Origin of the sequence: Adlercreutzia sp. ZJ138 (assembly GCF_011038935.1) — a bacterium.
In the GTDB taxonomy this organism is placed as follows: domain Bacteria; phylum Actinomycetota; class Coriobacteriia; order Coriobacteriales; family Eggerthellaceae; genus ZJ141.
Genome location: NZ_JAAKEA010000018.1, coordinates 1 through 56,537, shown reverse-complemented (window position 1 = coordinate 56,537; position 56,537 = coordinate 1). Strand labels below are relative to the sequence as shown.

52 protein-coding genes and 1 pseudogene are annotated in these 56,537 nt (G+C 56.0%); 38 read left to right on the top strand and 15 right to left on the bottom strand.

Features of this window, described 5'->3' with window-relative positions:
* The first annotated feature begins 127 nt into the window (after positions 1–127).
* Positions 128–604: a tRNA (cytidine(34)-2'-O)-methyltransferase gene (locus G7Y43_RS08195; protein WP_165045901.1), complete on the top strand. Its 477-nt coding sequence runs from the start codon at positions 128–130 to the stop codon at positions 602–604.
* A gap of 148 nt (positions 605–752) precedes the next feature.
* Positions 753–1,838 carry a 3-phosphoserine/phosphohydroxythreonine transaminase gene (serC, locus tag G7Y43_RS08190; protein ID WP_165045898.1) on the top strand — a complete coding sequence of 362 codons (1,086 nt, stop codon included), beginning with the start codon at positions 753–755 and terminating at the stop codon, positions 1,836–1,838.
* A 220-nt stretch (positions 1,839–2,058) separates the two neighbouring features.
* On the opposite strand, the gene G7Y43_RS08185 is transcribed toward serC, so the two are convergent.
* The 4 genes from G7Y43_RS08185 to G7Y43_RS08170 form a co-directional block, all read right to left on the bottom strand.
* Complete coding sequence (locus tag G7Y43_RS08185; RefSeq protein WP_165045896.1) at positions 2,059–2,958, bottom strand: pseudouridine synthase; 900 nt, start codon at positions 2,956–2,958, stop codon at positions 2,059–2,061.
* The gene (gene scpB, locus G7Y43_RS08180) at positions 2,951–3,871 is read right to left on the bottom strand and encodes an SMC-Scp complex subunit ScpB (protein ID WP_241158212.1); all 921 of its coding nucleotides are present in this window, start codon (positions 3,869–3,871) and stop codon (positions 2,951–2,953) included. The genes G7Y43_RS08185 and scpB overlap by 8 nt, the downstream gene beginning before the upstream one ends.
* Positions 3,872–4,022: 151 nt before the next feature.
* Positions 4,023–4,814: a ScpA family protein gene (locus G7Y43_RS08175; RefSeq protein WP_165045892.1), complete on the bottom strand. Its 792-nt coding sequence runs from the start codon at positions 4,812–4,814 to the stop codon at positions 4,023–4,025.
* A 15-nt stretch (positions 4,815–4,829) separates the two neighbouring features.
* The gene (locus tag G7Y43_RS08170) at positions 4,830–5,513 is read right to left on the bottom strand and encodes a site-2 protease family protein (protein WP_165045890.1); all 684 of its coding nucleotides are present in this window, start codon (positions 5,511–5,513) and stop codon (positions 4,830–4,832) included.
* A 459-nt stretch (positions 5,514–5,972) separates the two neighbouring features.
* Between G7Y43_RS08170 and G7Y43_RS08165 the strand changes: the two genes are divergently transcribed.
* The 9 genes from G7Y43_RS08165 (at position 5,973) to G7Y43_RS08125 (ending at position 16,339) form a co-directional block, all read left to right on the top strand.
* Positions 5,973–7,334: a YjiH family protein gene (locus tag G7Y43_RS08165; protein ID WP_165045888.1), complete on the top strand. Its 1,362-nt coding sequence runs from the start codon at positions 5,973–5,975 to the stop codon at positions 7,332–7,334.
* 836 nt (positions 7,335–8,170) lie between these two features.
* Positions 8,171–9,535, top strand: a complete 1,365-nt coding sequence (locus G7Y43_RS08160) for a prephenate dehydrogenase/arogenate dehydrogenase family protein (protein ID WP_241158211.1) — start codon at positions 8,171–8,173, stop codon at positions 9,533–9,535.
* On the top strand, positions 9,525–10,928 hold the full coding sequence (aroA, locus tag G7Y43_RS08155) for a 3-phosphoshikimate 1-carboxyvinyltransferase (protein WP_165045886.1): 1,404 nt from the start codon (positions 9,525–9,527) through the stop codon (positions 10,926–10,928). Before G7Y43_RS08160 ends, aroA begins: the two co-directional genes overlap by 11 nt.
* Positions 10,925–11,605 carry a (d)CMP kinase gene (gene cmk, locus G7Y43_RS08150; protein ID WP_165045884.1) on the top strand — a complete coding sequence of 227 codons (681 nt, stop codon included), beginning with the start codon at positions 10,925–10,927 and terminating at the stop codon, positions 11,603–11,605. The genes aroA and cmk overlap by 4 nt, the downstream gene beginning before the upstream one ends.
* 105 nt (positions 11,606–11,710) lie before the next feature.
* On the top strand, positions 11,711–12,556 hold the full coding sequence (locus tag G7Y43_RS08145) for a 1-acyl-sn-glycerol-3-phosphate acyltransferase (RefSeq protein ID WP_165045882.1): 846 nt from the start codon (positions 11,711–11,713) through the stop codon (positions 12,554–12,556).
* Positions 12,557–12,562: 6 nt separating this feature from the next.
* The gene (gene ispH, locus G7Y43_RS08140; protein ID WP_165045880.1) at positions 12,563–13,501 is read left to right on the top strand and encodes a 4-hydroxy-3-methylbut-2-enyl diphosphate reductase; all 939 of its coding nucleotides are present in this window, start codon (positions 12,563–12,565) and stop codon (positions 13,499–13,501) included.
* Between the two features lie 188 nt (positions 13,502–13,689).
* Positions 13,690–15,387: an LTA synthase family protein gene (locus tag G7Y43_RS08135; RefSeq protein ID WP_165045878.1), complete on the top strand. Its 1,698-nt coding sequence runs from the start codon at positions 13,690–13,692 to the stop codon at positions 15,385–15,387.
* A gap of 134 nt (positions 15,388–15,521) precedes the next feature.
* Positions 15,522–15,983, top strand: a complete 462-nt coding sequence (locus tag G7Y43_RS08130) for a nucleotidyltransferase family protein (protein WP_165045876.1) — start codon at positions 15,522–15,524, stop codon at positions 15,981–15,983.
* Positions 15,984–15,991: 8 nt separating this feature from the next.
* On the top strand, positions 15,992–16,339 hold the full coding sequence (locus G7Y43_RS08125) for a DUF86 domain-containing protein (RefSeq protein ID WP_165045874.1): 348 nt from the start codon (positions 15,992–15,994) through the stop codon (positions 16,337–16,339).
* 436 nt (positions 16,340–16,775) lie between these two features.
* On the opposite strand, the gene G7Y43_RS08120 is transcribed toward G7Y43_RS08125, so the two are convergent.
* The 5 genes from G7Y43_RS08120 to G7Y43_RS08100 all read right to left on the bottom strand — a co-directional run bounded on the left by G7Y43_RS08120 (position 16,776) and on the right by G7Y43_RS08100 (position 22,591).
* Entirely contained in the window at positions 16,776–17,570 is a 795-nt protein-coding gene (locus G7Y43_RS08120) for a cytochrome c3 family protein (RefSeq protein WP_165045872.1), read from the bottom strand.
* Positions 17,571–17,625: 55 nt separating this feature from the next.
* Positions 17,626–18,588, bottom strand: a complete 963-nt coding sequence (gene nrfD, locus G7Y43_RS08115; protein WP_241158210.1) for an NrfD/PsrC family molybdoenzyme membrane anchor subunit — start codon at positions 18,586–18,588, stop codon at positions 17,626–17,628.
* 18 nt (positions 18,589–18,606) lie between these two features.
* Complete coding sequence (locus tag G7Y43_RS08110) at positions 18,607–19,251, bottom strand: 4Fe-4S dicluster domain-containing protein (protein ID WP_165045870.1); 645 nt, start codon at positions 19,249–19,251, stop codon at positions 18,607–18,609.
* A gap of 41 nt (positions 19,252–19,292) precedes the next feature.
* Positions 19,293–21,071: an FAD-dependent oxidoreductase gene (locus tag G7Y43_RS08105; RefSeq protein ID WP_165045868.1), complete on the bottom strand. Its 1,779-nt coding sequence runs from the start codon at positions 21,069–21,071 to the stop codon at positions 19,293–19,295.
* A 155-nt stretch (positions 21,072–21,226) separates the two neighbouring features.
* A complete protein-coding gene (locus tag G7Y43_RS08100; RefSeq protein ID WP_165045866.1) occupies positions 21,227–22,591 on the bottom strand; it encodes a response regulator transcription factor in 1,365 nt (454 codons plus the stop codon).
* A 456-nt stretch (positions 22,592–23,047) separates the two neighbouring features.
* On the opposite strand from G7Y43_RS08100, the gene G7Y43_RS08095 reads away from it, so the two are divergent.
* The 9 genes from G7Y43_RS08095 to G7Y43_RS08055 all read left to right on the top strand — a co-directional run bounded on the left by G7Y43_RS08095 (position 23,048) and on the right by G7Y43_RS08055 (position 32,425).
* A complete protein-coding gene (locus tag G7Y43_RS08095; protein ID WP_370514672.1) occupies positions 23,048–24,355 on the top strand; it encodes a DUF512 domain-containing protein in 1,308 nt (435 codons plus the stop codon).
* Positions 24,356–24,454: 99 nt separating this feature from the next.
* The gene (der, locus tag G7Y43_RS08090) at positions 24,455–25,774 is read left to right on the top strand and encodes a ribosome biogenesis GTPase Der (protein WP_165045864.1); all 1,320 of its coding nucleotides are present in this window, start codon (positions 24,455–24,457) and stop codon (positions 25,772–25,774) included.
* Positions 25,775–25,777: 3 nt separating this feature from the next.
* Complete coding sequence (plsY, locus tag G7Y43_RS08085; RefSeq protein ID WP_165045862.1) at positions 25,778–26,488, top strand: glycerol-3-phosphate 1-O-acyltransferase PlsY; 711 nt, start codon at positions 25,778–25,780, stop codon at positions 26,486–26,488.
* Between the two features lie 67 nt (positions 26,489–26,555).
* Positions 26,556–27,557 carry an NAD(P)H-dependent glycerol-3-phosphate dehydrogenase gene (locus G7Y43_RS08080; protein WP_165045860.1) on the top strand — a complete coding sequence of 334 codons (1,002 nt, stop codon included), beginning with the start codon at positions 26,556–26,558 and terminating at the stop codon, positions 27,555–27,557.
* Positions 27,558–27,651: 94 nt separating this feature from the next.
* Complete coding sequence (gene rpe / locus G7Y43_RS08075; protein ID WP_165045858.1) at positions 27,652–28,368, top strand: ribulose-phosphate 3-epimerase; 717 nt, start codon at positions 27,652–27,654, stop codon at positions 28,366–28,368.
* A 136-nt stretch (positions 28,369–28,504) separates the two neighbouring features.
* Positions 28,505–29,719 carry a cysteine desulfurase family protein gene (locus tag G7Y43_RS08070; RefSeq protein ID WP_370514669.1) on the top strand — a complete coding sequence of 405 codons (1,215 nt, stop codon included), beginning with the start codon at positions 28,505–28,507 and terminating at the stop codon, positions 29,717–29,719.
* A gap of 66 nt (positions 29,720–29,785) precedes the next feature.
* Positions 29,786–30,598: a histidinol-phosphatase HisJ family protein gene (locus tag G7Y43_RS08065; RefSeq protein ID WP_165045856.1), complete on the top strand. Its 813-nt coding sequence runs from the start codon at positions 29,786–29,788 to the stop codon at positions 30,596–30,598.
* Between the two features lie 56 nt (positions 30,599–30,654).
* Positions 30,655–31,641, top strand: a complete 987-nt coding sequence (locus G7Y43_RS08060; RefSeq protein ID WP_241158208.1) for a Nif3-like dinuclear metal center hexameric protein — start codon at positions 30,655–30,657, stop codon at positions 31,639–31,641.
* A 67-nt stretch (positions 31,642–31,708) separates the two neighbouring features.
* Positions 31,709–32,425 (top strand): zinc ribbon domain-containing protein, encoded by a 717-nt coding sequence (locus G7Y43_RS08055; protein WP_165045854.1) that lies wholly within the window; start codon positions 31,709–31,711, stop codon positions 32,423–32,425.
* A 198-nt stretch (positions 32,426–32,623) separates the two neighbouring features.
* Here the strand turns inward: G7Y43_RS08055 and rpmB are convergent, their stop codons facing one another.
* Entirely contained in the window at positions 32,624–32,815 is a 192-nt protein-coding gene (gene rpmB / locus G7Y43_RS08050; RefSeq protein ID WP_165045852.1) for a 50S ribosomal protein L28, read from the bottom strand.
* 228 nt (positions 32,816–33,043) lie between these two features.
* Here rpmB and G7Y43_RS08045 point away from each other — a divergent pair, with 228 nt between their 5' ends.
* The 5 genes from G7Y43_RS08045 to coaD all read left to right on the top strand — a co-directional run bounded on the left by G7Y43_RS08045 (position 33,044) and on the right by coaD (position 38,433).
* On the top strand, positions 33,044–33,391 hold the full coding sequence (locus tag G7Y43_RS08045; protein ID WP_165045850.1) for an Asp23/Gls24 family envelope stress response protein: 348 nt from the start codon (positions 33,044–33,046) through the stop codon (positions 33,389–33,391).
* Between the two features lie 84 nt (positions 33,392–33,475).
* Entirely contained in the window at positions 33,476–35,113 is a 1,638-nt protein-coding gene (locus G7Y43_RS08040) for a DAK2 domain-containing protein (RefSeq protein WP_165045848.1), read from the top strand.
* A 27-nt stretch (positions 35,114–35,140) separates the two neighbouring features.
* Positions 35,141–37,357, top strand: a complete 2,217-nt coding sequence (locus tag G7Y43_RS08035) for an ATP-dependent DNA helicase RecG (protein WP_241158207.1) — start codon at positions 35,141–35,143, stop codon at positions 37,355–37,357.
* 3 nt (positions 37,358–37,360) lie between these two features.
* On the top strand, positions 37,361–37,951 hold the full coding sequence (locus tag G7Y43_RS08030; RefSeq protein WP_165045846.1) for an RsmD family RNA methyltransferase: 591 nt from the start codon (positions 37,361–37,363) through the stop codon (positions 37,949–37,951).
* On the top strand, positions 37,948–38,433 hold the full coding sequence (gene coaD, locus G7Y43_RS08025) for a pantetheine-phosphate adenylyltransferase (protein ID WP_165045844.1): 486 nt from the start codon (positions 37,948–37,950) through the stop codon (positions 38,431–38,433). The genes G7Y43_RS08030 and coaD overlap by 4 nt, the downstream gene beginning before the upstream one ends.
* Before the next feature lie 249 nt (positions 38,434–38,682).
* Here the strand turns inward: coaD and G7Y43_RS08020 are convergent, their stop codons facing one another.
* Positions 38,683–39,549 (bottom strand): nucleotidyl transferase AbiEii/AbiGii toxin family protein, encoded by an 867-nt coding sequence (locus G7Y43_RS08020; RefSeq protein WP_165045842.1) that lies wholly within the window; start codon positions 39,547–39,549, stop codon positions 38,683–38,685.
* On the bottom strand, positions 39,533–40,135 hold the full coding sequence (locus tag G7Y43_RS08015; protein ID WP_165045840.1) for a hypothetical protein: 603 nt from the start codon (positions 40,133–40,135) through the stop codon (positions 39,533–39,535). The genes G7Y43_RS08020 and G7Y43_RS08015 overlap by 17 nt, the downstream gene beginning before the upstream one ends.
* Positions 40,136–40,382: 247 nt before the next feature.
* Between G7Y43_RS08015 and G7Y43_RS08010 the strand changes: the two genes are divergently transcribed.
* A complete protein-coding gene (locus G7Y43_RS08010; protein ID WP_165045838.1) occupies positions 40,383–40,853 on the top strand; it encodes an ATP synthase F0 subunit B in 471 nt (156 codons plus the stop codon).
* The gene (locus G7Y43_RS08005) at positions 40,853–41,392 is read left to right on the top strand and encodes a DUF177 domain-containing protein (protein ID WP_165045836.1); all 540 of its coding nucleotides are present in this window, start codon (positions 40,853–40,855) and stop codon (positions 41,390–41,392) included. The genes G7Y43_RS08010 and G7Y43_RS08005 overlap by 1 nt, the downstream gene beginning before the upstream one ends.
* Positions 41,393–41,519: 127 nt before the next feature.
* Here the strand turns inward: G7Y43_RS08005 and G7Y43_RS08000 are convergent, their stop codons facing one another.
* Complete coding sequence (locus G7Y43_RS08000; protein WP_165045834.1) at positions 41,520–42,455, bottom strand: LysR family transcriptional regulator; 936 nt, start codon at positions 42,453–42,455, stop codon at positions 41,520–41,522.
* A gap of 257 nt (positions 42,456–42,712) precedes the next feature.
* Between G7Y43_RS08000 and G7Y43_RS07995 the strand changes: the two genes are divergently transcribed.
* The 4 genes from G7Y43_RS07995 (at position 42,713) to G7Y43_RS07980 (ending at position 48,589) form a co-directional block, all read left to right on the top strand.
* Positions 42,713–45,592: a molybdopterin-dependent oxidoreductase gene (locus G7Y43_RS07995; RefSeq protein ID WP_165045832.1), complete on the top strand. Its 2,880-nt coding sequence runs from the start codon at positions 42,713–42,715 to the stop codon at positions 45,590–45,592.
* Positions 45,593–45,595: 3 nt separating this feature from the next.
* Positions 45,596–46,171 carry a 4Fe-4S dicluster domain-containing protein gene (locus G7Y43_RS07990; protein WP_165045830.1) on the top strand — a complete coding sequence of 192 codons (576 nt, stop codon included), beginning with the start codon at positions 45,596–45,598 and terminating at the stop codon, positions 46,169–46,171.
* A 49-nt stretch (positions 46,172–46,220) separates the two neighbouring features.
* On the top strand, positions 46,221–47,114 hold the full coding sequence (locus tag G7Y43_RS07985; protein WP_165045828.1) for a molecular chaperone: 894 nt from the start codon (positions 46,221–46,223) through the stop codon (positions 47,112–47,114).
* A 221-nt stretch (positions 47,115–47,335) separates the two neighbouring features.
* Positions 47,336–48,589, top strand: coding sequence for a Fic family protein (locus tag G7Y43_RS07980; RefSeq protein WP_165045826.1), 1,254 nt, complete (start codon positions 47,336–47,338; stop codon positions 48,587–48,589).
* A 118-nt stretch (positions 48,590–48,707) separates the two neighbouring features.
* Here the strand turns inward: G7Y43_RS07980 and G7Y43_RS07975 are convergent, their stop codons facing one another.
* Both G7Y43_RS07975 and G7Y43_RS07970 read right to left on the bottom strand, forming a co-directional pair.
* Positions 48,708–49,013, bottom strand: a complete 306-nt coding sequence (locus G7Y43_RS07975) for a HigA family addiction module antitoxin (protein WP_165045825.1) — start codon at positions 49,011–49,013, stop codon at positions 48,708–48,710.
* A gap of 9 nt (positions 49,014–49,022) precedes the next feature.
* Positions 49,023–49,301, bottom strand: a complete 279-nt coding sequence (locus G7Y43_RS07970; protein WP_165045823.1) for a type II toxin-antitoxin system RelE/ParE family toxin — start codon at positions 49,299–49,301, stop codon at positions 49,023–49,025.
* A gap of 855 nt (positions 49,302–50,156) precedes the next feature.
* On the opposite strand from G7Y43_RS07970, the gene G7Y43_RS07965 reads away from it, so the two are divergent.
* From G7Y43_RS07965 to G7Y43_RS07935, 7 genes and pseudogenes are all read left to right on the top strand, one after another.
* Positions 50,157–52,676: a molybdopterin-dependent oxidoreductase gene (locus G7Y43_RS07965; protein WP_165045821.1), complete on the top strand. Its 2,520-nt coding sequence runs from the start codon at positions 50,157–50,159 to the stop codon at positions 52,674–52,676.
* Between the two features lie 5 nt (positions 52,677–52,681).
* A complete protein-coding gene (locus G7Y43_RS07960) occupies positions 52,682–53,305 on the top strand; it encodes a 4Fe-4S dicluster domain-containing protein (protein WP_165045819.1) in 624 nt (207 codons plus the stop codon).
* An 18-nt stretch (positions 53,306–53,323) separates the two neighbouring features.
* The gene (gene nrfD, locus G7Y43_RS07955; protein WP_165045817.1) at positions 53,324–54,523 is read left to right on the top strand and encodes an NrfD/PsrC family molybdoenzyme membrane anchor subunit; all 1,200 of its coding nucleotides are present in this window, start codon (positions 53,324–53,326) and stop codon (positions 54,521–54,523) included.
* A 178-nt stretch (positions 54,524–54,701) separates the two neighbouring features.
* Positions 54,702–55,130, top strand: a complete 429-nt coding sequence (locus G7Y43_RS07950) for a hypothetical protein (RefSeq protein WP_241158206.1) — start codon at positions 54,702–54,704, stop codon at positions 55,128–55,130.
* On the top strand, positions 55,130–55,594 hold the full coding sequence (locus G7Y43_RS07945) for a DUF4405 domain-containing protein (protein ID WP_165045815.1): 465 nt from the start codon (positions 55,130–55,132) through the stop codon (positions 55,592–55,594). Before G7Y43_RS07950 ends, G7Y43_RS07945 begins: the two co-directional genes overlap by 1 nt.
* A 33-nt stretch (positions 55,595–55,627) precedes the next feature.
* A complete protein-coding gene (gene nrfD, locus G7Y43_RS10835; protein ID WP_370514667.1) occupies positions 55,628–56,224 on the top strand; it encodes an NrfD/PsrC family molybdoenzyme membrane anchor subunit in 597 nt (198 codons plus the stop codon).
* Positions 56,225–56,313: 89 nt separating this feature from the next.
* A pseudogene (locus G7Y43_RS07935) lies at positions 56,314–56,537 on the top strand (hypothetical protein); the annotation flags it as partial.

Here is a 56,537-nt window from a genome sequence, read left to right as displayed (position 1 = left end):
CGGGGACGTAGGTTATTGTCCCGCGCCTGCGGGACAATAACCTACGTCCCCGATGTCCCACCCCGTCCCCGATGTCCCCGATGTCCCACGGCGCGTTGTATCGCACTCAGCACACGAAGGAGGACCCATGGTAAACATTGTGCTTGTGGAGCCAGAAATCCCGCAGAATGCGGGCAACATTGCGCGCACGTGCGCTTGCATTGGCGCACGCCTGCACCTTGTGGAGCCCATGGGTTTTCGTCCTACTGAGCGCAATCTGAAGCGCGCGGGATGCGACTACTGGAGTCAGGTTGACATTGTGCGTTGGCCCTGCGCTGAAGCGTTTTTCGAAGCACAGCGGTCGGGTGAGGCGGGGCCGGGTGCGCTGCACCTGTTTACCGGTCAGGCACGGCAATCGTTTTCCCAAGTGACATACGGCCCCGATGATTTCCTGGTATTCGGGCGCGAGAGCAGCGGGCTTGCGCAATACATCATCGACACGCATGAGGAAAGTTGCGTGCGCATTCCCATGCGTGAGGGATTGCGCAGCTTAAACCTCAGCAACGCCGTAGCTGTGGCCGCTTACGAAGTGCTTCGCCAGCAAGGGTGGCCGGGCTTGATATAGGTGATGTGGGAGCCTTCCGAAGTTTCATTCCGAAGGCTTACGTCGGCACTTTGCCGAAGTAAAGCGATCTTTTTCTTCTTTTTCGCGAATGCGTAACAATGCAGTCGTATACTCGCTGCGGCAAGCAAACCGAACAAGGAGGTCTTTTATGGCTCGTGTGTACAACTTCTCCGCCGGACCGGCGGTGCTGCCCGAAGAGGTGCTGCGCGAGGCAGCCGAAGAAATGCTCGACTACCGCGGAACGGGCATGTCGGTCATGGAGATGAGCCATCGCTCTAAGGCGTTTAAGGCTATCATCGACGAAGCCGAGGCCGACCTGCGCGACCTCATGGGCATTCCCGACAACTACAAGGTGCTGTTCATGCAGGGCGGTGCTTCTACGCAGTTCGCTTCTATCCCGATGAACCTCATGACGGGTTCGGGCAAAGCCGACTATATTGTCAGCGGTTCGTGGTCGAAAAAGGCTTACAAAGAAGCTGCCATGCTGGGGGACGCCCGCCTGGTCGCTTCGAGCGAGGACGGCAACTTCTCCTACATTCCCAACGTCGACGAACTTGAGTTCGACCCGCAGGCCGATTACGTGTACATCTGCGAGAACGAGACAATCTACGGCACGAAGTACCACAAGCTGCCCGAAACCGGTGACGTGCCGCTTGTGGCCGACGTGTCGTCGTGCTTCTTGTCTGAACCCATTGATGTTGCCCGCTATGGCGTCATCTATGGCGGCGTGCAGAAGAACGTTGGGCCGGCCGGTGTTGCTATTGTTATCATTCGTGAAGACCTCATCCGCGACGAGTGGCTGACCAACACGCCCACCATGTTGAAGTTCAAGACCGCCGCCGACAATGGCAGCATGTACAACACCCCGCCGTGTTACACCATCTATATTTGCGGCAAAGTGTTCAAGTGGCTGAAGGCTCAGGGTGGTCTCGAGGGTATTCAGCGCCGTAACCAGCAGAAAGCTGCGCTGCTGTATGATTATCTTGACTCCACCGATTTCTACACCGCTACTGCCGCCAAGGAGGATCGTTCGATCATGAACGTGCCCTTCGTCACGGGCGACGCCGATCTTGATGCGAAGTTCGTGGCTGAGGCGAAAGAAGCCGGTATCGAGAACATCAAGGGACATCGCAGTGTAGGTGGTATGCGTGCAAGCATCTACAACGCCATGCCCATCGAGGGCGTGCAGGCGCTCGTTGACTTCATGAAGAAGTTCGAGATCGAAAACGCGTAAGCAACAGGGTGTGTGAATATCTGACGCCTTAGTCCGACAATGAGGCTCGCTGGCTGCCGCTCTAAACATCAGGGTGCATAAACATCAGGCGTCTTAGTTGGCAAAAGCTCAAGAGTGAATACGGCCCGGCATTTCTGCCGGGCCGCTTTGATAGAAGGATGACAAAGTGAAATCCTTTGCCATGTTTGTCCGAGCAGGCGTGTCTGAATGTCGAGCTCGGCTATCTTTGTTCTCCCGCTTTTATGGCAGCGTGCAGGGCGGCTACTTCTTCAGGGAAAAGCTCGCACCAGGTGCCACGTGGCGTACGCACGGGATCAAGCGACACTGGGCCGAACGATTCGCGATGCAACGCCAACACCGGATGCCCCACGAACTGCAACATGCGCCTCACCTGGCGGTTTCTTCCCTCATGAATGGTTATTCGCACCACTGATCGCCGTGCTGCGCGCTGCCGACAGATGCGGGCATACTGCTTCGATGCCCCGGGAGGTACCGGACTTGGTGCGTCGAGCAGTGTAAGCGCCGATCGTTCGCACTCGCCATGTAGCAGCTCGACGCGCGCTGGTAATGTCATGCCGTCATCGAGCGGTACACCATCGCGCAGCGCTTGTAGCTGGCAGGGCGATGGCACGCCATCGACAAGCGCGAGGTAGGTCTTATCCACATGTCCTCGCGGGCGCAAAAGCCCATGTCCCAATTCTCCATCGGTTGAGAACAACAATAAGCCAGTTGTGTCCTGATCGAGCCTGCCAACAGGGAAAAGCCCTGGGTAGTCATTCGTGGGAACGAGGCTGGCCACCGTGGGCCGCCCTTGCGGATCAGACATGGTAGTGAGCACGCCGAGCGGCTTGTGCAGCATAAGAGTAGTGGCCCCTTGTGTCAGCCGCACCAGCTTGCCGTCGACCGCAACCGTATCAACACGTGGGTCGACCTTACTGCCCAGCTCGGTAACAACCTGCCCGTTTACCGTCACGCGCCCGGCGGTCATCAGGTTTTCCGACCCGCGACGGCTGGCAACGCCGGCACGCGCCAAAAACTTCTGCAACCGCATAGGAACAAGGCGTTCGGATTCCTGCGGGTTGCCAGCGCCCGTACCCGCTGCACCTGTCAACTTATTCATCGTCTGTCTCAAATGTGAGCGAATCGAAATCGATCTTGTCAACCAAGCCGAACGCCTGCGCCATCGCATCGGCGAGCATACCCTGCGCCGCATCGCTTGCGGCTTCCTGTGCATCGAGCGAGTTTGTGGCTCCTTCTACCTTCCCGACACCTTCTTCACTCGCAGTATTCCCACTCACAGTACTTGCGCCGATTGAACCCAGCGTATTATCGTCCGCTCCGTCGGCACCCGCAGCCGCCACGTCGACACTCGCATCAACGCTTGCCCCCATCGGGCCCGCATCAACACCCATACTTGTCGAATCAGCAGCAACCGAGCGCACGGCAGGCGCATCTTCTCGCATAACGCTAAGTCGCTCGCGGATGAGCGCGCGTGTGGTGTCATCGGGCGCAAACTCGGCAAGGTCGGGCAAGTCGGCCGGGCTTCGCAGCCCGAACTTTTCCAAAAATGCCCGCGTGGTGGCATAGAGCACCGGATTTCCCGGAGTGTCGGCCACGCCCGCCTCGCGAACCAACCCCTTTTCTACCAGCGAGTTAATGGAGCTGTCGGAATTCACACCGCGCACGCTGGCAACGCCGGCCCGCGTGGTCGGCTGCGTGTACGCGATAATGGCGAGCGTTTCCATGGCTGCTTGCGACAGGCGGCGTGTATCCCATGACAGCACGTACTTCTCAATGAGTTCGTGGTAAGCGGGATGCGTAAACAGCCGCCATCCACCAGCGACTTCACGCAGCTGGATGCCGCGGTTTTCCTGCTCGAACCGCTCGCGCAGACAGATGAGCGCGTTTTCGACGGTGCGCACATCTGTTTCGAGCATCTCGGCCAATGTGAGCACGCTCGCCGGTTCGTCAGTCACAAACAGCAGCGCCTCAATAGCGCCGGGCAACTGCTCTTGCCCGATTTCATGAGCCACGTCGCTTTCCTTCCTTCGCATCCATTGCGTTCTGCACGCCTTGGCGCCCTTGCGTGCTTTTACTCTCCCTCGCACACCTTGGCGCCCTTGTACTCTTACCTGCTGCTTTTGCATATCTACTCAAGAGCACTTACCTGCTACCCACGGACACCTATCCGTTACCCAACGAAGTCAGTGCATCGTCGCCGGTAAGAACAAGCTCGCCCGAACCTTCGATGTAATCGATGTCAATATCGCCGAACTCACACGACTGCTCGATATGAACCATGCCGCGCTTGTACAGCTCGAGCACTGCCAAAAACGTGACCACCACCAGCGGAGTGTTAGTACGGCCGTCAATTAGCTCCGAGAACCGCATACGTCGCTTGTTCACAATGCGCTGGTGGATGGCTCGCACGTGCGCTTCAACCGGAATGGGCTTGGCGGCAATATGCTCCGATTCCAGCAAAAACACCTCGCGCCGCGCCAACGCTTCCGCTGCAAGCAGGGCAAGTCCGTCAAGTGTGACGTTCTCCAGATAGTCGGGCATAAGACCCAAAAAGCACGCATCAGGGCCAAACGGCCGCACATGCATGCGTCCCTCGGCGGCAAGCCGCGCACCCAGCGCCTGCGCAGCGTTTTTGTACTGCTTGTATGCGATCAAGCGCTCCACCAGTACCTCGCGTGCTTCGCTGGGAGCAAGCTCTTCCAGCTCATCTTGTACGGCATCGCGCTCGTGTGGCAGCAAGCTTTCGGCCTTAATTTCAAGCAGCGTGCTGGCCACCAGTAAAAAATCGCTCGCAACATCCAAATCGAGGGTGCGCATACGCGACACCTCAGCTAAATACTGATCAGCTATCTGAGTTATGGAAATAGACCCAATGTCTACCTTCTGCCGACTCACCAAATACAGCAGCAGGTCAAAGGGTCCCTCAAAGCTGTCTATGCGAACGCGGTACGCCATGCGGCCAGTGCCGCCTTACAGAAACGCGAGGCCTGAAAGCAGGCTGCCCAGCGTCCCCGCCGTCCAATCCAGATAGATGCCGATGGGGTTCACATGAAACACGTACGGCACAAGTATAACTACAACCAGGAAAATGGGCATGGCGTACTGCTGCACTTTGTAGTACTGGGGCAGGTACTTTCTCGGTAGGAAGAACAGCAGCAGTGACGAACCATCGAGTGGCGGCAACGGAATAAGGTTGAAAAACATGAGGTAGAGGTTCAGCATGATTGACAAATAGAAGAAATCGATCAGAACTGATATCACCGAAAAGCCCGTCGGAATACCCAGCGGCGCAAACTGCGCCACAATGAATAGCAGTAGCGCCGACACAAGCGCCATACACAGGTTCGCCGCAGGACCTGCCATGCCTACCAGCATGTCACCCTTGCGAATGTCTTTGAAATAGCGCGGGTTATACGGCACGGGTTTCGCATAGCCGAACACCGGGCCACCTATAGCCATAAGCATAAGCGGCATGATGATCGTACCGAAGGGGTCGACGTGCTTCGCAGGGTTCAGCGACAACCTTCCAGCCGTCTTAGCGGTAGGATCCCCCAGCTTGTACGCTGCAAAACCGTGCGCCACCTCGTGAAATACGATGGCGGGAATAAAGCAGAGCACTTGAAGAACAACGATGTAAAGATAATTGTTTGACATGGGACGAAGTGTAGCGCAACCCGATGCGCCACCACGTGCCCGCAACCCGATTTACACAGATTCAGCTGCGAACCGCGTCACACCATAAGTCGATCCACCACAAGCCACGATACAAGCTACGCCACAAGCCAGCTCGCGAACTACACCAACGCAAAAGACCCACCACAAGCCACGCTGCAAGCCGACCCACGAGTCGAAGCGAAGCTTGTCGCCATGTTGTAAGGCATACTTTTGCCGTTCGTCTGGGATATTGAGTCAGAAAAGTTACAGCGTGTTACCAGGGTGTTGCCAGCCTACCCGCCACTCCCTGTCACGCGATATCCTGCGGTTCTGAAGATGTTGCGAGGTTTATGTTGGTATAATGCGCGGCGGTGCATGAAGCGCGCTCCCGCGCAACGCACGCGAATCCCCACTCCTTACAGCAGTTGGGATCGCCCTATACGAGCGAGAGAGGGCCCTATGCGCAACTACGATACGAAGAAGCTTCTTGGCTTCATCATACCTTCGGTCATTGGCGTCATCCTGTTTATGATTCCAGTCAAATTCGACGGCAGCTGGACGATCATCGTCAAGATCATCGCCGACATGCTCGGCGGCGTACTGGCCGATTTCCTACCGCTGCTTTGTGTGCTTATCGTAACCGTATCAGCAGTGCTTGGAGTGGCGTCACTAAAAAAGCCGTCGTTTCTGACCACATATCCCATCATGAACGAAACGTTTTCGACTACGCCCATCTGGGCGGTCATCCGTATCCTAGGCGCTGTGTTCGCCTGGCTTACCTATCTGGGCGTGCAGGCTGACGGGTCGGGTCCTCTTCACATGATCACCGAAGCGGATGCGGGTGGCTTTGTGATGAACGACCTGCTCACCGTGCTTGTCATCATCTTTCTTCTGGCCGGTCTGTTGCTGCCGCTGTTGCTTGACTTCGGCCTTCTCGAATTCATTGGCGCGCTGCTAACGAAGTTCATGCGCCCGCTGTTCAAGATTCCCGGCCGCGCCGCGGTCGACTGTATTACCTCGTGGATCGGCGACGGCACCTTAGGCGTCATGCTTACCAACAACCAGTACGAGAGCGGCTACTACTCGGCACGAGAGGCATCCATCGTGGCTACCACGTTCTCGGCGGTGTCTATTACTTTTAGTATTGTCGTGCTCGCACAAGTTGATCTGATGGACTACTTCGGATTGTATTACCTGCTCATTTGCTTGGTCGGCGTTGTGTGTGCTCTTATCGTGCCGCGCATTCCACCTCTGCGCTGGAAAAAGGATGAGTATCTGGTTGAAGGTAAGGCAATGGCCGAAACATTGCCCGAAGGCTACACGTCATCGGTTCAGTACGGTATTGATCTCGCCATTAAACGTGTGGAAGAACATCGCGGCATTACCCAATTCCTCGAGAACGGCCTAAAGAATGCCGCTGGCATGTGGTTTGGCGTCATGCCCGTGGTTATGTGTATTGGCACATTGGCTCTGCTGCTCTCGAACAACACCCAAATCTTCGAGATTCTGGGTCTGCCGTTCATGCCGCTGCTCGAACTGTTGCAGGTTCCCGAGGCAGCGGCGGCGTCCAAGACTATGATCATCGGGTTTACCGACATGTTCACTCCCTCGGTCATTGCTGCGGCATCCATCACCACTCCCATGACGAAGTTCATCGTGGCGGTAATATCGGTCACGCAGCTCATCTACCTGTCCGAGGTTGGCGGCCTGATCTTGGGTTCGAAGATTCCCGTGAACTTGCTCGAGTTGTTCATTATCTTCCTCGAGCGCACCATTATCAGCTTGCTCATTGTGGCCCCACTTGCGCATCTGATCTTCTAGCTCCAATCGCGACCCTAATTTTCTGGTTCGATTGTCAAGGCAGCCGAACAGGATTAGCTCCTGGTCGGGCGTGCTAGTGAGTCAGTGTGCCGAGACGGCGTGTAGTGCGGTCAAGGTGCGTTCAAATACTTGGTATACATCTCCTTGGGATTTATATTTACTATATTTGATATATTTACTATATTTGATATAGTTCATTCGCGAGGGAATACTTCTATGCGATTCAATGTCCCCTATTTGCGCGATTACGTGCTAAAACCTACCGAGGCAGAGGCGAATCTCGAGCAGTTGGAGGCTTGGGGCGTCTGAGTGTGTCGCCCTTTGACACGCCTGTTCGGACAAACGTGTCAGAAAATCCACGAAATGCGCGATTGTGCAAAGTTAGCCGTAGCTTCTGCCACTTTTTTCACGAAATGTACGATTTGATGGAGTCGGCAAAGCTCACCAATTTTTCAGGAAATAAGCGGTCGTCTCTGACCAGGGAAAATGTAAAGGTGCTCTTGAGAAATAAAGGGCAGTTTTCGTTCCCTGCCTATTTCTACTCATTTTTACCGCTTCAAATCGTACATTTCGTGAAAAAAGTGGCAGAAGCTACGGCTAACTTTGCACAATCGCGCATTTCGTGGCTTTTCTGCCACATTACAGAGGAAACGGAATCACTTGCAGCAATAGCAACCATAGTAGTGATGAAAGCGATAACACATTCGATCTTCGTTGTTCTGCCGAAGGGAAAATCTGCTGGCTTGTTGAATGATGTTCGCTTGCTTGCGGGGTGCGTTTACAATACAGGAACGCTCGAAGCGAGTTCAAATTACAAGCAAGAAAGCACTACCCTTATGCAAGAGAACATGCAAGAATGCGCGGGCGCACCCACAGCGCATGCGACGGGTGGCTCGGAACCTGTTGTGGATGCGGTTGCCTGTGCAGCAGCGGATTCCGTCGTGCCTGTATCTGAGAAAAGCGCACCCGCACCTGTGCCTATATCCGCACCTGCGCCTGTACCCACGTCCGCACCTGTGCCTGCGTCTGCGCCTGCGCCTGTGCCCGCGCCAACATCCGCACCTTTCTCCGCCATTGCGGTGGCGGGGTTGGGGCTTATCGGCGCGAGCTTTGCGGCTGCGATTAAGCTCGCCATGCCTCATGTGCGCATCGTGGGTGTTGACACCGACGCAGCCACACGCATTGCCGCTATTGACAAACGCTGGGCTGACGCGGCCTATGCTCCCGATGACGATGCGTTGCGTGAGTTTGTGTGCGGCGACTGCGAGCTTATGGTGGTGGCAACGCCAGTTGCCGCTGTCGACGATTATTTCTCCCGCTTAGGTGAATGGGGTTACGGCGGCGTGTTGACCGATGTGGTGTCCACGAAGGCTCACATTCTCGACGCTGCGGCACGTCTGCTGCCCGAACCCAACAACTACATTCCCGGACATCCCATGGCAGGTTCGGAAAAGTGCGGCATCGACGCCGCTCGGGCCGACCTGTTCGAAGGTATGAACTGGATTCTTTGTCCCGACGCAAACACGGTGCCGGAGCATTTTCAGGCCATGCACGAGCTTATCACCGGCATTGGTGCCCGCGTGATTTCGTTGCCGCGTGAAGACCACGACCGGGCTGTTGCTATAGTCAGTCACGTGCCGCACATGGTGGCTTCGGCACTCATGCGGCTGGCGTGCCGCCATGCCGGCGATTCGCAAGCACTCATGCGACTGGCCGCTGGCGGGTTTAAAGACTCCACGCGTATTGCTGCCGGCTCGCCGAAGCTGTGGTGCGGCATCGCGCTCGACAATGCAGGTGCGCTTACGGCTGGCCTGCGCGAGATGCAGGACATCATTGGGTCATTCGCCGACGCAATCGATGCCGGCGACAAAGCTGCCCTCACCGGCTTGCTTACCGATTCTGCGGACGCGCGTCGCGCGCTTCCGGCTGCCTGGGTGCCCTCCACCGAAAAGCTGCTTGAAGTGCGCATTCCTATGACCGACCGCACTGGTGTGGTGGCCGAGGTGACCACCATCGCCAGCTCGGTGGGCTGCAACATCCAGTCGATCGAGATCGACCACGTGACCGAGGACAGCGCCGTGTTGTCACTCGTGCTCACCGACGAGGGCGACATGGGTCAGCTCATGGGGCAGCTCATTATGGCGGGCTTTGCGGCGTCGTTTTCGCCGTTGTCTCCGAAGGAGCATGTGCATGTCGACTGATCGCGAACGAATTGCGCGCGCCGCTGTACCGTCGGCCGCATCCTGCGCGACTCCGGTGTCTGAGTATTCCGTAACCACCGTTAGCCCGTTGCCTGCACCCGTGTGCGGTGTTGCGCGCGTGTCGGGCGACAAGTCGATCTCGCACCGTGCTGTGCTGTTTTCCGCTATGGCTGAAGGCACCTCGAACGTGTCGGGAGTGCTCGATTCGGCTGACGTGCGCTCGTCGTTGTCGGCTGTTGCCGCGCTCGGTGCGCGAGTTCATGTGTGTGAACAGCCCGACGGCAGTTTGGCTGGAACTATCGAAGGGTGGGGGAGATGCGGTCCCTCGCAGCCTGCTGGTGCTATCGATTGCGGCAATTCGGGCACGACAGTGCGCCTACTCATGGGCCTGCTTGCTCCGTGGAACGTCGACGTCGAGCTGACAGGTGACGCGTCGCTTTCGCGCCGTCCGATGAAGCGCATTACCGGGCCGCTTTCGGTTATGGGTGCGCGCTTTCAGCCCGAAGACCGCGAAACGCTGCCGCTGGTGGTTGCGGGCAGTGGGCGGCAAAGGCCGCTTGTTGGCATATCGTACGATTCGCCGGTGGCATCTGCCCAGCTCAAAACGGCATTGCTGTTGGCGGGCGTGTTCGCTGAGGGTGAAACCGAAGTGCGCGAGCCGGCACCGTCGCGCAACCATACCGAGCTCATGCTTCCCGAATTCGGCGTGAAAGTGCGCGCGCACGACTGCTATGCGGCGGTACGTGGTGGCCAGCGCATGCATGCGGCCAACGTGGTCGTGCCGGGTGATCCGTCTTCGGCGGCGTTTCCGGTGTGCGCGGCGGCGCTTGTGCCGGGAAGCGATCTGACGATCGAGCAGGTGAGCGTTGCTCCCGCGCGCATCGGGTTTGTTCGCGTGCTTGAGCGCATGGGTGCGATTATAACCGCAGAAAACCTGGCTCCTGCTGGCCGCGAGCCTATCGGTTCCATTACTATTCGCTACACGCGCGGTCTTCATGGTTGCGACGTGCAGCCAGACGAGATTGCCTCGATGGTCGATGAGATTCCCGTGCTCGCCTTGGTTGCAGCGCATGCAAACGGCGTAACCAGATTCAAAGGTGCCAGCGAGCTGCGCGTGAAGGAAACTGATCGTTTCGCCGCCATTGTCGAGGGACTGGCGAAGCTCGGCGTGCGCGCGTGGTGCGAAGGGTCGTGCGACCTATGCATCGAAGGCCGCTCTGGCATGAAGGTGCCGACGGGTCTTGAGTTTGATTCGCTGGGAGATCATCGCCTAGCTATGACGTGGGCACTTGTTGGCTTGACCGGAAATGAGTCGGTGCGCATCCGCGATTTCGAGGCGGTTTGCGTAAGCTATCCGCAATTCTTGAGCGATATGGAAAGGTTGGCGCGATGATCGTTGCTATCGATGGCCCCAGCGGAGCGGGGAAATCCACTGTTGCTAAGGCAGTGGCGAAGCGGCTTGGCTTCTCGTGTTTAGACACTGGCGCAATGTATCGCGCCGTCGCTTGGCAGGCAGTGCACGATGATGTGCCGCTTGATGACGAGTGTGCGCTTGGACGCATTGCGCGCGACTACGACATCGAATTCGGTCACGAGGCAGGCGATCCGGTTCCTAAACGCGTGTTTATCGGTGGCGTGGAGGTGACGCAGGCCATCCGTACGGCCAATATTGATCGTGCGGTGAGCCCTGTGTCGGCGGTGCCTGCTGTGCGTGAGGCGCTGGTTGATCAGCAGCGCCGTATTGGGAGCGCGGGCGACTACGTAATCGAAGGGCGCGACATTGGAACGGTGGTGTTTCCCGATGCTGAAGTGAAAGTATTTCTTACTGCCTCCGATGAAGAACGTGCGCATCGTCGCGTGCGGCAAAATAGGGAACGCGGCGTGGGCAGCGTCGACTACGATGAGGTGTTAGCCGATTTGCGCCGTCGCGACAAAGCGGATTCTTCGCGTGCAACAAGTCCGCTTGCCCAAGCGGCCGATGCGGTGCTTATCGACTCAACGGGACGCGGTATTGACGACGTTATCAATGACATCGTGCGCCGTGTTGAGACGAAACGTGCGACAAGGTAGCACTCGTAGCGTGTTTACTCTCGGCTTCACCGCTTCTGTTTGCGTTGGGTGGGGCGCGCGTTCGCGAGAGTTTTCAGAGATGAATTCGATAGAAGGGGATTTGTAATGGCGGCAGCTTACGAGAAGCTTTGGGATATGCCTCTGGACAAGCGCGCCGCCCGCATTGCGGGTGAGCGGGGTATTCCGTTGTGGTTTGCCTATCTGGTGTGCGCGGTGGTAGGAACCGTGTTCCGCATTGCTTTCCGCATGCAGGTGACCGGACTAGAGCACATTCGCGGGTTCGAGGGTAAGCGCGGAGCTGTGGTCATTGGTAACCATGTGAGTTATCTCGACGTGGTGTTTATGTTCCTAGCGGTACGTCCCAAGCAGTGGTTGCGCATGGTTGCCCGCGATGACCTGTTCGTCAAAGGCGGCGGAGCGCTCGGGTGGGCCATGTCGCACGTGGGGGCATTTCCCGTTAAGCGTGATACGGCCGACCGCAGTGCGGTGAAGCGTGCCGCGCGCATGGTGAAATCCGGCGAGTTGGTAGGTATCATGCCTGAAGGAACCCGCCGCGGAAAGAGTGGTAAGACCCCCGAACTACACGCTGGCGTAGCACTGATTGCCAAGATGGGTCGTGCGCCAATTGTGCCCATGACGGTTCGTGACGTGGAGAATATCAAGCGCCACGGGCAGCACCTGCGCTTTCCGAAGGTGACCATCGAGTTTGGTAACCCCATTCTGGTGTCCGATTTCGACTTCCTACCGAAGGAAGACCGCCTGGATGCGTGTACGTGGTACGCCATGCGCGAGGTGTTTGCCCTGAATCGGCGCGTGGCACCCGAAGAAGTTGATATGCGCGAGCTGTTTCCCGATGCTCGCGATTTCTCTGAGGTGTTCCTACAGCATAGTGTGCCACGACACACCGCTTGTGAGCTTGCGAGTGGGCACGACGTATGGGCGGAGGCGTAAACGACCATGAAGGTACTTCGAGCCGATTGCGCGGGCGCTTGTTATGGCGTGCAACGCGCGCTTGATCTGGCGATTCAGGCAGGCGAAGGCGATGCGGTTGCGTACACGCTTGGGCCGCTCATTCACAACCCGCAGGTGGTTGCTCAGCTCAGTGAGCGCGGCGTTCATGCGGTTGACGATCTGGGCGACATTCCGCTTCCGCAGGCGGCGGAAGCAGTGGCGGCAGTGGCGGACGTGGCGGCAACGGTAGCAGCGCCGGGCTTGCCGGGAGAGCAAGCTGCGCCTGTAGCTCGCTATGTGCCTACGGTGATCATTCGCAGCCATGGCGTCACACCCCAGGTGAAACGCGATGCGCTGGCGCTCGGATTGCCCGTGGTCGATGCGACGTGTCCGCATGTATCGCGCGCCCAGAAGGCGGCCGAAGAGCTTGGATCATGTGGCATGCACGTGATAGTGGTGGGCGAGGACGGTCATCCCGAGGTTGCTGCGCTCGTGGCGTGCGCGCGCGAAACTGGTGCGGAAGTGTCGGTCGTGGGTGACGCTAGCAGTATCCCAGCGCGCATTACGCAGCCAGTTGGCATTGTAGTGCAGACCACGCAGAAGCGCGTCGTGCTCGATCGTGTGGTGGATGCGCTGCGAGAGCGGGGCATCGAGCCGGTGGTGAAGAACACTATCTGCTCGGCAACCACCAAGCGGCAAGATGCTGCCGAACAGCTAGCTCGCCAGGTTGATGCAATGGTGGTTATTGGTGGGCGTAATTCGTCAAACACGACGCGCTTAGCTGAGCTGTGTGCTGCTGCATGTGTTCGTGCATTTCACATCGAGCGCGCTGACGAGATTGAGTCCGCATGGTTCGATGGTTGCGTGACGGTGGGCGTCACGGCGGGCGCGTCTACCCCCGAAGACCAGATCGCATCGGTAATCGCACGGCTCGAGTCGCTGTAGGGAGTCCGCCTTTGGCGTGGAGGGGTGTCACTTTCTGTCGAATTTCTTATCGTCTCCTTGCATGTGGGTAACGAAACCCTTTCACACCCAAAACAGGTTCCAAACGCTTGGCGGGTAGTGTTTGGGGCGAACTATGATCCTTGTCATAACGAAGGGATTTCCCTACGACGGCAAGGAGCGAAGAAGACATGCGGAATCAAAGCGGCGGAAACCTGGCGATCGCTCGGGCGTGCACGGTGGTGAAGCTTCTGTTTATGTGCGCGATCGCTGTGGCGGCAACACATCGCACAGATACCTACGTTTGTGCTGCCTCTGTGGTCGAGGCTGTTGCGATCTTTCTGCTGTCGGCGCTCGTGTGGCAGCACAGCCAAAAGGCTGGGTGGCTGGTTAACTCGCTACTTGCGCTGCTGTATAGCGCCCAGATGGCGGTGCTGCACTTTGGTGGAAGCTATATTTCTGTTGTGATGCTGTCGAACGTGTGTTTCGCAAGCTCTCTGTCGGGAAATGCCGTGCCGTATCTGATAGCCGCAGTGGTTGCGGTGGGCGCAAGCTTCTTGCCAGTACACTTTCCCGAATCGCTTTCGCGTTCAACCCGTCGCGTAATAACAGGCATAACGCTTGCTTGTTCTGTTGTGCTGGTGGTTGCGTTCTCTCCGGTTTCTCCCATGCTTGCGTGGGTGAACCTGGGTGCCGATGCGATTGCGCTTGCGGAAGACGAGAGAGCTGTAAGTGACATTGCCGCTGATGACGAACGTAGGTTTCAGATGTCGCAGCGGTTTAAGAACGATTCGGTTGTCGATTTCCGGGAAAAAGACGCCCGTCTTGCCGATCGGCCAAACGTCGTACTCATATTCATGGAAGGGCTCTCGCAGCACGTGATAGAAGACGAGCGCGAGATCATGCCGAATGTCGATCGATTGCAAGCCTCTTCGCTCAGCTTTATGAACTACTACAACCACACGTTCGCTACAGGGCGCGGTCTTGCCGGGCAGTTGTACAGTGGCTACCAGCTCGATAACCTTGGCGAAAACGGGCTCGTATCGCTGCAGGATTTGCTTGCTGCCGAAGGTTATTCCACGACGTTCATCAACACCGAGCCCCGCAACACCGAGTTCAGTGATTATCTCAGTCGCTTAGGCTTCGCCGAGTTTGCAAGCGATGCGTCGCAGGGTGGCTTTGGGCCAACAGGAACCTTATCCGATCGGGAGGCGTTTGAGCGTCTCTACGATACCATGGAGCGTGCGCACGCCGATAGCGACCCGTTTTTCATTTCGCTGTACACGTTTGGGACGCATGCCTCGCTCGATTCGCCCGACAAGCGCTTTGGTGACGGATCGTCGGCCGAATTGAACAAGTTCTACAACGCCGATTGGTGGCTTGGTGAGTTCATGAATCGTTTCCAGCAAAGCGACATGGCACGCGACACTATTATCGTGCTCACCTCGGATCACTGTACGTATGCCGATGCTGCGTATCGTGAGGCATTTCCCGATGCGCACCGCGAAAGTGCTATGTGTGATCGCATTCCGCTGATCATCTACGCGCGCGGTATGGAGCCGGAAACCGTTGATGCGTACGGGCGAAACTCGCTCGATTTAACCCCTACGGTGTGCGACTATCTGGACGTTTCAGGTGAGAACTTCTTCTTAGGCACGTCGCTATTTGCCGATGCAGAAGGTAGCGAAGGCGGCGCAGGCGAAGGTGACGAGGAGAAAGACGATGCAGACGAAATCGCCGTGGGTGAAACCGTGCCGATCGACTGCCTCTTCACCGAGTCGGTGAACGTGATTAGCACGGAAGACGCGAATGTTCGGGAAGCGCCAGCGCATACGGAAGCCGCGCTGCGCAACCTCCTGCGAGGCTACTACGCAATCGCCGCAAGGTAGTGGGTGACAATAGGGGCAGGGCATTCAGATACCCTGACATTCATTTGATGCAGGTTTCAAGATAACAGGGTAGACATGTTGGTAGCGCTCTAATATATTACTAATATATAGTCTCAAAGCACGGAGGCGAAGACATGGCGCAACCCATTTCAATCTATCTTTCCGATGATACTCTGGTAAAGCTTGATGAGCTGGTGCGCGAGCGGGCCGAGCAGGACCGCTGCCAGGGTCTTGAGGGTCGCCAGGTGACCAATCGGTCAAAGCTGATAGGGCGGCTCATTGACGAGCGGTTTGGTGAGAGACCTCGGCTTGCAACGGAGACTATTCGGTATGCCGTGGTTGATCTTGCCCGGCAATATGGGGCGGCTAAGGTGAGCCTGTTCGGTTCATATGCGCGCGGAGAGGCGCGGCCGGACTCGGACGTAGACATTTTGCTGGAAAAAGGCGCAATCAAAGGCATGCAGGTTCTTGACTTCCAGGAGGATCTGTCGCGCGTTTTGGGCCGTCCCGTGGACGTGGTTACCACGGCTGGCGCAAGTAAGCGCTTCCTCGAGAGAATTAAGCCAGATGCCATAGTCCTCTACGAAGCCGCGTGAGGTGTAACATGGATCAGCACGAAAGAGACATTGAGCAGTTGCACACAATCCTGCGCTACTGCGAAAGGCTAGAGGTGGCCAAGGCACACTTCGAAGATTCGTTCGATCGTTTTCAAGATACGGAGCCCTTCCAAGACAGCTGCAGCTTGTGCCTTATCCAAATCGGGGAGGCGGTCAATCGTCTTTCTGAGGCCTTCTGTGAATCTCATCCCGAAATACCCTGGTCAAAGATTTACGGAATGCGCTGCCATTTAGTTCATGGCTACGAGATGTTCGATGCGGAAATCGCCTGGGATGCCATTCAGAACCACATCCCCCCGTTGCGTGCGTTTTGCGAAGAGCGCGTGTGTGAATAGCGTCGAAAGGCGCATGCGGGTGACCCTATTGTCACACCCTGACCCTATTGTCACCTCAAACTTGCTCTTAACATATGTTAAGAGCAAGTTTAGCATTGTTCGTCAAAAGGGGGAAGATTCAGAAAAGGTGGCCCTTATAAGTCCGGAGGTCCTGTGGAAGCTGCGCAACCTGAAGTTGATAGGATAGACGTTGTAGCTGAGGTCTCGCAACCCGCATCCGAGAATACGATACAGGTCATAGAAAGGGTAGACGGATATTATTTACGCGATGGAGCTCCGACAATCTGAATAGGCTGAAGCAGCACATAAAACAATAGACCGAATCCAATGAGCTTGCAGCAAGCTGGACTCGGTCTATTGTTGTGATTGTCTTCCGCCGAAGAGAGAGGGGAAGGAAGGCGGAAGACAATCTTTAGGAAAGAAGTGGCATTACGAATTAGCCTTGCTTGCCCTCGTTAGGGCTAAATTGGTTGTCGGAGCGCCAGTTGCGATACATCTCCTGATCGTATGCCCAATCGGTGTATGTTTCTTCGCCGTTATCGCCAGGCATTGCCCAAATGTGGCACTGAGAGCAGTAGAACGAGTCGGTTTTCTGGTGAATCTTGTGGCAGTCGCCGCAGGCAACGTTGGTACCGTGAGCCAAGTGCGGGTTGATGGGGTAAGAGGTGTACTCTTCCCAAGTCATCTGGCCTTCTGCTTGTTCGTCAGAAAGACGCCAATCCCACATCTCGGTTCCCTTGCCCCAATCGGCGGTCTGCTCGATCACATAGTCGTAGTCATCGTGGCAGCTCGCGCAGTACTCTTTAAACGTGATGTCCACCTCGAAATCACCCGCTTCGTTGACTCCAAGGGTGTGGCAGTTGGTGCAATTGCCCATGGTGTCTTCGGAGAAGTACTGCTTCATTTCGTCAGCGTGCTCACCCATAATGCGGTCAGTTTCTTCGGTGGTTTCGCCTGCATCGTACTTCGAGAGGATATCCATATGGGTTTGCATGAGATCACCGGTCATATTGAACTGTTCAGGCAGTGAGGCATGGCAGCTCTGGCAATTCTGATGGTCGGCTGTCACCGCCATTGATGCCTGGTCGATATGATCGTCGGGGATAACAGCGGTGGTTTTGCTTCCAGAAGAGCAGGCTACTAGACACAATCCTGCAGTGAGGGCGGCAACCGCACAGGCAATAATCGCCTTCCCGCGCAGGCCACGCCGTTGTTTTGTCAGGTCTTTCAATTGATGACACCTCCTAAGGTGCGTTGTTTCCAGCTGATGGTGCTTCTTTGTGGTTCTAGTACAGAAGCCGACTTACTGCGTCGGTGATGTAGTCGGCGTGAGTGCCGGCCAGAAGCACCAGGAAGCGAAGTGCGCAGCCACCTGCAAGTGCGCATACCGCGCCACCGATACTGGCCCACTTCGCACTGGCCTTTTCGCCCATGGCGATGCTGGCAAGAGCGGCGGCAAAGGGGACTGCAAGACCGATACCAACAAAGAGAATCCAGAACCAGCCAGACAAATCGCCGCTTACCAGCAGTTGTGCCGAACTTGCCGCAGCAAGTGTGGCAGTGTCGTTGCCTACGGTGGAAACTTCGCCGCCGGCAAGCATGGTGGACATAAATGCGAACACTATGATTGCCTCAACAGCAACTAAGATCAAAACCGCGATTTCCATAATTCTCGAGGTGCGATGTGCCTCTTCATCTTTGCGAAGCCACTGGAAGAGGATCATTGTCAAAGCTAGGCCGGTGTCGAGTGCTGAAACCGTGAATAAGCAGGGCAGTAGTGCGGTTCCCCAGAACGGAATGCCGTCGGCCAGCATCAAAAGAACACCGGTGTAAACTGCAACGCCAGCAGCACATACGATGCCAACTATCGAAAGAACTCGACATACAAGTGTAGCCTTCTCTTCGGCAACCTTCGCGATCTTTCCAGATAAGATAACAGCGTTTGCGAAAATAACTATCATGGTTGCCATGAGCAGCCATGCGCCGATGGCCATAAGGGAACCAAAGTTGCTGAAGCTTTGCCACACCATCAAACCGCGCAAGGGGCTGGTGAGCTCGGTCAGCAGGAGCAGCAGGCCAACTGCCAAGCACGCGATAGATGCAAGTGAGGAAATAAACGCAAGCTTCTTATTCTTTGCTGGATCAATTAAGTAGAGCACAGCGGCTGTAATAAACGCGCCAGCACCCACGCCGCCGAGGAAAAGGTATAAGGCGGGCTGCCATCCCCATACCGTTTGAAACTCAATCATCTTTACTCCTTAGGGTTTCTAGGACAGCAGATACGAGGGGCCCGTTGGAGCGGTGATCTGCATGGCCCTTCCGCCGGACTCTTTGATAAGGTCGTCAATGGGTCCGAAATGCAGCGCTCCGTTAGCAACAGCCTCCACGCAAGCAGGTGCCTTTCCTTCGGTGCGGCCGGCAGATAGACACGCATCGCATTTGACCATTCCGGAAGCGTTGTAACGGGGTACATCGAAGGGGCAGGCGGTGTTGCAGTATTTGCACCCTATGCACCGGTCGTGGTCTACTACTACAATGCCGTCTTCCTGTCGTTTGGAAATGGCGCTTGCTGGGCAGGCTTTCATGCAAGACGGGTCAGCGCAATGCATGCACGAGGTGAACACGTGGCGATAACGGCCGTACTTACTCAGGTAGTCGCGCACCTCGCAAAGTGCCTCTTCGTCGGCGGGAATATTATTGGCGGTGCGACAGGCTTCAACGCATTCCTTAAAATCGTTGTTGAACGAAGCGTCGCACCAGAAACCGTACTGAACGGTTTCTGGTGTTTCTCCGGAATCGGCAACTGCTTGCCCTGTGGGGAACACCAGCTTGCCTCCCACAAGAAACGCGCATCCAAGGGCGGCGCCCCCAGCGACCAGGGATCGCCGGGAAATGTTTTGGGATTCTAACATGATGGGTTACTCCTTTAGAACTCGATGGAGACAATGCAGGGTTAGGCTTCGAGACCTAAGATGTAGGCGGCCGAGTTCTCGCCGCTGATGCGGCCCATGCCAAGCGCGTAGCCCTGAACTGAGCCGGGAATCTTGATGCCCGTAGTCTGACTCTGGAATCCGCCGCAATCCATGCCAGCAACGTAGAGACCTGGAATCGACTTTCCCTGTCGGGTTGTTACCTCGCCCTTGTTGTTGCAGTGGATGCCGCCTTTCTGGGAGATGATCATGGCCTTCAGGCGAGCGCCGTAGAAGGGGGGTCTACGCACCGCTTCCAGATAGTCTTTGGGCTTGAAGAATTCGGTGTCTTCTCCTGTATCCACCATGGCGTTGTAGTGCTCAATTGTTTCCATGGCTGTTTCAACAGGAAGTTGCATCTGCTCGAACATCTCTTCGAGGGAATCTGTCTTGAAGACATAGGGGTTGCCCTTGGCAATTTCCTCATCGCATTCCGCTTCGGCGTTTAGCAGCTGCTCACCGGGGTATGCATATTGTGCCCATCCGTTTACCACGCCTTTGGTCTTGTAGTAGTCCATAGCGTTCTGGTCGAACACCACGAAGGTGCGGTCTTGCGACTCTACCGCGTTGACCGGCGGGTACACTTGCTTGTTCGCGGCCTCGTTGTAGAAGCGCAGGCCGTCTTGGTTCAGCCAAACGCCACGCGACTCCATGGCTGCGGCGATGTTGAGATGCGATTCCAACATGAGTGGCTCGATGCCAGCAGCAAAACCAGGGCCACCGAAGCGGAATGGCTTGCCCATGCCTGCCTCGACTGCCAGCATGATGCCGTCGCCGGTAACGGTGGGAATGCCATGCCAGAACTGGTTGTCGGTGTTACGTTCGCTCCATCGCTCGATTAGGTCTTTGTTGGCGCCGGCACCAGCTGTGGCGAGCACGGCAGCTTTGATGTGTATGTTGATACACTTACCATCGGATGTGAGGCATTGCATGCCGACCAAGGTGCCGTTGTCCATAAGCACGTGGATGGCACGTGTGTTCAGCAGAATTTGAGCGCCAGCCTCACGACAGGCGTCAGCCAGAGCGTTGCACATCTCGTGCCCGCGGTTATGCTTGTAGAAGTGGTGCGTGGGTAATCCGTAGCGCCCACCGCCACAGCCAACAATTGTGTCTGGTCCGCATGTGTCAATAAGCCACTGCAAATCGGTGGAATTGCGCTTGAAGACTGCGCGCCACAGCGTTGAATTGCAGATGTAGTGATGATGGTCGTATTCCTGCTGTAAGATGAAGTCGACATTGATGTCTTCGCTGGAATAACCCAGTTCGTGTTGCCACTTGGTATCAATACCGGTGATGCCTTCAGCTTGTGCCGACTGGCCTCCCACATCGTCGGCGCGCTCAACGATAATCACGTTTTTCACGCCGTTTTGCATGGCTGTCAATGCAGCGGTCATGCCACCAAGACCCGCGCCAACGCAGAGCAGATCGCAGGTCATTTCTTCGTCGGGTTCGTCTATGAATTCAGGCATCGCCCACGGGCTGTTCGCAGGTACCGCTTCCACGATAGGCCCGATAGTGGGGTTTTTCGTGTTCACGATGGGAATGGTGGAATAGGTCTGGCCCGAGGCTTCGGTTGTTCCGGCGGCCTTTTCCATAACCGACACGTTCGCCTGCTTGTCAATCGACTGCGCGCCTGGGGTACACCCGGCAAGGCCCAATGTTGCGGCCCCGGCGCCTGCCAAAGCAAGACCGCTTAGGAACTCGCGTCGACTTACGCCCCCCTTGTCGCGCTGATCGAAAGACGACAGCTTTTCCTTCGTCATCTTCCTCTCCTTCCGTACTGTGCTTCTTTTCTGGCTTTCCCAGAAATCCTTAGACACTGTACGGGGCAAGGCTTCTCTTATCTATTCGTTAGGGTGGTATATTCCTTCTCTACCCCCCGGTATATTTTTTCGATAAGGCTTGTTTACCAGGTGTTTTACCTAACTTGTTCCTGGAGCAGACGCATGAGATCGTCTTTGCCATGTACGTTGAACTTCTTGTAAATATGGGCGATATGGGTGTGTGCTGTGCCTTTTTCAACAACCAGCCGATCTGCGATTTCCTGTTCGGTTAATCCCTTAATCATAAGTCCGAGCACCTCTTGTTCACGGTTTGTTAGTCTATGGGCTTCGGCAGCGGATCGTACCGTGGAAAGGTTCTTCTCAAGGCTGGGAGCTGCTTCGCTGTTGGAGAACCATTCGTTTGACATAACGAACAGAGAAACAACCAGCACAAGTGCCAATAGGCACGCGTTCTGAACAAGAGGAAACGACGTCACTGGCACAACAGAGAGTGCTATAGGGGCGGCTATCATGGAAACCAGATGGGCGCCGTACACGATCACGGTTCCCGTGCCAAAGAGTAACCAGCGTACAGTTGGTTTGTCGTGAGCGAGTTTTATCGTGGCAAGCAGAAGAAACATTCGCGTTAGGATGAGTGATGACCCCATCAAAAGGACGAAGATCTCTCCCATATCCAAGGGTACGATTTCGGTAAGGAGCAGGGCTCCCGCCGAAACGGGGAGCGTGATTCGGCACACTGACAATATGCCTACACGTTGACAGAACACAAACAGCACGATAAGGCATACAGCTCCGACCGCTTCTTCAGCAATCTCCATCCATGGGGTGATGTAATAGGCAGCGAAGAACATGTTGCGAGAGAAGAAATGGATAAACGAAACAGTGAAAAGGAGCGCGAATATTCCTACGACAAGCCGTTTTGAATACTGCAAGGTGTTTGCTCCTAGCACCTCGAGACCTTCGTCGTTTTGAGGTGTTTCCTCTTCAAAATCGCCTGCAAACAGCGTGAAGGCTGAAAAGACCCCAGCGATGATTGCAACCAGTAGAGGGTTGGTTCCGATTGCAATAGTCATGGCGGCAAGGGCCGAAGCGGCTCCCCATCCCACCAGCGCCATGAATACCATATCTCGCTCATTTAAATGTGAAAGCTCGTCGTACCAGGCGATTATGAGGATTCCACCGGATAAGCCCAACAAGGCAGCTCCGAGAAATCTATTGTCGGTCAGAGCAATTACACATGTTCCGATACAAAACAGAATTGCCGACGAGATAGCCAGTGGTGCTCGGTATCTCCTTTGCTCTATGGCTGGCATAGCCAACGTGAGTACAACGGTGGCAAGCAAAACACCCACAAGGAAGACCGTCGGCGTACCATGACCGGCTCCTTGGATGTGACGAAGAAAGAACAGCGAGCCAATAACGAAGAACCTACTGAACCCGAACCCAAGATAGCGCCATTTCTCTTTAAGTAGTCGGTGTTTCCCCCACGTTGCGTTCATTTCCCCTCCAAAAGCAAGCAGTACAATTCCGGCTTGGGCGGATGAACCTGCGAGCCGGAGAATCAAGCCTTATCGGCCAAATATCTACGGAGAAAAACGGGGCAATTGTAGCACATGTGCCGGTATTCATCATGTGTTGCGTCATCATGTATCATGAGAGCGCTCTCTGGCAAAGGCGCTTATCTGTTGCGCGCTTCAGGAGTGCGATGCTGGTTGACGAGGTAAGGAAAGTGGGCGCGTGTGGGCGTTTACCCTTCCAAGGATATAGTGCGGCAGGCGGGCGACGCTTGCGTGGCGGATGACGCTCGCGTATCGGGCGACGCTTGCGTGGCAGGCAATGCCCAAACGGCGGGCAACGCCCGAGCTGAGGTCACAACTCAAACAACAGACGACACCCAAACAGCATGCGCAGGCGACGTTGCTGCGCAGCTTCCCTGTGCGGCGCGTATCGAATACGTGGTGCCGGAAAGCCCAGCTGACGATGCAGGATTTGAGGCTGGCTGCTATCTCACTCATGTTGACGGACACCCGCTGCGCGACATCATCGACTGGCGCTGGCATTCGTCGGGTTACGTTGTTGAGCTGGGGTATGTCGATCTCGATGGCGACGTGGGCACCGTCGAACTTGAGCGTGATGAGGGCGAAGACTGGGGCTTTGAATTTGATGGCGTTATCTTCGACCGCATTAAGCTGTGCCGCAACGCCTGCACGTTCTGTTTCATGCGACAGCTACCCGATGACATGCGCAGCTCGCTTTCGCTGCGCGATGACGACTTCCGCCTCAGCTTTCTGTCGGGCACCTTCGTTACGCTAACGAACCTTTCGCCCGCTGACGAGGCGCGCATCATCGAACAGCGCATATCGCCGTTGCGCGTGTCGCTGCATGCGTCGAATGCACAGGTGCGCCGCCGCATGATCGGAAAGCATGCAGCTCATGGTATCGCCGCGCTCGACCGGCTGCTGGCGGCGGGTATTGAGGTACACGCGCAGATTGTGCTGGTTCCTGGCGACAACGACGGCGACGTGCTGCGCGAAACGCTTTCGTGGGCCTATAAGCGGCCGGGTATTGTGGGTGTAGGTATTGTGCCGTTGGGGTTCACCAAGCACCAAACGTGTTTCGCAGAAAGCTTCAACGATGAAGCGTCTGCGCGCGGGGTGGTGGAGGTTATTCATCCGTTTCAAGAGCGCGCTCTTGCCGAGCGGCAGACTCCGTGGGTGTTTGCGGCTGATGAGTTCTACAGCAACGCCTTTGGCGATGAGCTACTGGACAATTTACCTCCCACCAGCCATTACGGTGATTTCAGCATGTTTGAAGACGGCATTGGTATCATTCGGTCATATGTAGACGACTGGCAACGCGCCGAAGCATCGGGCGCAATGCTGCGATGCGCCGAGGTACTGCACAGTCAGGGTATTGTGGCTCGCTACGTGGTGGGCGAGGCAATGCAGCCGTTTTTAAACCAGCTGGTTGCTAAAAGCCCCGTTGCCGGCGTATTCGAGCCGCTGACAGTGCGAAACGAGTATTTCGGCGGCAACGTGGATGTCACGGGGCTTCTGTGTGGATGCGACGTGTCGCGCGCAGTTGCGCACGCGACAGGAAACCTGTTCGCGCTGCCGCAAGTCATGTTCAACGACGATAGCATGACCTTAGATGATATGACTTTGCAGGATATGGAAAACGCTGCGGGCAAACCGATGGCCGTGGTATCCTGTAACGCGTCTGATTTTATGAGAGAGATCGCAGACCTTGCAGGACGTATGTAGCGTCGCAGCTGATCGCCGCCTTGTTACCGTGTCGTTTCCCGGCGTCGCTGGCTGTATGCATGCAAGGCGCTGTCATCCGATATCGAAAAGGATCGAACCATGGCATTGCCCCTTGTAGCAGTGGTTGGCCGCCCGAATGTTGGTAAGTCGACGCTCGTGAACCGCATAGCCCAGGCCGACGAGGCCATCGTTCACGAGATGCGCGGCGTCACGCGTGATAGGTCGTACCACGAAGCCGACTGGAACGGTGTGCATTTCAAGCTGGTGGACACCGGTGGCATCGAAATGGGAGATGACGACGCATTTCAGGGGTCCATTCGCAACCAAGCGTTCAATGCGACGCATGAATCCGACGTCATTTTGTTTGTCGTTGACGGCCGCACCGGCATCAACGCCGACGACGAAGAGGTCGCGCGCATTCTGCGCCGCAGCGACAAGCCGGTGTTCGTGGTGGTGAACAAGCTGGACACGCCTGGTCGCGAAGATGACATGTGGGAGTTTTGCCAGTTAGGGCTTGGTGATCTGTGGCCGGTTTCTGCCACCCACGGGCACGGTACCGGTGACTTGCTCGACGCCGTGGTTGACGAGCTGCGCAAGCTCGATCTTGACGACGCCCACGAGGAAGAGGACTCCGGCATAAATGTGGCCATCATCGGACGCCCGAATGCAGGGAAGTCGTCGCTGACGAACTGTATGACGTGCGGCAATCGCTCCATCGTAAGCGACGTTGCGGGCACCACGCGCGACGCCATAGACACGCTTGTTGAACATGACGGGCATCGCTACACCATTGTTGACACGGCGGGACTACGCCGCAAGAGTCAGATCGACGAAGACGTGGAGTACTACGGCTTCGTGCGCGCCATGCGTGCCATCGATCGCGCTGACGTGACTATCCTGGTCATCGACGGCACACTGGGCCTTACCAACGAAGACCAGCGCGTTGCAGGTTATGCCGCCGAGCGCGGTTGCGCCATGGTTATCGCGTTGAACAAGTGGGATCTTGTTAAGGGACCCGAGGCGAAGGAGAAGGTTCGCGAACGCATTGACGATCGTCTCATGTTCGTGGGTTACGCGCCGGTAGTTTCTACGGTGGCGCTTACCGGCAAGCGCGTCGATCGCGTTTGGGAGGCAATTGATGTGGCCTACGCAAGCTACAGCCAGACCATTCCCACGAGCAAGCTCAACGCATGGCTGCAAGAAATCCGCGAGACGGGGCATACTGTCAGCAAAGGCAAGACGATCCTGCGTATGAAATACATCACGCAAACAGCTACCTGCCCACCCCAGTTCACGTTCTTCGTGAACCGCCCCGACGTCGTGGACGACAACTACCGGCGCTATCTGGAAAACCGCATGCGTGAACACTTCGACTTAACCGGCACACCCATAATCATGAAGTTCAAGAAGAAGGATTAGTCCATGCTCTCCTTTGATGCTGTGGTGCTGTTGGTGGCGCTGTTCGCGGTGACGTTCTTGTTGGGATCGATTCCCTGGGGCGTTGTGGTGTCGAGGTTGTTCTTCCATAAAGACCTTCGCAACGAAGGTTCGGGAAACATCGGAACCACTAACGCCATGCGCTCGATGGGCAAAGTTGGCGGCAGTGCGGTGTTCGTGCTCGACTTCGGTAAGGGTCTGCTTTCGGGTGCGCTTGCGACGTTTACAGCACCGCATGTGCAGGCGGCCAGCGCCGCCGGTGCCGACGTTGCCTGTGCGCTGTGCTTGGGCACGGCCGTGCTTGGTTGCGTGTGGGGACACATCTTCAGTCCGTGGCTCAAGTTTAAGGGTGGCAAGGGTATCGCGGTGGCCATCGGCTGCTTGTTCTTCGTGTTCGGTCCTGTGGGTGCGATCATTGAGCTTTTGGTGTTCGCGGTATTGGTGTTAGCCACACGCTACGTGTCGGCGGGATCGCTGGCAGCCGCCGTTATTTGTCCGTTTTTGGCGTGCTGGTTTTTGTCGGGGCAGTGGGTTGCCATCGCGTTGGTAACACTTGCGGCTGTTACCGTGGTGTGGGCGCATCGCGGAAACATTGCCCGCCTGCGAGCCGGCACCGAGCGTAAGGTGGGGGCGAAAAAGCCGCAAGGCCCGAACGGGGGAACTTCGACAGGCAGCTCGAACGGGAGCGCCGCGTAAACTGGGTTCAACAGCAACGTTGGCAGATAGGCAAGCCGTAGGCGGCGGGCCGTTGGGAAGGTGAGAGATGAAAGTCGCAGTCATCGGAGCCGGATCGTGGGGGACGGCACTCTCGCAGCTTCTGGCGCAGAATGGGAACAACGTGGGACTGTGGGCGCGCAAGCCCGAAGTTGTGCATACGATCAACACCGAGCATCGCAACCCGCGCTATTTAACCGACGCGTGCTTGAGTGACAACATTGTTGCCACGCTGTCGTATCGCGACGCACTGCTGCGTGCGCGGGCAGTAGTGGTAGTTACGCCGTCGAACTTGATGCGCGGCGTCGCCCGGGCACTTTCCGACGTGATTGATGACGAGTTTCCGGTTGTCATCTGCTCGAAAGGTGTTGAGGACGGCAGCGGCATGCTACCTGTTGAAGTGTTCGAATCGGAAATGGGTAACGCCGCTCGCTTGGCGGTGCTGTCTGGTCCGAACCACGCCGAAGAGGTGGTGCGTGGCATTCCGTCGGGCACGGTTATTGCCAGCGAATCGGAGCAGACTGCGCAGCTATTCCAGCAGCTGTTCGCACGCGATGCATTCCGCACCTATGTAAGCGACGACGTGTGTGGCGTTGAGTTGTGCGCTGCGTTCAAGAATGTTATCGCTATTGCCGTGGGCGTGTCGTACGGCCTGGGTTTTGGCGACAATACGGCCGCAATGCTCATGACGCGTGGTCAGGCCGAAATGAGCCGACTGGTAGTGAAAGCTGGCGGGCAGGCGCTTACCTGCATGGGGCTGGCGGGCACGGGCGACCTTATTGCTACGTGTACATCGGAGCATTCGCGCAACCGTCGATTCGGCAAACTGCTTGCCGAAGGAGGCACACTTGACGACTTCACGGCGCAAACACACATGGTTGCCGAAGGGGCGCTGGCATGTAAGACGCTTGAGGTGCTGTCGAAGCGATACGATGTCGAGCTTCCCATCACCGATGTTGTACGCAAGGTTATTTGGGAGAAAGCCGACGCTCGCGAGATATCCCGTGCGCTCATGGCGCGTCCTTTGACAACCGAGTTCTGCGGGCTGTAGGTTGGCTGGGGCCTTAAAGAAACCGTCTTAGGAAATTGTCTTAGGAAACCGTCTCAAGAAACTGCCTGAAGAAACCCAAGGAAAGGTTTACGCTATGTTCGAACCGGTGAGAATTGCACCGTCTATCTTATCTGCCGACTTCATGAACTTAGGCCGCGATATTGCGCTCATTGAAGACGCTGGAGCGGGCTTTGTGCACGTTGATGTGATGGACGGCCATTTCGTGCCGAATCTCACGATTGGCGTGCCGGTGCTCAAGCAACTTGCAAAACTGGCGCACATTCCGCTCGATGTTCATCTGATGATCGATAACCCCCTACGCGAATTGCCTTGGTTTCTGGATGCGTTGCAGGGCGCCGCTGATCCAGGTTCGTGTATTGTCACCGTGCACGCCGAGGCACTCTACGGCCCGCAGCTAAAAGAGGCAACAGACACCATTCACGCTGCGGGGTGCAAGGCGGCCGTAGCGCTGAAGCCGTGCACGCCGCCGGCTGTGCTCGCGCCGATTATTTCCGATCTCGACATGGTGCTCGTCATGAGTGTCGAACCTGGTTTTTCGGGGCAAAGCTACATTGAGGGCTCCGATGCTAAGGTGGCTGAAGTCGTTGCGCTTGCGTGCGAGGCGGGGGTGCGTCCGCTGATTCAGGTTGATGGTGGCATTGGTGTGCGTACGGCACCGCTCGTCGCCTCTTCTGGTGCTGACGTGCTGGTATGTGGCAATGCGGTGTTTGCAGCCGACGACCCAGCAATGGCGTTGCAGGAGGTGTGTCGCGTGGCCGACAGGGCCCGCATGGCAGCGCTGGAAGTGTAGCGCTCACGGGAGCATCGCCTTCGTTTACGGGTCATTGCTGCGCAGCAGAAAACGAGGGCGGAAAACGGGGGGTGGCGAGCGCAGGTGGCGCCTGCCACCCCCCCGACGATTGGGAAGAAAGAGGTTTACATTTCGCATGACCGGTTCAATGAGCGATTTGACCGTCGACGATTACGCGTATTTCGACTACGCGGCCACTGCGCCGCTGTGTGACGAGGCTGCCTGTGCTATGGCAGCCTACCAGGTGCCCGGCCGAGCCAACTTGATCGTGGGTGCCAATGCCAATTCACTCCATTCGCCGGGGCGCGCGGCGTTTGAGGCGATGGAACGTGCACGCAAGAGCGTAGCTGCCGACATCGGCGCGCGCCGTCCCGACGAAGTGGTGTTTACGTCGGGGGCAACCGAGGCCGATGTTGCCGCGCTTGTGGGAATAGCGCACGGTGCCGCACACGCGCGTCATATCGACCTCGCGCGCGGCGAGACCCCGCACATCGTGACCACCGCTATCGAACACGACGCGGTGCTGCAGCCTGCCAAGCGGCTTGAGGCGCAGGGCTTCCGTGTAACCTACGTTCGCCCCGATCGGCAAGGGTTCGTGAGCGCGCAGGCCGTGCGTGATGCGGTTGGCCCGCAGACGGTGCTCGTGTCAGTGCAGGCTGCGAACAGCGAGCTTGGCAGCGTGCAGCCGCTGTGTGACATTGCGCGTGCAGCGCACGACGGCGGCGCTCTCTTTCACACCGATGCGGTGCAGGCGGCAGGAAAGCTGCCCTTAAGCATGCAGGACATCGGTGCCGATGCTGCGTCGTTTTCGGCACACAAGGTGGGCGGTCCGAAGGGTGTAGGTGCGCTGTACCTGAGGGCACGTACACCCTTTGAAGCGCAGCTGCTTGGCGGCGGGCAGGAATCGGCTCGTCGTAGTGGCACGCAAAACGTCGCTGGCATTGTTGGGTTCGCTGCGGCGTTGCGAGCGTCGGTGAACATGCAAGTGAGTGAATCTGCTCGTCTGTGCGCGCTGCGCGACCGCCTGTATGCGGAGCTTGCGGCCATGGACGGCGTTATGCCTACTGTTGAGGTTCCCTCGCAAAGCGAGCGCTTCTTGCCAAATATTGTGCATGTGTTGGTTCGCGGCATGGAAAGCGAGACACTTATCTTGCGGCTCGACGCGCTGGGGTTTGGGGTGTCGGGCGGCTCGGCATGCTCGTCGCATTCGCTTGCGCCTAGCCACGTGCTCACCAGCTGCGGCGTTTCCGCCGATGCCGCGCAGGGGGCGCTTCGTATCTCGCTGGGGCGCTATACCACCGAGCGCGACGTAGAGACCCTGATAGCGGCATTGCCACGTGTAATCAGGTGACCCTTTGGCACACTTTGGCATACTCACACATGACATCATCGAAACAAAGGGAAGGAGAAAGCGAGCATGGAACTGATCAACATGCATTGCCATAGCAAGTACTGTGGTCACGGCGAAGGTGAGGTGGAAGAATACGCCGTTGCGGCCGAGGCAGCAGGTTTGAGCGCACTGGCATTCACCGAGCATTTCCCGCTGACGTTGGCCTTCGATCCCGACCGCTACTTGTCAGTGCCGGCCGAGCGCATGCCTGACTACCTGCGAGCGGTTGAAGAAGCACGGGCGGCACATCCTTCTCTTGAGATCATCACCGGCTGCGAGCTTGACTGGCTGGGAACGGATGACGATCGCAACCTCGTGTCAGCCGACTTCGATCCGTTTGTGCATGTGTTGCTGTCGGTTCACTTCGTTGATCGGTGGGCGTTCGATGATCCTGCTCAGCGCGATGCGTGGGAGCAACCAGGCGCGCCCGAGCGCATCTGGCGGCGCTATGTTGAGCTGTGGTGTGACGCAGTGTCGTCAGATGTGCCTTTTACCGCTATGTCTCATCCCGATCTGGCCAAGAAATTCGCCTATTACCCATCCTTTGATCTAACGCCACTCTATCAGCAGATGGCCGAAGCGTGCGCGGCGGCGGGCAAGATGATTGAGGTGAACACGTCGGGGTCGTATTACGCCTGCGCGCAGATGTTTCCCGCACCCGAACTGCTGCGCGAGTTTTGCCGTGCGGGCGTTCCGTGCACGGTGGGAACCGATGCGCACAAACCCGAGCATGTTGCGCGCGATATCGAGCACGCGTATGCCTATATGTACGAGGCAGGTTATCGTGTTGTTACCGTTCCGACGGCTACAGGCGACCGCCGAACCATTACCATCGAGTAAATACGAAGTGGGCGCATCATGCGTAGTTTGCGGTTTTGGGAAAGGGGTTGGTGAGTATGACGTTGCACGGCAAGCGAGACGAAGAGAATCCGAAGAGTAGTGAGAATGCGCGCGATGACGCATCGCACCTCGACGATGCCACGCGGGGGGCGGATGTCACCACAGAACCTACGGCTCTCACAAAGCGGCCGGCACACGCTATGGCGCGAACTGTCCGTGCGCATACAGTGGGTACGCTTGCGGCCGAGCTGCTGAGGGCGTTTCCTGCTGCCGACGCAGAGGAATGGGACCGCACAGGGCTTGTGGTGGGTGAGTCTGCGCTGCCTGTCTCGCGTGTGGCGGTGGCGCTTGACCCAACAGTCGATGCCATTCGCGAAGCGTCGGTCAGTGGTGCGAACGTGCTCGTCACGCATCATCCGCCGTTTCTTTCCGCACCTGACTCGTTTGCTCCCGAGCGCTCGGTGGCGGCAAGCCCTGGTGCTGGTGTGTGGGCGGCTATTCAAAACCAGGTTGCGCTTATGTGTTTCCATACCGCGCTCGACGTAAGCCCGCGTGCTGTGCGCGTGCTGCCCGGCATGCTCGGCTTGGCGTTTTCAGGCCGCGTTGTCGAGCCGTCGCGTTCGTCGCGAGTGCGGGGTTATGGCCAGCTGTGTGACGTTCCCTTGGTAGACGACGCTCCCGAAACGCTTGGCCGCTTGGCTTCGCGCTGCGTTGCGGTGTTCGGCCGGCCACCTCGCGTGTGGGGCGATCTTTCCTCCCCAGTGCGCACTGCGGTAACAACAACAGGTTCGGCGGGCACGGTGGGTCGTGCGGCGCGGGCGGCAGGGGCTGACTGCCTTATCTGCGGTGAGATAAAATATCACGAGGCGCTCGACTTATCGGGTGCGGGCTTGAGTATCATTGAGCTCGGCCACGATGTGAGCGAACTTCCGCTTACGGCGGTGCTCGCTGATGCGGTGGCGAACGCGGGCGTTCCCGAACGTGACATCATTATGATCGACCAGTCGCACAACTGGACGACCCCTGAAGCTGTTCGCGTGTAAGCTCGCCTGTATTCGCCTTCGTTTGTCGTATAGTTGACCAAACCACCGCGTCGAAAGGAATGCCTCCATGCGCGTAGCCACTGACGATTTGGCGAAGCTGCTGATTCTTCAGCAGGTTGATCTTGGCGGGCTTGCCGCCCAAAAGCAGCTCGACGAGCTTCCCCAGCGGGCGATCATTGCCGACTGCCGGAAGAAAAAACAGGTGCTTAACGCGAAACTAGACAAGCTCGCGGAACTTGCGAGCGCATCCGAGGATGAGATATCGCGTATCGGCGAAGAAGACGCCAAGCTTGCGCAGAAGCAACAGCGCCTGCAACAGGAAATCGATGCCGTGAAAGGGGATTTCCGCAGTGTCGGCGCGCGTACGAAGGAGCTCAACGGCGCGGCGAAGCGCCGAGCTACGCTTGATGAGAAGCTCACGCAGGCGTATGCCGAACTTGAGAAGATAGACGCCGTGATAACACAAGCGCGCGAGATGATGCAGGATGTTGTCGCGAAGGAAGAGGCTGCAACAGCTGAGTTCGTGAAAAAAGGGAGCGCACTGAAGGAGAAATGCGCGAAAGCTCGGGCCGAGCGTGCTGCTATCGTCACTCAGCTTCCTGCTGAACTAGTGTGCGAATACGAGAAGGTTGCTGCGCGGTCGGGAGGCGTTGCGGTTGGTCGCCTGAATGGCAGCTCGTGTGGTGTGTGCCGCAACTCCATCGATGCAGGCCGCTTGGTTGCCATGAAGGCTGAGGGTAATGTGGCGGCATGCCCGCATTGCAAACGATTGCTTGTCTTATAGCTTTCGCTATTGGTGTCAGTAGCAAGCGACCGGGCTTTGTTGATGACAGGTTTTTCGGTACTTCTGGGGAAGGATCAGGGCAGCAAGAAGCGCCCAAGTATTTGAAATCATCCAATGTGGTGACGTCAAATGCTTGGGCGCTTTGCAACCTTAAAGATAAGGCGCTGCCTCATGGCAGCGGGCCAGGCGTGTTGCGATTTACGCGCGCTCCACCTTGCCGGCCTTCATGCAGCTGGTGCACACGTTGGCCTTGCGAACGTGACCCTTTTCGTCCCTGATCGTGACCTTCTGCACGTTCGGACGGAACACGCGGTTGGACACGCGGTGCGAGTGGCTGATGCTGCGCCCAGCAGCGGGGGCCTTGCCGCAAACTTCACAAACCTTCGACATCGTTCTCACTCCATCTACGTTCATACGCACGGCTACGCAAGCCGTTAGTGACACAAAGCCTTTGCACTATAGCACGTCTGGCAAACGAAGTGCAAGATTTTTTCGTGGAGGATACCTTCTCTTCGCGTAGAAATATGCGAAACGAAGCGGATACTACGGCGGTGCGGTATACTTTCCGCAAGTTTTCCGTTGCGCGCCTTCGTGCGCCTGCATCGCGAAAGGATTGCAATGACTCAAACAATTGCCGGCGATCTCCATATCGCCAATGACGTTCTTGCTGACATGGTGGGCAACGCCGCACTGGAATGCTACGGCGTGGTGGGTATGTCCGCTCCGTCCGCAGCTGACGGTATCGCGAAGCTTTTGCCTGCTTCCCGTTTGCGCCGTGGCGTGACGGTGGCTTCCACCGACGCAGGTGTGCACGTTGATCTGTACGTAATCATCGAATATGGCACGAACATCGCGACAGTTTCTCAGAATCTTGTCGAGCAGGTTTCGTTCGCGTTGAACGAGTACGCTCGCGTTCCTATCGACGGCATCGACGTTCACGTACAGGGCGTCAAGGTGCGTAAGTAAACGTTTTTCGAGTGCATCCAAGCGCGCTGCCCTGCATGGGCGGCGCGCTTGGATGCGACCCAATACCAAGGAGAATCGACCGACATGCCAGACATCTATACTGCGAACGAGGTTCTTAACTCCATCGCGGCCGCAAGCAAGGTGCTTTCCGAACGCAAGGACGAAATAAACCGGCTGAACGTGTTTCCCGTGCCCGACGGCGATACGGGTACTAACATGTCGCTCACGTTGGAAAGTGTTGTAGCCAACCTGTCGAAGCTGCCCATTGGCGCGAGTAATGCTGAAGTTCGCCGCGCTATTACCACCGGCGCGCTCATGGGTGCGCGTGGTAATTCCGGCGTTATCACCTCGCAGATTTTGCGCGGGTTGTGCGAAGGAGCCGCCAACGCAACTGAGCTGAGTACCGAAACCGTTGACGAGGCGTTTTCTCAGGCGGTTGAGGTGGCGTTCCAGGCGGTTCGCAAGCCCGTTGAGGGCACTATCCTTACGGTGCTGCGCGATGCAGCTGCAGCAGCTAAGCGCGCTCGCAAGAAGAAGATGTCCACACCTGAAGCGCTCGACTATCTGGTCGCTGAAGCGTACGCGTCGGTGCAGCGCACGCCCGATCTTCTTCCCGTGTTGAAGGAGAACGGCGTGGTTGATGCCGGCGGTTTTGGTTTGGCTATCCTTATCGATGGCTTTGTTGCGGCGATTACCGGCAAGGAAGGTCCACTTTCTGACGAGCTGGCGCTTGCGCGTGCTGGCGTGGCTCCCAAGGTCGAGATCGAGCAGATCAACGACTGGGAGGGTAGTGCGTATCGCTATTGCAACGAGTTTTTGGTTGATTCCGACACGCTCGATAAAGACGAAGCGCTTGAGTTTTTGGCAACCATGGGCGATTGTGAGCTGTGTGTGGGCGACAACCCCAAGTTCAAGGTGCACGTTCATTCCAACACGCCGGACAAGGTGCTCGCGTACTTCTTAGAGCGCGGTCAGATTTCCGAGGTGTTCATTCATAACATGCAGCTGCAAAGTGCCGAGCGTGCGGACAAGCTTGCCGCCGAGCAGGCCGACGAGCCTTCGAAACCCTTTGGGTTTGTGGCGGTTGCCGCCGGCGAGGGCAACGCGCGCATTCTGAAGAGCTTAGGTGTGGACGTTGTGGTGTCGGGCGGGCAGACTATGAATCCGTCAACGAAGGATCTGCTTGATGCGGTGTCGAAGGTAAACGCCGACGCTGTCATTATCATGCCGAACAATTCCAATATTGTTATGGCTGCTCAGAGCGCGTGCGGCCTGTCCAAGGTTCCCTGCGCGGTGGTTCCTACGAAGAGTGTCCCGCAGTCGTTCGCCGCGCTGTTCGGCTTCGATGAAACTGCGACGCTTGAGGAAAACGTTGCTGCTATGACGCAGTCTTACGCCGAGGTGAGAACTGGCGAGGTGACTACCGCCATCAAGGACTCGAAGGACGCTCACGACAACCCCATCAAAAACGGCGACGTTATCGGTATCGCTGACGGTTCTATTGAAGCTGTGGGTGCATCTATCGAGGACGTTGTGATGGATTTGCTGAGTTCGATGGAGGCCGATGACGCCGACACGCTAACGCTGCTGGCTGGTGCCGATTATTCCGATGACGCACTTGACGCGCTGATTGAGCGCATTGAGGGCGTTTACGACGATATCGAGATCGATTCCCACCGCGGCGAGCAGCCGTTGTATCCGATCATCTTCTCGGTCGAGTAAACGCGTGCAGCGGGGTTGCCGGGCTCGGTGAACAGATCGTTTGATGCGGGCGGGGCTGCAATCCCGCCCGATCGCTTGGCGGCCACAATCACACTCGATGAACCAGTAACGCGTGTTCGGCTGGTGAGTCCCACCCGCGCTCACGCGCTAGAAAAACTGGGTATATACACGATTCGCCACTTGGTTACGCATTTCCCTCGGCGCTATGTTGATCTGTCTTCGAAAGAAACCATCGCTTCAGCGGTTGTTGGACAGCAGTGCACTATCGAGGGCCAGGTGCATGCTATCAAGCTGAAGCGTCCGAAGCCGCGTCTGCAACTTGTTGAGATCACTGTTGTCGACGGTACGGGTACGCTTATAGTTACGGCATTTCGCCAACCATGGCTCATGGATCAGGTGTCAGCGGGTGATCGCATCGCCATAGCAGGCGAGCTCGAATTTGGCTATGGCTTCAAGCGAATGACGAACCCATACCTTGAAGTGCTTGCTGGTTCCGATCAGGCTCAAGGCAAGATCATTCCCGTGCATCCTGCATGTGAGAAGGTGTCTGCGGCGTGGATGCGGCGCCTTGTTGGCAACGCGCTCGCCGCGACGGCAGGTGCGTACGATCCGCTGCCGCTCGATCTTCGGGTGCGCTATCGGCTCATGGGCAGACAAGCAGCGCTGCGGTCGATCCACTTCCCTCATACGATGGACGAGGTCGCTCAAGCGCGTCGGCGGCTCGTCTACGAAGAGCTGCTGTTGCTGGAGATTATGCTCATGTCGCAGGAGCGCGAGCGTGAACAGGGACGTACGGCCACATCGCATGTTGTTGACGGGGCGCACGTGGCGCGTCTTGCCGATGCGTTGCCGTTTCAGCTTACCGATGAGCAGCGCCAAGCGAAAGACGACATTCTCTCGCGCATGGCCGCTCCTCGTGCGGCAAGTCATATGCTGTTAGGTGATGTGGGTACGGGTAAAACCGTAGTGGCTGCCTTCGCTTTAGCCGCCGTTGCCGACACGGGAACACAAGCCATGCTCATGGCACCCACCGAAGTGCTTGCCCGTCAGCATGCCGCAAGTTTGGCGCCACTGTTTGATGCGGCGGGTGTCACGTGGGAGCTCTTGTGTGGTTCGACGTCAGCAGCCGAGCGTGCTGCCGTGCTGCAGCGTTTCGCGGCTGGTACCGTCGACGTGCTGGTGGGCACGCACGCGCTGCTCGAAGAAGACGTTGTGCCGAAGTCGCTCAGCCTGGTGGTCATCGATGAGCAGCAGCGCTTCGGCGTCGACCAACGACGGACGCTGCTGGAAAAAGGTGAGCTTCCCGACGCGCTGTACTTAACGGCAACACCCATTCCGCGTTCACTGGCGCTGGCGTTGTACGGCAACTTAACGCTTTCCTACATCAGAAATCGTCCGCACACTTCAGCGGTGCGCACTACGAGCGTGCATAAAAAAGCAGACCGAGGGCGCGCTTACGACGCCGCGCGCGAGGCACTGTCCCGCGGTGAGCAGGTGTTTGTGGTGTGTCCACTCATCGGGCAAGATGCGTCTACACGTGATGAGAAGGCGTCTCGCGCACCCGCTCGCACCATCGACGAGGAAGCCTACGAGTACGCCTCTATCAGCATCGAAGATGACGCCGACTTCGACGGCGACAACGTGTCGGCTGCCGTACAAGAGGCGTCGTACTTAAGTTCGACGGTGTTTGTCGACTACGAGGTGGCGCTGTTGCACGGGCGCATGCCAGCAGCCGAGAAACAGCAGGTTATGGAAGGCTTTTCCCAAGGTCGCATTCAGGTGCTTGTGGCAACCACGGTTATCGAAGTGGGTGTGGATATACCCAACGCCACGGTGATGATTGTTGAAGATGCCGATCGTTTCGGTCTAGCACAACTGCATCAGCTGCGGGGACGCGTGGGTCGCGGGAGCTTGCCTGCTCAGGTGCACTTGATTTCGGCATCGAAAAGCGAAGCGGCGTTGCAGCGGCTTTCGGCCATGGAGCGCACCGATGACGGGTTCGAGCTGGCGGCTTTCGACTTGTCGCTGCGTCGAGAAGGTGACATTCTAGGCAATCGTCAGCACGGCGCATCGGGACTGAAGTTGGTGAATGTCGTTCGTGACGGCAAGGTTATTGAAGCGGCCCATGCTGACGCTGCGGCTATTCTGGAGGCGGATCCGACGCTGGAGTTGCCCGAGAACCGGGTGCTCGCTCGCGAGGCACGTATGGCGTTTTCGGGCGGTGTAACGGTGCAAGGAGGTTGATTGATGCGCATCATTGCAGGTGAGTTCAGGGGGTTCCCGCTGCGCGCACCCAAAGGTGAGGGCACGCGCCCAACCATTGATCGTGTGCGGGAATCGATGATGAGCTCAGTCAACAGTACACTGGGCGGCTTTGAGGGTGAGGTCGTGCTCGACGCGTTTGCTGGCTCGGGTGCGCTGGGGCTCGAGGCGGTGTCTCGCGGCGCGCAGACGGCGTACTTCTACGACAACTCGCTCGAGGCAGTGCGAGTTGTAACGGCTAACGCCGAGAAGCTGGGGCTTGACGCCCGCCGGGTGCGCATCGTGCGGGGTGATGTGATGAAGAACCCTCCCAAGTACGCGCACCCGCCGTTTTCCCTGATCTTGCTCGATCCGCCCTATGTGTTTGAGCCTCGTGAGGTTTTGCAGATGGTGTCGGGCTTGCGTGAGCGCGGCGTTGCAACTGCTGGGGCGCTTGTGGTATACGAGCATGCAGCGGCGAGTGCTGCTGCTGTCGACGAAGCGCTTGCTGTGTTGGGGATGCAACGCGCGCAGCGCAAGAAGTATGGTGCTACCATGGTTGACATGATACGGTTTGATGGAGAGACACAAGAATGAAGCGAGCTTTAGTTCCCGGAACGTTTGACCCGATAACCAACGGGCATCTGGATGTCATAACGCGCGCAGCGCAGCTGATGGACGAAGTGGTGGTAGGTGTGGCAGCTTCCAAGCGGAAAGGGCCGCTGTTTACGCTTGCCGAGCGCGCCGAGCTTGTGCGCTGCTCGACCGCACACCTTCCCAACGTGCGAGTTGTACCCTTTGAGGGCATGCTCGCCGATGTGGCCCGCGAGCTTGAGGTTGATGTGGTGGTGAAGGGTTTGCGCGCTGTTACCGACTTCGAATATGAGTTTCAGATGGCGGCACTCAACTATCAGATGGATAGTTCACTAGAAACGATGTTCATCATGTCGCCGCCGGAGTACATGTACCTTTCGTCATCCATCGTGCGTGAGATCGCCAGCCTACACGGAGAATTTGCTCAGTTCGTACCCACCTGCGTACACGAAGCGCTCATCGCTCGCTTCGCCGATATGCACTAAGGGGTGCTTCGGCGAAGCGAGCATCTATCTTACAAAGCCCGATAACCTACGCATCGATAATCCTTCGACGTGAGCTGAGTGAACCGAGGTGAGTTTTGCGAGGAAACTTTCGCTTAGCTTTCACACCTTAGGTTCGTCTGACGCTGCTGTATCCACGCGCAACAGAGGTTCTGGCATTGTTGGCAAAGGGCCGCACGCTACGTGTTGTTCAGGAAGAACTGGTCATATCACTCGTGGTGCTGCAGCTGTCTAAACCGCCTCAAGCTGCTCGCTTACCTGATTGAATAGCTCTGAAGACCAAAGAGTCAGAGAAGACCTGTCGGACAAGAACGGCTCGACATCGTGAGCGGCTGCCTTGTAGTCGATGATGTCGAAGCGGGCAGCCAGCAGTTGACGCAGGCGTTCTACGGTAAGCGTTTTTCGAGAATCCCAATGACCTGTCTGCACAAGGCGTTCCTGGAGGTGCGGTAGGTTCACTTTTGTGTTGCGAGCGAGATAGAACAAGTAGTCATAGAGATCGCGGCCTTTGACGCGGTTCTTCCAACCACGACATAGGACCGCGTGAATTTTGCCGGCGAATAGAGAGGGTCTATCGTATAAGTTCACCTCATAGGGCGCAGGCAGTAATTGATAGCGCCGCTCAAAGGTCGCGAGTGCTGGTGGGTTTACGTCAACTTCGAACTTGATCTTTATCTTTTCATCTCGTGGTACCCCTGTTGAAAAACTCTCCTGGGGGAAGAGTAGAAGCAGATGTTCACGCGTGTTTCCCTTGAGAAATGCCGACTGTATGTCGGAACATACCGTCTTTTCGCGCTTTTCTATCTTCATATTCAGGCCATAGGAGCGTAGCTCCGTTTCGAGTACGGGGAAGAAATCCGTGAGATCAAATTCCTCGTTTGGGGTCATGAGAGAGAAGTCCATGTCTTCGGAAAAGCGGTCGAGGCCGTAGAAGATGCGTAGCGCCGTGCCTCCGTAGAAGGCTGCATGATCAAAGAATCCGGCTCTCGACAAGCCGCAAAGCACAAGTTCTTGTACGATCTCTTTAGCTGCATGCTTCTGCTCCATCAGAGAGCGTGTGTTGTAGGCTTGCAACATCGATTCAAGGGTGGAGTTCATGACGGGTCTTCCTTTTCAAGTACTTAGCTAGCTTGCAAATGGTCGTGCTGCGGTATTGTTTGGCGAGATAAGCTATGCCCTGGGTGTCCAAGCTATGAACCATCGAGGGCTCGAGACGAAGGTCGTCGAAGAGGAGTGTTTCGAGCTCACGGTAGTTGGCAACAGGGGGGCACAACCAAAGCGTATCACACAAGGCTTTTTCGGGGGTCGCAATGCGATAGGCATATCTGCCCTCCACGACTGTGTCAATTCCCCACGGAAAAGCGCTCGAGGGTACATCGCGGAAGGTGAAGGTACCAAATGGCGTGTTGTAGCACTTGGCCTTGCCTTTTTCGAACGTGGCACTTGTCACAACGCGGGCGGCCTCGGGAATCATGCTGTGGCGGGTAAGTGCGTATTCGAAAGAAACGTAAGACGGACCGTAAATGCTTGCTGCTAGGTATTCAGGTGGTGTTGAGGCATCAGTTTCGTAAAGCCCCTTCACGATGCGCGTGAGTTCGCCATCCCGTACCATGCGGGCTATTTTGTTCTTCGGCGCTCCGTAAGAGGAGAGTTCTTCTTGGAGCATCTTCGTTGTTTTTAGCATATTTTCACCTCTAAGTTGCATTATACGCAACTTTCTGGAGAAAATCGCTATTGTCTTCTGTTGATCAGCTGGGCAAGTCTGCAAGACTACGTTAAGATTGCGGCCAGTTTGCGAGGAATTCACGAGCTGAACATAAATTTTGCCTGCTTTTCGGAGATCGTGTTATCATGTCGGATTGAATATGCGCGCTTTGCGGCTTTGCCATGACTTGGAAGATGCGCACTGCATACCGGACGGAAGGAAGACGATGGACGAAACAGGAGTGTTGGGGCTGCTTGAAGAGCTCTCCATTCTGCTCGAGGACTCGAAGCCGGTGTTCGGCAAGAACAACTTGCGCCAAGTCGATATTGCTGCCGCATTCGAGATCATGGATGAAATCCGCGACACGTTCCCCAGCGAATTCGCGCAGTCGCGCCAAATTGTCCGCGAGCGTCAGAGCTTGCTTGATGACGCCGAGGCCGAAGCGAACCGTCTCATTGAAGATGCTCAGAGCCAGGCGATGACCATCGCCAGCGAGCAGGAGATCGTGCGCATCTCGCAGCAACAGGCCGACCAGGTGCTGGCCGATGCCCGCGAACTCGAGCGTCAGACACGTGCTGGCGCTGAAGATTACGCCGATGAGGTGTTTGGGCACGTGGAGCAGAGTCTCGATACGTTGCTCAACAACGTTCGCCGTTGTCGCGACCGCTTGAACGCGAACTCCCTTGTGGGGCGCTAATGGCCGCGTGGGGAAACGTTGTTATACAGGTTCCCTCTGAGCTCTTCGCCCTTGCGGAGAGCTCTCATTTTGAGGGAGAGTGGCCTGTTGACGTCATCGAAGCGGGTCCGGATTCCTACCGCTTTGACAAACCAGTGGCGTGGAGTATCGACCTAACGAACACCGGTGATGCCCTGCTGGCAACCGGTTCGGTGCGAGGTGTTGCCACCACCAGCTGCGCACGCTGTCTTGATCCGGTGGTAATCGAGCTTGATGGCGAAATTGAAGGCTACTTCGTCATTGGCGATGGTGAAGCTCCCGCCGACATGGATGACGATGAGTTCGATCACCTGCCGGAAGACGGCAAGATTGACGCCGTACCGCTTATCGAAGCGGCGCTGCTGATGGATATGCCGCTTTTGCCCCTGTGCTCTGAAGACTGCGCGGGCCTGTGCAGCACGTGCGGGGCGAACCTCAACGAGGGCCCCTGCGAATGTGATGCCGACGACATGGATCCCTTGCATCCTTTCGCCGCACTGAAGGGGTTAACGTTCGAGTAAGCCTCTCAGCCCGTACACAAGGCGACTTGTGTTAACGTGCGTATTGGTGACACGTGACATTGGGGTCAGTATGCCACATACTGTCACATACTGACCCCAATGTCACGATCGTCCCCGTTCAGTGCTGTTAGGGGTGCTTGTGGCCGGCATTTTCTTCGGTACGGTGCGTTATTTCGCTACTCTCTTCCGCCTCGGCGCATACCTCGCGCAATACATCGAGAAACACCTGGGCCTGGCGAGTGGGTAAGGTTTTGCGCCAGATGAGGCCCTGGGTTGACGTCAATGCGGGTGACAGCGGCACGAAGGCGAAGTCGGTTAGCTCATTGGTTTCAAACAGATCTTGGTAGGTAAAAGCGCTTCCCACGCCTTCGCGCACGAGAAACTTGACGTTGTGTGGCAGGTTGTAGACAGCGCGGATGTCCATACGATCGGCCAGCTCTCCCAGCCATTGTCCCAGTGCGGTTTTCGCGCCCTGGCGCGAGCTAATAAGCGGTTGACCCACCAGATCATTCGGAGTGACGTAGGGAAGGCGTGCAAGCGGGTTGTCGCGTCGTGTGAGAATTCCCCACACGTCCTTATGAGGAAGCACCATGACGTTCATGTCAACGTGGCTTCTGATCTCGCATTCTTGGAAGAAGTCGTAGAAGCCGCGCACGAAGTTGTCCATGAGGTCAGACGAGTTACCGCTGTAAATCTCGAATTGAATGCCCGGATAAGTGGCCTGTACACGCCGCATTGCCTCGGCGAGTACTTCTACGGCACGCGTCTCGCCAACGGCGATGTGTACTTTGCCTGCGATGGAGCGGGCAGGAAGTGCGATTTCCTCTTCGGCTTTGTCGGCAAGGGCCAGAATTGATTCAGCGTAACGGCGTAGGATGACACCTTGTTCGGTAAGCTCGATACCCCCGTGACTGCGCTGGTAGAGCGCGTGTCCCAACTCGTCTTCCAAAGCGGCCAGCTGACGCGATAACGTGGGCTGGGTGACATGGAGCGATTTGGCAGCTGCTGTGATGGAGCCCTCCTGCACGACAGCAATGAAATAGCGAAGCGTTCTTAACTCCATAGTTTCCCCTCGTTTCCCCTCTGTTTTTGGCGGTTCGGCCAAGTTGTGTTTGGCCGGATTGCTTCCTCAGCCTGTGAGAAATAAACCCACGAACTCGTTATTTCCGGCTGTCCTCTTGTTGCGTACATGCCTTTCAAGCATATGCAAGATTACATTATAGGTATTACCTATGCGCGCGTCATCCTTCGTATGATGCGGGATGTTGAGGGAGGACAGGAAGAATAGGACGAGAAAGAGGAAAAAGGAGGGTGATGTTCATGTCTCTGTTGGATAAGAGCTTGAGGCGTCGCGATTTCTTGAAGGCGAGCGCTGCCGCTGCGGCCGCTACCGCTGCCATGGGAGTCGCCGGGTGCGCGCCCGATAGTAAGGGTGCCTCGGGGGCGGGGTCAGGCGCGGCCACGCATGAGGTGGCCTCCGATACCGCCATCATCGAGGGAACAGGCGAGTGGATGCCCATTCACTGCCACCAGAACTGCAACCAGATGTGCCTGAACATGGGATATGTGGTTGACGGTGTAGTTATTCGCCAGAAGACCGACGACTCGCATGCCGACAGCTTCGACTGCCCTCAGCAGCGCAGCTGCTTGCGCGGTCATTCGCTGCGTCAGCAGGTGTACAACGCCGACCGCATCAAGTACCCCATGAAGCGCAAGAATTGGCAGCCTGGCGGCGGCGAGAACGCTCACGGCGAACTGCGCGGCAAGGACGAGTGGGAGCGTATCAGCTGGGACGAGGCGCTCACCTATGTAGTCGACGAGATGAAGCGTGTGTATGCAGAATACGGCGAGAAGGGCGTTATCTGCAACGCATGGCGTTGGGTGCCGGGCGCGGCGATGTTCCCTGTTCTCGGCGGCGCAATCTACGACTCCGAGGTTGAGTCGTTCGGCACGTGGGCTTTCCAAACCGAGGCTTTAGGTATGTATTCGTGGGGCGACCACCCCGACATTATGATGGCACCCGACAAGTATGACCTGCCGAATGCCGATACCATCGTGCTGTACGGATGCAATCCTGCATGGTGCCACCATTCCTCTATGTATTGGCTGCACAACGCCAAGAAGGCTGGCACGCAGTTCGTGTACGTGGGGCCGAACTACAACGAGTCGGCTTCGTCGCTGGATGCTCGCTGGATTCGGGTGCGTCCTGGTACCGACACGGCATTTTTGCTGGCGGTTATCTACGAGATGATTCGCCTCGACGAAGAGCGCGGCGACATTATCGACTGGGACTTCGTGAACGAGCGCACGGTAGGATTCACGCCTGAGACGATGCCGGCCGACGCGAAACTCGACGAAAACTTCCGCGACTATGTGCTGGGTGCCTACGACGATACGCCGAAGACCCCCGAATGGGCTACCGAAATTTGCGGCACGCCAGTAGAAGACATCACCTGGTATGCAGAAATGGCTGGCAAGAACAATGCTGTTACGTTCCTGCACAGCTATGCATCTTCGCGTTATCTGGGTGCCGAGAATTTGCCCCAGGCGTTTATGACTGTGTCGGCACTGGGTGGCCACTACGGCAAATCGGGCCACGGCTCAGCGGCCATTTACACGTGGGATGCGGGCGATTCGGGTTACCGTCTCATTCAGCACGCTGGCGGCGACTACGGCTACATTGATAACCTGGTAGGTTCGCCTGCGGTGACTGGTCCCGGCAAGAATATCGAAGGCCCCGCTTGGTGGCGCTGCATGCTGGACGGCAAGTATATCACCACGTCAGATGGCCCCTTCGACTTGGGTTCTTCTGATGCGGTGAACGATCCGACGAAGCTGCGCGCTAACACGCCCACCTATCACGAAGCGCAGGAGATGGAAGTCAATCCGCGTCTGCTGATTGCCACCAACTCGAACTTCATGCAAACACGCGGTGACCTGCCCACAGCCATTAAGGTAATGCGTCAGGCCGACACGTGCGTGTCCTTCGAGATCAAAATGTCGCTTACGGCTCAGTTCGCCGACATCCTTCTGCCGGTTATCACCCATTGGGAAGGCAACGACGATGAGTCGTGGGGTGAGCTTGCGTGGCCGAGCCCCTTTGGCGACGGCAACGGCCAGAAGCAGCGCAAGGACGCGCTTTTGGCGTGGAAGCCGCTCATCAAGCCGCTGTACGAGGCTCGAGACGAGAAGCAGGTGTTCCGCGAGATTATCGAACGCATGGGCGCGAACCCCGACGATGCTTATCCGAAGAGTAACTACGACCAGTGGCTTGGCTATTTCTTGGGTATGCGCGAGCTGGCACCCGACTTGTCGAAGTGGGAGCCGGTCATTACCTGGACCGATGCGGACAACGAGAAGTACCATGCGGATTTCCCGACCCAGGAAGGCAAAGTGGCCTTCGACGACTTCATGGCGCAAGGTTGCTATGTGTGCACGCGCTCCGAAGACGACAAGCGCAACTATGTGGGGTATCGCGACGACAAGCTGGGTATTGGGAAAGACGGTGAGTCGGTGGTCGTAGCCGATACGGCCTGGCCGCGTCCGTCGGTTTCCGGCAAGCTGGAAATCTATTGCCAGTTCAAGGCCGACAATGTGAACCGCACGGGTTTGAACCCCGAACCCATCAAGCCTTATGCGAACTACTTCGTGCCGCGGCGTGGCTATCAAGAAACGTTCGCGAATTGGGAAACCAAGGAGAAGGGTAAGTTCCCCTTGCAGGCGTTCACCCCGCATTACCTGCGTCGTGCACATACATGCTACGACAACATGGTCTGGACGCAGGAGGCCTTCCGCAACCCGGTGTTCATGAACGCCGACGATGCTGCCGAGCGCGGTATTAAGGCTGGCGACACCGTTATGTGCTACAACGACTTCGGCCGTATGCTGCGCATTGCTCAGCCCATGCAGTCGATGATGCCGGGCACGGTTGGTATCCCACACGGACCGCATTCGGTGTTCGATGAAAGCGACCCCGACAACATCATCGACCGCGGCGGCAGCGAGCAGATGCTTTCTGACCATCAGCTGTCCAATTACTTCCCGCACTTGAACGGCTACAACAGCCTGCTTATTGAGATCGAGAAATACGACGGCGAGCCGCTTGTAGAAGACTTCGAGCGTGGGCCGTTCTTGGCTACGGGTGTAGATGATGCCGGTTTGGCCGCGTATGTGGTGCCGACCGAGACGAAGGAGGCGTAAATCATGAGCCTGGGATTTTATGTTGACCTGGCCAGCTGCATCGGTTGCCGTACCTGCCAGGTTGCTTGCAAGGATCGTCGCGACATTCAGGTGGCGGGTCCGCGCCTGCGCCGCGTGGACAGCTTCGAGTGCGGAACGTATCCGGATGTAACGATGTTCCATTTAAACATCTCGTGCAATCACTGCGAAAGCCCGGCGTGCGTGGCAAATTGTCCGACCGGTGCTATGTATAAGGACGAAGACGGTACTGTTCAGCATGACGATGAGGCCTGTATCGGGTGTCAGACCTGCGTGAACAGCTGCCCGTATGGTGCACCGCAGTTCATCGAGGAAGATGAAATCGTGCAGAAGTGCGATACCTGCCGCGCCTTGCGTGAAGCCGGCTTTGATCCGGTATGTGTGGCAAGCTGCCCCATGCGCGCCATCGAGTTTGGCGCAATGGACGACTTGCGCGCTGCTCATCCAGATGCCGTGAGCGAACTGCCGTGCACGGAGCCTGCCGCCACTACGACTCCGAACATTCTGTGGGAGCCCACCCGCGGCGCCCAGATGGACGACTTCGCGGCCGTCACGCTGTAAGCAATATCGGGCGGCCTTCGGGTCGCCCGTTTTTCAAAGGAGGGGAACTATGACCAGCTCTGCAATTGAGAATGTAACCGATTCCGCATCCGGCCTTGCAATCCTGTGCCGCGAGTCTATCGACCTGGAAGCGTTGCTACTCTCGCGTGCTTATTTGTATACGCTGTTCCACAAGCTGTTGGGCGGTACGCCGGATGCGGCCATGCTGACGGTGCTGCTCTCGGCTGACACGGCCGATGCGGTGGAGGAATTCACTGGTGATAATATTTCCATGCAGGGCCTCGGTCGTTTTCTATGCGACCTGCGCGAATGTGTGGACGCGCAAGTGCTGCTTGATGCGGCACGGGACGAGTACACCCGCCTGTTTATCGGTCCGGAAGCGTTGCCTTGTCAGCCCATTGAGTCGCCTTATCTTACCCATGAGTTGGCTGACTTCCAGGAAAACACCGTTGTCGTGCGTCGTATCTTTCGCGATCATGGTTTTGAGTTGGCGCGTCTCATGCGTATTCCCGATGATCACATTGCTACCATGTGTGACTTCATGGCGCGCTTGTCTGAAAGCTCGCTGGATAGTTTACGCGAAGGCAGTTTGGAAAAACTTGCGGAATCGTTGCGCGACCAGGAGACATTTGTGCGCGGACATATGCTTACCTGGGTGAATGACTTTGCTGTGTGTGCTCGCCGCTCTAAGACGTCGGTGCTTTATCCGCAGATGATCGAGGCGTTGGCAGCATTTGCCACCAACGACGCCACATTGCTCTCGGAAGCGGCGCTGTGGGCCGAAAACGCCGCGGCCACCCATGGCTTTGAGGTGGCTATTCCCCTTGGCGCCTCCGCCGATAGTCCCGAGGCTGCTGCGTTTGCTGAGCTTAAGGCAACATGGGACTGCTTGCGCAAGGTGCACCCCTATGGGATCGAAGATCACGAGCTGGTGATTGTTTAAGCCGTGAAAACGGCTTCACCGACAGTGATGCTGCCGTCGAGGCTGTGGCGAAAGCGGCTCAGCGTGCCTAGCGCCTCTTTATCCAATTGGCTGAAGAGTGTAAACAAGAAGCACGTGGTGCTTCCGTTGTTTATATAATTTGGAAAAAGATATAAATAACAACCTCGCTGAGTGTTTCTTGTTTATACTCAATAGCCCTGAAGGATAAAGAAGGAGGAGCCATGGAATACAAAGAACTTGCAACGCTGTATCACATGGACTCTTCTGCCGAACGCGAGTCTAATGTGCGGATTCGTTTGCTAGAGCGGCGCGAATCGTCTTCAACGTTCGAATTGAATTATCAGACAAACTGCGGCGATCTGTTTATTGCTGTTCCTCGCGAACTTTCAACGCTCACGGAATCCATTCTACTAAAAGAGCGTGAAGTGAGTAGGCTCATGTCGATGATTCCTGGCATCGCAGGCGATGAAGTTTTGCGCGGGCTTGTTTTCGATGAGGTCATCAACAGTAACGCCATCGAGAACATTCACAGCACACGTCGCCAGATAGAGGAAGCTCTGCGAGCGGCGCCAAAGAAGGAGGCGAAAGAGAAGCGCTTCCGCGAGTTTGCCCACCTTTATCTCGATATGACCTTCCAGACCCCCGAGATTCCCAAGACGCCTGCTGATATCCGATCCATCTATGATCGTGTTATGAGTGGGGAGCCGCTTGACGATACACCTGACGGTGAACTATTCCGGGCTGGGGAAGTCTATGTCTCCGATGGATTAAGGGCTGTTCATGCGGGACTTCACCCTGAAAAGCTTATCAAAGAGGCAATGAAAGCGATGCTTTCTATTACATCTCGGGTCGACATGCCCTCTCTTTACGGAGCTTTAGCTGCGCATTATATTTTCGAATATGCGCATCCGTTTTACGATGGCAATGGGCGTACGGGTCGATACCTGCTGTCGCTGTTCTTAGGTGAATCGCTCTCGAAGCCTACTGCATTGTCCCTCTCGCGTGTTTTGGCAGAAAACAAGGCGACGTACTACCGCGCTTTCAAAACTGTCGAAGATCCCTTAAATGGGGGAGAGCTGACTTTTTTCGTGTATGCGATGATGGAGCTTATCGTGCAGGCGCAAAATGATCTTATAGTGCGTCTGAAGGAAGGATGCGTTCGGTATGAGCAAATTAGAGAAGCGTGTGAGCGCTTGGAGGGTGAGGATAGGTTCAGCTCCAAGGAAATGGCTCTGATATTCGGCCTTGCGCAGCAGGCCGCATTTGGTATGTTTAACGATGCTTCGGTTGAGCGAATGGCAAACTTGTTGGACGTTAAATCGCAGCAATCGCGCAAATATCTGGGACGGCTTGCGGATCGGGGCATTGTCGAGAAGACAAGAGGCCGCAATCCCGTTATGTTTGCCCTGACGGATGATTTCAAGCAGAAAGAATTCCCTTTTCTTATGAGCGACGGCGGAGCCACAGGGGAATAGCTTGGAAAGACGAGGACGAAAGTCGCTCACGCAAGACTTAAATGCGTGCTGCTTGGTTCCAAGACTTAATTTATGGAATGGTGTTTAACAAAGCTGTGGTCAAGGCCGTGAAGACCTCTTAGAGACAGGCCGCTTGCTTCCAGGGTTTGATTCGACGAAGCTGATCGCCTATTTTGTTGCGTGCGACTTCTAGGTCGTATTCTTCCTGTGCACGTAGCCAATAACCGTCGGATAGGCCAAAGAACTTGCACAAGCGAAGGTCGGTGTCTGCGGTAATGGCGCGCCGTCCTAAGACAATTTGGCCGATGCGTTGTGCTGGTACGCCAATTTCCTTAGCGAGTCGATATTGCGAGATGCCCATTGGTTTCAAAAATTCTTCAGAGAGCAACTCGCCGGGCGTAACGGGGTTGAGTTTCTCGTTCATGTCTGACTCCTAATGATAGTCAACAATCTCGACTTCTGCCGGTCCTGTATTGGTCCAGCGAAAACATACGCGATACTGGTCGTTGATACGAATACTCCAAAAGCCGTTTCTGTCGCCGCCAAGCTTTTCCAGGTGATTGCCGGGAGGAATGCGAAGATCCTGCAAGCAGTCAGCAATTTGTAGTTGGCGAAGCTTTCGTTGGGCAATTCGCTCAAAGGAGATGAATTGCTTTACGCGTTGTCCCGATGCGAGTTGTTCGGTCTCTTTGCTGGCAAACGAAACAATCATGATATTAACCTTTCACGTTAATAACGTCAAGCGTGCTTAACTTTCCTCTTGCATAATACGGTGCAAGGGGGTAGGTAGATAATGCTAACGCTCTTTCAATGGACTACACTGCGATGTGTCGCGTAGTGTTGCGTGCGCCTGTTCCGTACTGCATGTCGCTGCGCTGTTATCCGCAAGTTTAGCGAACTCTTATTCCGAGAAATGCAGGATTGTCCACGAAAGAAACCGCGAAAGACACATTCAGGTATAGTTAGGCATGATTAGACATGCCCTAGCAAAGAAAACCTCGCCTTCTGCAACTTTTTCTACAAAATGCGCGATTGAGCAAAGTTAGCCGTGGCTTCGGGAACTTTTTTTACGAAATGTACGATGTGGTGGAGTCGATAAAGCTCGCCGAATCTTCTGGAAACACAGTAGTAGCTTCTGACCAGGTAAAACGTAAGAGCAGTCTCAAGAAGAGAAGAGTAATGCTCGTCTCCTTACTCATTTTTAGCGCTTCAAATCGTGCATTTCGTAAAAAAAGTTCCCGAAGCCACAGCTAACTTTGAAAAACCTCGCATTTCGCGATTTTTCTGCCAGCTTCATCTGCGTACACCTGCATACGCTGTCTGTCATGGCTGACCCGTGAGTAGAAGCGTAAGGTATTAGATACTGGTATTAGATACTGCAAATCTGTGCGTCTTAATGATTGAATGTCGCAATAACTTGTGATAATATTATGCCACAAAGAATCGGCCGATTCTTCAATAAAGGAGAAGGGGTTTCCTGTGCTGGGCCGATGTTGTGTGGTTTTGTGACCGAGTACATGCTCACGCTTGGCCAGATTATGCCCCGATGTTTTCTAGGAGGAGAGAAATGTCGGGAACGAAAAGCCCGCAAGGCGGGTTCACCCGTAGAAGTTTTCTCAAAACGACCGCAGCGGTAGCGGGTGCGACAGCTCTCGCTGGCGGTACGGGTCTGACTGCACTGGCTGTCGATTTTAATTCTGGTGAACCTGAGAGTCCGTCGGAGTCTATCTTCAACATTTCATGCAGGAACCCTTGCTTCCAGGCATGTATGCTCAAAGCGCATGTGCGTGATGGGAAGGCGCGCAAAATTAGTCCGGCAGCGTATCCCGAAGAGATCTATACGGGGTGTTGCCTGAAGGGCATCTCCCTTGCAGAAAGAACTTATAGCGCCACTCGCGTAAAATATCCTATGCGTCGCGTTGAAGGCACTGCTCGTGGTGAGGGCAAATGGGAACGCATCAGCTGGGATGAGGCTATAGCCGACATAAAAGAGAAGGTCGGTGCCATTCGAGAAGAATACGGTCCAAACGCTTTTATTCTCGACACCTCTGGTGGCAGTAACTCCCAGGTTGCTGGATCATCCATGGCGACACTTTTTGGTAATGCACTGAGTGCAACCTTTTTAAGCACCTGCTACGACCAGGCTTTTGGCTATGGTACCGACCGAGTGGTAGGTGGTGGGAGTTTCGAACAGGCCAGCGAGACGAAGGGCGCTCTCGATTCAAAGACCATCATTGTGTGGGGGTCAAATCCCGTTGTTGCTATGCCGCAGGACTTTCGCATTCTTCGCAGGGCGCAAGAGGGCGGCTCTAGGATGATCGTAATCGATCCGGTGTATTCGAACACTGCTCGTTTCGCTGATGAATTCATTCCGATTCGGCCAGGCTCTGACCTTGCCCTTGCGCTTGCTATGACCAATTACGTCATTTCCGAAGAACTGTATGACCTGGAATTCGTAAAGAAGCGGAGTTCGGCGGCATTCCTTATTCGCAAAGAAGACGGCAAGCAACTCAGATACTCCCATCTTTCCGGTGGAGGCGAGGATGACGGCGAGAAGGAATACATGCTCGACCTTAACACCGGCCTTATGATAGAAGTCAAGAAGAGCGCCGAAGAAGATCCGTATTTCGTTATCGATGCGGCCACGGGCGAAAAGGCTTCGTATCTCGAATGCGATAATCCTGTACTTGAAGGCGAGTTCAACGTAGATGGGCATGAATGCACCACCGTGTTCTCTGCTTTGAAGAAGCATGTTGCGGAGTACTCACTGGAGTGGGCAAGCGAGAAGACCACAATTCCTGTGGAGAAGATTAAAGAACTTGCTCATGTGTTCATTGAGGAAGGTCCCATCTGGCTCTACATTCAGTTCGCCATCGATCATTATCAGAACGCTCATCTGTTTGGTCAGGCTGTTGGCCAGCTAATGGCCCTTACGGGTAATTTGGGTCAAAAGGGTGCAAGTATCGGAGGTCTATTCCTGTTTGCCGGCAGTGTACCCGTAAATGCAGGTACGATTGCTGTCAAAAACGGAGGTTCCGCTAACATGACGGTTCCATTCTGTGCCTTGCCCGATCTTGTGAGGGATCAGTCATTAAATGGCAAGCCATTCCCCGCAAAGGCGATGATGACCTTCGCGAGCAACTCTTTGAGCAACTATGCCGAGCAGAACCGTTACCTGACGGACGTCGTGGGAGGTCTCGAGTACCACGTGGTTGTTGATTCCGAACTTACTGATACGGCACGTTATTCCGACCTTGTCCTTCCGGTTACCTGCCCGCTTGAGACGTACGACTTGCGTGTGAACATGTCTAACCCCTTCCTCGTATTAAATGAACAGGCGATCGATCCTGTATATGAGGCAAAGCCAGATACCGAAATCATGGCACTCGTTGCTGCTGCACTTGGAGAAGGTGATTCCTTCCCGATGAGGGACAACGAGGAGTGGACCAAGATGTGGATGGATAGCGATGCTCTCCGCGACATGGGCATAACTTATGATCGCCTCAAGGAAGAGAAGGCCATCCGTGTGATTGCTACCGAGGATGAACCTTACGTCAATGGCGTAGAGAAGTTCAAGACCGTATCGGGTCGTGCCGAGCTGTATTGCGAGGAGCCAAAACCTCGTCTTGACTACGGGCAAGATTGGAAGAACAACGCGGAAAAGGAGCACTTCGCGTATTGGCGCGCACCGAACGAAGCTTGGTATGAGAATGAATTGGCGAGCAAGTATCCGCTGGTGCTCTTGCAGGATCATGCGCGCTATCGTGTTCATAGCCAGTATGCCGAAATAGAAACCTTCCGCGACCTTGAGCCGGAGCTGCGCGTTCGTTTGAATGCCGAAGATGCTGAAGCAAGGGGAATCGTTGATGGTGACACGGTAGAGGTGTTTAACGATCGTGGACATGTTGTCTGCAAGGCTTTCATCAGTAAGGCGTTGCCTAAGGGTGTATCTGCGATGCCTAAGGGATGGCAGCGTCACCAGTGTATCGAAGGTGGCTATCAGGAGCTTACAAACATTTCTGTCGACCCTATGGCTGTCAACTTTGCATCTTTCGATCTTCTCGTCGACATTAGGAAATGGGGGTAGGAAACATGCGTTACGGATTGGCTATAGACACCAAGCGGTGCATAGGATGCCACACGTGTGCCGTGCAATGTCGAAACGAGAATAATGTTCCAAAGAAGGTGTGGTGGAATCGGGTTATCACTGTTGGGGCTGGAGAGTATTTAGACGAGCCTGACGGCGAGTTTCCCAATTGCACGATGACATATTACACCGTGTCGTGTCAGCATTGCGACAACCCCGCCTGCGTGAAGGTGTGTCCTGTTGGTGCTACCTACAAAGACCCAGAGACCGGTATCGTGCGCCAGGACTACGACAAGTGCATCGGCTGTCGCATGTGTATGGCTGCCTGTCCTTACACCGGTGTTCGCTCTTTTAACTGGGAGGAGCCCCAGTATCTGGTTGACTTCTCATTTGGCGATGAAGATGTCCCTGTGCATCAGAAGCATGTGGTCGAGAAGTGTACGATGTGCTATCACCGCATCGCTCGCGGTCAAGAACCCGCTTGCATTGCGGCTTGCCCAGCGCGAGCCAGGTGCTTTGGCGATCTAGATGATCCTGATTCCGAGATCTCCAAACAGATTGCCTCGCGTAGCTACGAGCACTTGCTCGAAGATCGCGGTACGCAGCCCAGCGTTTACTACCTCGTCTAGCGGGAAAGGAGAATAGAAATGACTGAACACATCACTCCCGCTCAAGGTGGGAAAAGTCTCAACATCGCCATCATTATTTCGGCAGTTTTAACAATCGCCGGCATCGCTCTTTGGGTTATGCAGCTTTCTGGAGGCATGATTCAAACCGGCATGCGCAACTTTGACTCTTGGGGTCTCTACATCACAATGTTCATGTTCTTCGTTGGTTTGTCCGCCGGAGGTCTGATCATCAGTTCCATCCCCCGAGCATTCGGCATGGAGGGCTTTGGCGGTATCTCCAAGGTGGCTGTTTGGACATCCATTTGCGCCACCGTGTGCGCCATTGCTTTTGTCGTGGTGGATATGGGTCAGCCGTTCCGTGTCTGGGAGCTCTTTGCCTTTTCCAACCTGAGTTCTCCGCTCATGTGGGATATCATAGTGCTCACGACCTATCTTGTTCTGTCTTGTGTCTATTTGTGGGCTACGCTTCGTGCTGAGGTGGGCAAGGTGAGTCAGCTAGCACTTCGCGTGATCAGCGTCATCGCGCTTGTCTGCGCTGTCATGGTTCACACTGTGACTGCGTGGATCTTCGGCCTACAACAATCGCATGAGTTTTGGTACACCGCGCTGCTCGGTCCGTGGTTTGTGAGTTCCGCTCTCGTTTGTGGCACCGCTCTCGTGATTATCGTGGTTGTTGCACTTCGTAAGGCGGGCTATCTTGAGCTCGGCCAGAGGTATTTGGTGAAGCTTGCCAAGTTACTCGGTGCCTTCTGCATGGTTGACCTCTACTTCTTTGGCTGCGACCTGCTGACTGCTGGTTTCCCAGCCGCTTCTGGCGCAGAAGTTGTCGAGATGCTCGTTGTCGGTCAGCTTGCGCCTTTCTTCTGGGTTGAGATAATCGGCACCATTGTGACCGCTGCCATCTGCTTCATCCCGAAGCTTCGCAGTAACGGCTTACTGGTGGGGGCATCTGTCCTGGCTATTATTGCCATCTTCTGCAAGCGTGCGCAGCTGCTTGTCGGTGGATTCCAGATCGCCAACCTTCCCTATCCGGGTCCTGTGACTGAGTACACTCTCACGAATTGGGAAAATGGCATCGTGGGTGCCTATGAGGGCATGGTCTACTGGCCTACGATGCTTGAGTTTGGTGTGGCCATCGGCGTTATCGCTCTCGGTGCGTTCCTACTGCTACTCGGATTGAAGAAGCTTCCGCTGAAGCCTGTGGAGGGTTTGCGCTAAGTATTCTTCTCTTGCACTCGACCGGTTCTCCCTTCCGGGCTGGTCGAGTGCTCATCATTAGGCCGCCGCTTTCCTGGTGGCGGCCTCGCTCGAAGATCCGATTCGTCGATTCTCGCTCGCGTGTTTCTGTGGCAAATCAGGCCTTCGAACGTGGGGCAATCGTTCAGGAGATGATCTGATGCTAAAGAAGGTATTGATCACGTTGGCGATGTTCGCCTTGGCGGGTGCACTGGTTATCGGCGTGGGTTTCGTCCTTGAGCCGAAGAGCGCTGTGAACCCGATAAGTCCGAATTCGCCTTGCCCGGTGGCGGGTTGTGCGAGTGGTGAATGCCATGGTTTTGATGCTGTGCCCGAACCTGATGGAATCCATGAAATGACCTGCCCCGAAGCGGGTTGCGCCGATTCGGATTGTCATGCTTGGGATACGCTACAGGGTCGCTATAAGCAAGCCTCCGACTCGTCTTTGAATATATGGATTCTTGCGCCGACGGCGCTCGTGGTGGGGCTTATCGTGTTGATTGGCGTTCTCTCGCGCCCACGCAAGGTTAATACCAAAGACACCGTTTCTGCGTATGGGAATGATGTTCCGAAGGGAGATGGCAAGTGATGGATCTGAGGAAGGTTTTGGCTGTGGACGCGGTCGTGCTCGTTGTCTATGTGCTTGTTGCAAACCCCGTTGTTACTGGTGTTCCCGTTCACGAGTGGGTAGGCCTTGGTGCCCTTTTGTTCGTGATCGTTCATGCTGCGATGCATGTTGATTATTTGCTTGACACGTTCTTTCATTCCGCTCATCGCCGGGGGGTGAAGCTTGTGAAAACTATCCTAGATATCGTACTCGTTCTGGTGTTTATGACGTGTTGCGTATCGGGTCTCATGGTGTCGGGCACGGTGCTTTCCTCCCTCGGTCTTTATGCCGATGGGTATTACTTCTGGGATCTGTTGCATGCGGCATCGGCGAAACTGTTGCTCGCGCTGTTGCTTGTGCATGTGGCTTCCAACTGGAAGATTGTGGTTGCTGGCATGAGAAGGAGTCCTGCTGCGGGCGTTCCTGGTGAAGGTAGATGCGACTAAGTGCTATACTTTTTGTCGTTATGTATTGAATGAATGCGACTAAGGAAGGCTGAGCTTTTGTTCAGCATGCTTGCCATAGGCTACTTATTCCTCGGCGGCGTTGGGGCGGGAACGCTTGTGGTTCTGAGTTTGCTGGAATGTGTGAACGCTCACAGGCGCTTCGGCTCTCCTGTTGGTTGTATGTGCTTTGGGAAAGCTTTCATGGGGAGGACTATTGGATCCCTCCGGGTGGATAGCGGGAGTCGTTCAGGTGAGCAGCACTATTTTGCGGACACGTGCACTAATTCTGAGTCTGCTATGGCAATTGAGCGCTCTTTTAGCGCGAAGACGAGGGTAGCTCGCGCTTTCGCGCTGCCGTCGGAGTTCTTCGCTCGCGCGTGGGTAGTGTGTCTGGTCGCGTTGGCGAGCGGTGTTCTATGTCTCGCCTTTGATCTTGGCAGACCCGACAGGCTGATTGGCTTTCTGTTTTATCCGAACTTATCTATCATGACTGCTGGAGCCTATGCTCTGGCAGTGGCTTTGGCGTGTGCGGTTTCGTTTTCGGTGATCACTTCATTTGATGGTCTCTTCCCAAACGTGAAGGTCTTGTATGCACTTTCTTTTAGGCCCTTCGCGGTTTTTAGTGGGTAGCACAGGGTGTCAGCTGTGGGAAGTGTAGTTACAAGCGGGGCCAAGCGGTATCATTTAGCATGTAAGCGGAAACATACGGAGGTGCCAAAATGAACCCACAAACGAAGATGCTGGCAACGATCATTGCAAAATCATTGAACCTCGGAGATGAGTGGACTGTTGTCGACGTTGAGATGAGGGATTGCGATCCCGATCCTGATGAACTGCATGTCTACATCGAAAGGACACCGGGGTATGCCTTAAGATGTCCGAGATGTGGGGCGATGCACGGTGTGTACGATACGCGCGAGCGCACGTGGCGCCATTTGGACAT

Bases quoted from the DNA above. Each gene is read 5' to 3' on its own strand.
- G7Y43_RS08170 (WP_165045890.1), bottom strand. From the start codon at position 5,513: ATGTCAAACAATTATCTTTACATCGTTGTTCTTCAAGTGCTCTGCTTT.
- G7Y43_RS08030 (WP_165045846.1), top strand. From the start codon at position 37,361: ATGCGCATCATTGCAGGTGAGTTCAGGGGGTTCCCGCTGCGCGCACCC.
- G7Y43_RS08165 (WP_165045888.1), top strand. From the start codon at position 5,973: ATGCGCAACTACGATACGAAGAAGCTTCTTGGCTTCATCATACCTTCG.
- nrfD (WP_370514667.1), top strand. From the start codon at position 55,628: ATGCGACTAAGGAAGGCTGAGCTTTTGTTCAGCATGCTTGCCATAGGC.
- G7Y43_RS08175 (WP_165045892.1), bottom strand. From the start codon at position 4,814: ATGGCGTACCGCGTTCGCATAGACAGCTTTGAGGGACCCTTTGACCTG.
- G7Y43_RS08020 (WP_165045842.1), bottom strand. From the start codon at position 39,549: ATGAACTCCACCCTTGAATCGATGTTGCAAGCCTACAACACACGCTCT.
- G7Y43_RS08110 (WP_165045870.1), bottom strand. From the start codon at position 19,251: ATGTTAGAATCCCAAAACATTTCCCGGCGATCCCTGGTCGCTGGGGGC.
- G7Y43_RS07950 (WP_241158206.1), top strand. From the start codon at position 54,702: ATGCTAAAGAAGGTATTGATCACGTTGGCGATGTTCGCCTTGGCGGGT.
- rpe (WP_165045858.1), top strand. From the start codon at position 27,652: ATGTTCGAACCGGTGAGAATTGCACCGTCTATCTTATCTGCCGACTTC.
- G7Y43_RS07995 (WP_165045832.1), top strand. From the start codon at position 42,713: ATGTCTCTGTTGGATAAGAGCTTGAGGCGTCGCGATTTCTTGAAGGCG.
- G7Y43_RS08145 (WP_165045882.1), top strand. From the start codon at position 11,711: ATGGCGGCAGCTTACGAGAAGCTTTGGGATATGCCTCTGGACAAGCGC.
- G7Y43_RS07990 (WP_165045830.1), top strand. From the start codon at position 45,596: ATGAGCCTGGGATTTTATGTTGACCTGGCCAGCTGCATCGGTTGCCGT.
- G7Y43_RS08010 (WP_165045838.1), top strand. From the start codon at position 40,383: ATGGACGAAACAGGAGTGTTGGGGCTGCTTGAAGAGCTCTCCATTCTG.
- coaD (WP_165045844.1), top strand. From the start codon at position 37,948: ATGAAGCGAGCTTTAGTTCCCGGAACGTTTGACCCGATAACCAACGGG.
- G7Y43_RS08015 (WP_165045840.1), bottom strand. From the start codon at position 40,135: ATGCTAAAAACAACGAAGATGCTCCAAGAAGAACTCTCCTCTTACGGA.
- G7Y43_RS07975 (WP_165045825.1), bottom strand. From the start codon at position 49,013: ATGAACGAGAAACTCAACCCCGTTACGCCCGGCGAGTTGCTCTCTGAA.
- G7Y43_RS08160 (WP_241158211.1), top strand. From the start codon at position 8,171: ATGCAAGAGAACATGCAAGAATGCGCGGGCGCACCCACAGCGCATGCG.
- G7Y43_RS08065 (WP_165045856.1), top strand. From the start codon at position 29,786: ATGGAACTGATCAACATGCATTGCCATAGCAAGTACTGTGGTCACGGC.
- nrfD (WP_165045817.1), top strand. From the start codon at position 53,324: ATGACTGAACACATCACTCCCGCTCAAGGTGGGAAAAGTCTCAACATC.
- G7Y43_RS08100 (WP_165045866.1), bottom strand. From the start codon at position 22,591: ATGAACGCAACGTGGGGGAAACACCGACTACTTAAAGAGAAATGGCGC.
- rpmB (WP_165045852.1), bottom strand. From the start codon at position 32,815: ATGTCGAAGGTTTGTGAAGTTTGCGGCAAGGCCCCCGCTGCTGGGCGC.
- G7Y43_RS08105 (WP_165045868.1), bottom strand. From the start codon at position 21,071: ATGACGAAGGAAAAGCTGTCGTCTTTCGATCAGCGCGACAAGGGGGGC.
- G7Y43_RS08000 (WP_165045834.1), bottom strand. From the start codon at position 42,455: ATGGAGTTAAGAACGCTTCGCTATTTCATTGCTGTCGTGCAGGAGGGC.
- G7Y43_RS07980 (WP_165045826.1), top strand. From the start codon at position 47,336: ATGGAATACAAAGAACTTGCAACGCTGTATCACATGGACTCTTCTGCC.
- G7Y43_RS07965 (WP_165045821.1), top strand. From the start codon at position 50,157: ATGTCGGGAACGAAAAGCCCGCAAGGCGGGTTCACCCGTAGAAGTTTT.
- der (WP_165045864.1), top strand. From the start codon at position 24,455: ATGGCATTGCCCCTTGTAGCAGTGGTTGGCCGCCCGAATGTTGGTAAG.
- G7Y43_RS08080 (WP_165045860.1), top strand. From the start codon at position 26,556: ATGAAAGTCGCAGTCATCGGAGCCGGATCGTGGGGGACGGCACTCTCG.
- G7Y43_RS08130 (WP_165045876.1), top strand. From the start codon at position 15,522: ATGGCGCAACCCATTTCAATCTATCTTTCCGATGATACTCTGGTAAAG.
- G7Y43_RS07945 (WP_165045815.1), top strand. From the start codon at position 55,130: ATGGATCTGAGGAAGGTTTTGGCTGTGGACGCGGTCGTGCTCGTTGTC.
- G7Y43_RS08195 (WP_165045901.1), top strand. From the start codon at position 128: ATGGTAAACATTGTGCTTGTGGAGCCAGAAATCCCGCAGAATGCGGGC.
- aroA (WP_165045886.1), top strand. From the start codon at position 9,525: ATGTCGACTGATCGCGAACGAATTGCGCGCGCCGCTGTACCGTCGGCC.
- G7Y43_RS08040 (WP_165045848.1), top strand. From the start codon at position 33,476: ATGCCAGACATCTATACTGCGAACGAGGTTCTTAACTCCATCGCGGCC.
- ispH (WP_165045880.1), top strand. From the start codon at position 12,563: ATGAAGGTACTTCGAGCCGATTGCGCGGGCGCTTGTTATGGCGTGCAA.
- serC (WP_165045898.1), top strand. From the start codon at position 753: ATGGCTCGTGTGTACAACTTCTCCGCCGGACCGGCGGTGCTGCCCGAA.
- G7Y43_RS07970 (WP_165045823.1), bottom strand. From the start codon at position 49,301: ATGATTGTTTCGTTTGCCAGCAAAGAGACCGAACAACTCGCATCGGGA.
- G7Y43_RS08005 (WP_165045836.1), top strand. From the start codon at position 40,853: ATGGCCGCGTGGGGAAACGTTGTTATACAGGTTCCCTCTGAGCTCTTC.
- cmk (WP_165045884.1), top strand. From the start codon at position 10,925: ATGATCGTTGCTATCGATGGCCCCAGCGGAGCGGGGAAATCCACTGTT.
- G7Y43_RS08125 (WP_165045874.1), top strand. From the start codon at position 15,992: ATGGATCAGCACGAAAGAGACATTGAGCAGTTGCACACAATCCTGCGC.
- G7Y43_RS07960 (WP_165045819.1), top strand. From the start codon at position 52,682: ATGCGTTACGGATTGGCTATAGACACCAAGCGGTGCATAGGATGCCAC.
- G7Y43_RS08070 (WP_370514669.1), top strand. From the start codon at position 28,505: ATGACCGGTTCAATGAGCGATTTGACCGTCGACGATTACGCGTATTTC.
- G7Y43_RS08045 (WP_165045850.1), top strand. From the start codon at position 33,044: ATGACTCAAACAATTGCCGGCGATCTCCATATCGCCAATGACGTTCTT.
- G7Y43_RS08135 (WP_165045878.1), top strand. From the start codon at position 13,690: ATGCGGAATCAAAGCGGCGGAAACCTGGCGATCGCTCGGGCGTGCACG.
- G7Y43_RS08185 (WP_165045896.1), bottom strand. From the start codon at position 2,958: ATGAATAAGTTGACAGGTGCAGCGGGTACGGGCGCTGGCAACCCGCAG.
- plsY (WP_165045862.1), top strand. From the start codon at position 25,778: ATGCTCTCCTTTGATGCTGTGGTGCTGTTGGTGGCGCTGTTCGCGGTG.
- G7Y43_RS08060 (WP_241158208.1), top strand. From the start codon at position 30,655: ATGACGTTGCACGGCAAGCGAGACGAAGAGAATCCGAAGAGTAGTGAG.
- G7Y43_RS08055 (WP_165045854.1), top strand. From the start codon at position 31,709: ATGCGCGTAGCCACTGACGATTTGGCGAAGCTGCTGATTCTTCAGCAG.
- nrfD (WP_241158210.1), bottom strand. From the start codon at position 18,588: ATGATTGAGTTTCAAACGGTATGGGGATGGCAGCCCGCCTTATACCTT.
- G7Y43_RS07985 (WP_165045828.1), top strand. From the start codon at position 46,221: ATGACCAGCTCTGCAATTGAGAATGTAACCGATTCCGCATCCGGCCTT.